57 protein-coding genes (2 of these 57 only partly in view) are annotated in these 56,605 nt (G+C 56.6%); 25 read left to right on the top strand and 32 right to left on the bottom strand.

Going from position 1 to position 56,605, the window contains the following annotated elements; translation table 11 throughout:
- Both STH12_RS20725 and STH12_RS20720 read left to right on the top strand, forming a co-directional pair.
- Positions 1–203: the end of a hypothetical protein gene (locus STH12_RS20725; RefSeq protein ID WP_126169298.1), read on the top strand. The gene continues 1,645 nt to the left of window position 1, outside the view; only the last 203 of its 1,848 coding nucleotides appear in the window; the start codon falls outside the window, past its left edge; its stop codon occupies positions 201–203.
- 559 nt (positions 204–762) lie between these two features.
- Positions 763–2,055 carry a LuxR C-terminal-related transcriptional regulator gene (locus tag STH12_RS20720; RefSeq protein ID WP_218567767.1) on the top strand — a complete coding sequence of 431 codons (1,293 nt, stop codon included), beginning with the start codon at positions 763–765 and terminating at the stop codon, positions 2,053–2,055.
- Between the two features lie 3 nt (positions 2,056–2,058).
- Here STH12_RS20720 and STH12_RS20715 read toward each other — a convergent pair whose 3' ends face one another.
- From STH12_RS20715 to STH12_RS20695, 5 genes are all read right to left on the bottom strand, one after another.
- On the bottom strand, positions 2,059–2,976 hold the full coding sequence (locus tag STH12_RS20715) for a hypothetical protein (protein ID WP_126169296.1): 918 nt from the start codon (positions 2,974–2,976) through the stop codon (positions 2,059–2,061).
- Between the two features lie 48 nt (positions 2,977–3,024).
- Complete coding sequence (locus tag STH12_RS20710) at positions 3,025–3,480, bottom strand: hypothetical protein (RefSeq protein ID WP_126169295.1); 456 nt, start codon at positions 3,478–3,480, stop codon at positions 3,025–3,027.
- The gene (locus STH12_RS20705; protein ID WP_126169294.1) at positions 3,473–3,691 is read right to left on the bottom strand and encodes a hypothetical protein; all 219 of its coding nucleotides are present in this window, start codon (positions 3,689–3,691) and stop codon (positions 3,473–3,475) included. Before STH12_RS20705 ends, STH12_RS20710 begins: the two co-directional genes overlap by 8 nt.
- Before the next feature lie 65 nt (positions 3,692–3,756).
- On the bottom strand, positions 3,757–4,425 hold the full coding sequence (locus STH12_RS20700) for a DUF2589 domain-containing protein (RefSeq protein ID WP_218567766.1): 669 nt from the start codon (positions 4,423–4,425) through the stop codon (positions 3,757–3,759).
- A gap of 49 nt (positions 4,426–4,474) precedes the next feature.
- Positions 4,475–4,990, bottom strand: coding sequence for a DUF2589 domain-containing protein (locus STH12_RS20695; protein WP_126169293.1), 516 nt, complete (start codon positions 4,988–4,990; stop codon positions 4,475–4,477).
- A 280-nt stretch (positions 4,991–5,270) separates the two neighbouring features.
- On the opposite strand from STH12_RS20695, the gene argS reads away from it, so the two are divergent.
- The 4 genes from argS to hslU all read left to right on the top strand — a co-directional run bounded on the left by argS (position 5,271) and on the right by hslU (position 9,595).
- Complete coding sequence (argS, locus tag STH12_RS20690) at positions 5,271–7,016, top strand: arginine--tRNA ligase (RefSeq protein ID WP_126169292.1); 1,746 nt, start codon at positions 5,271–5,273, stop codon at positions 7,014–7,016.
- A gap of 3 nt (positions 7,017–7,019) precedes the next feature.
- Positions 7,020–7,583, top strand: coding sequence for an SPOR domain-containing protein (locus STH12_RS20685; RefSeq protein ID WP_126169291.1), 564 nt, complete (start codon positions 7,020–7,022; stop codon positions 7,581–7,583).
- Positions 7,584–7,738: 155 nt separating this feature from the next.
- Positions 7,739–8,263: an ATP-dependent protease subunit HslV gene (gene hslV / locus STH12_RS20680; protein WP_011758561.1), complete on the top strand. Its 525-nt coding sequence runs from the start codon at positions 7,739–7,741 to the stop codon at positions 8,261–8,263.
- 9 nt (positions 8,264–8,272) lie between these two features.
- On the top strand, positions 8,273–9,595 hold the full coding sequence (gene hslU / locus STH12_RS20675; RefSeq protein ID WP_126169290.1) for an HslU--HslV peptidase ATPase subunit: 1,323 nt from the start codon (positions 8,273–8,275) through the stop codon (positions 9,593–9,595).
- Positions 9,596–9,637: 42 nt separating this feature from the next.
- On the opposite strand, the gene STH12_RS20670 is transcribed toward hslU, so the two are convergent.
- Positions 9,638–9,817 (bottom strand): hypothetical protein, encoded by a 180-nt coding sequence (locus STH12_RS20670; RefSeq protein ID WP_126169289.1) that lies wholly within the window; start codon positions 9,815–9,817, stop codon positions 9,638–9,640.
- A gap of 248 nt (positions 9,818–10,065) precedes the next feature.
- Between STH12_RS20670 and STH12_RS20665 the strand changes: the two genes are divergently transcribed.
- On the top strand, positions 10,066–10,668 hold the full coding sequence (locus STH12_RS20665; RefSeq protein ID WP_126169288.1) for a histidine phosphatase family protein: 603 nt from the start codon (positions 10,066–10,068) through the stop codon (positions 10,666–10,668).
- Positions 10,669–10,800: 132 nt separating this feature from the next.
- On the top strand, positions 10,801–12,096 hold the full coding sequence (locus STH12_RS20660) for a Xaa-Pro dipeptidase (protein ID WP_126169287.1): 1,296 nt from the start codon (positions 10,801–10,803) through the stop codon (positions 12,094–12,096).
- On the opposite strand, the gene STH12_RS20655 is transcribed toward STH12_RS20660, so the two are convergent.
- The 4 genes from STH12_RS20655 to STH12_RS20640 form a co-directional block, all read right to left on the bottom strand.
- Positions 12,086–12,379: a hypothetical protein gene (locus STH12_RS20655; protein ID WP_126169286.1), complete on the bottom strand. Its 294-nt coding sequence runs from the start codon at positions 12,377–12,379 to the stop codon at positions 12,086–12,088. The genes STH12_RS20660 and STH12_RS20655 overlap by 11 nt on opposite strands.
- A 23-nt stretch (positions 12,380–12,402) precedes the next feature.
- The gene (locus tag STH12_RS20650; RefSeq protein ID WP_126169285.1) at positions 12,403–13,314 is read right to left on the bottom strand and encodes a GGDEF domain-containing protein; all 912 of its coding nucleotides are present in this window, start codon (positions 13,312–13,314) and stop codon (positions 12,403–12,405) included.
- Between the two features lie 256 nt (positions 13,315–13,570).
- The gene (locus STH12_RS20645; RefSeq protein WP_126169284.1) at positions 13,571–13,918 is read right to left on the bottom strand and encodes a DP-EP family protein; all 348 of its coding nucleotides are present in this window, start codon (positions 13,916–13,918) and stop codon (positions 13,571–13,573) included.
- A 110-nt stretch (positions 13,919–14,028) separates the two neighbouring features.
- Positions 14,029–17,253, bottom strand: a complete 3,225-nt coding sequence (locus STH12_RS20640) for an nSTAND1 domain-containing NTPase (protein ID WP_126169283.1) — start codon at positions 17,251–17,253, stop codon at positions 14,029–14,031.
- Between the two features lie 119 nt (positions 17,254–17,372).
- Between STH12_RS20640 and STH12_RS20635 the strand changes: the two genes are divergently transcribed.
- Entirely contained in the window at positions 17,373–17,753 is a 381-nt protein-coding gene (locus tag STH12_RS20635) for a gamma-butyrobetaine hydroxylase family protein (RefSeq protein ID WP_126169282.1), read from the top strand.
- 279 nt (positions 17,754–18,032) lie between these two features.
- Positions 18,033–20,363 carry a M4 family metallopeptidase gene (locus STH12_RS20630; RefSeq protein WP_126169281.1) on the top strand — a complete coding sequence of 777 codons (2,331 nt, stop codon included), beginning with the start codon at positions 18,033–18,035 and terminating at the stop codon, positions 20,361–20,363.
- Between the two features lie 60 nt (positions 20,364–20,423).
- On the opposite strand, the gene STH12_RS20625 is transcribed toward STH12_RS20630, so the two are convergent.
- Positions 20,424–20,939, bottom strand: a complete 516-nt coding sequence (locus STH12_RS20625; protein WP_126169280.1) for a hypothetical protein — start codon at positions 20,937–20,939, stop codon at positions 20,424–20,426.
- A gap of 96 nt (positions 20,940–21,035) precedes the next feature.
- Between STH12_RS20625 and ubiD the strand changes: the two genes are divergently transcribed.
- The 3 genes from ubiD to STH12_RS20610 all read left to right on the top strand — a co-directional run bounded on the left by ubiD (position 21,036) and on the right by STH12_RS20610 (position 24,246).
- Positions 21,036–22,517, top strand: a complete 1,482-nt coding sequence (gene ubiD / locus STH12_RS20620; RefSeq protein ID WP_126169279.1) for a 4-hydroxy-3-polyprenylbenzoate decarboxylase — start codon at positions 21,036–21,038, stop codon at positions 22,515–22,517.
- Positions 22,518–22,659: 142 nt separating this feature from the next.
- The gene (gene fre / locus STH12_RS20615) at positions 22,660–23,358 is read left to right on the top strand and encodes an NAD(P)H-flavin reductase (RefSeq protein ID WP_126169278.1); all 699 of its coding nucleotides are present in this window, start codon (positions 22,660–22,662) and stop codon (positions 23,356–23,358) included.
- Positions 23,359–23,373: 15 nt separating this feature from the next.
- A complete protein-coding gene (locus STH12_RS20610; RefSeq protein WP_218567765.1) occupies positions 23,374–24,246 on the top strand; it encodes a substrate-binding periplasmic protein in 873 nt (290 codons plus the stop codon).
- A 32-nt stretch (positions 24,247–24,278) separates the two neighbouring features.
- Here STH12_RS20610 and STH12_RS20605 read toward each other — a convergent pair whose 3' ends face one another.
- From STH12_RS20605 to STH12_RS20555, 11 genes are all read right to left on the bottom strand, one after another.
- The gene (locus STH12_RS20605) at positions 24,279–25,559 is read right to left on the bottom strand and encodes a winged helix-turn-helix domain-containing protein (RefSeq protein ID WP_126169277.1); all 1,281 of its coding nucleotides are present in this window, start codon (positions 25,557–25,559) and stop codon (positions 24,279–24,281) included.
- A gap of 129 nt (positions 25,560–25,688) precedes the next feature.
- Complete coding sequence (locus tag STH12_RS20600; RefSeq protein WP_126169276.1) at positions 25,689–26,507, bottom strand: ABC transporter permease; 819 nt, start codon at positions 26,505–26,507, stop codon at positions 25,689–25,691.
- Positions 26,507–27,268: an ATP-binding cassette domain-containing protein gene (locus tag STH12_RS20595; protein ID WP_164551269.1), complete on the bottom strand. Its 762-nt coding sequence runs from the start codon at positions 27,266–27,268 to the stop codon at positions 26,507–26,509. Before STH12_RS20595 ends, STH12_RS20600 begins: the two co-directional genes overlap by 1 nt.
- A complete protein-coding gene (nosD, locus tag STH12_RS20590) occupies positions 27,258–28,661 on the bottom strand; it encodes a nitrous oxide reductase family maturation protein NosD (protein ID WP_164551268.1) in 1,404 nt (467 codons plus the stop codon). Before nosD ends, STH12_RS20595 begins: the two co-directional genes overlap by 11 nt.
- A gap of 1 nt (position 28,662) precedes the next feature.
- A complete protein-coding gene (locus tag STH12_RS20585) occupies positions 28,663–29,148 on the bottom strand; it encodes a nitrous oxide reductase accessory protein NosL (protein WP_126169273.1) in 486 nt (161 codons plus the stop codon).
- Between the two features lie 103 nt (positions 29,149–29,251).
- Positions 29,252–30,199: an NrfD/PsrC family molybdoenzyme membrane anchor subunit gene (gene nrfD / locus STH12_RS20580; RefSeq protein ID WP_126169272.1), complete on the bottom strand. Its 948-nt coding sequence runs from the start codon at positions 30,197–30,199 to the stop codon at positions 29,252–29,254.
- A gap of 1 nt (position 30,200) precedes the next feature.
- Positions 30,201–30,902, bottom strand: a complete 702-nt coding sequence (locus STH12_RS20575) for a 4Fe-4S dicluster domain-containing protein (protein WP_126169271.1) — start codon at positions 30,900–30,902, stop codon at positions 30,201–30,203.
- A gap of 15 nt (positions 30,903–30,917) precedes the next feature.
- Positions 30,918–31,604 carry a tetratricopeptide repeat protein gene (locus STH12_RS20570; RefSeq protein WP_126169270.1) on the bottom strand — a complete coding sequence of 229 codons (687 nt, stop codon included), beginning with the start codon at positions 31,602–31,604 and terminating at the stop codon, positions 30,918–30,920.
- A 44-nt stretch (positions 31,605–31,648) separates the two neighbouring features.
- Complete coding sequence (locus STH12_RS20565; RefSeq protein WP_126169269.1) at positions 31,649–32,392, bottom strand: FKBP-type peptidyl-prolyl cis-trans isomerase; 744 nt, start codon at positions 32,390–32,392, stop codon at positions 31,649–31,651.
- A 29-nt stretch (positions 32,393–32,421) separates the two neighbouring features.
- The gene (locus STH12_RS20560; RefSeq protein ID WP_126169268.1) at positions 32,422–32,862 is read right to left on the bottom strand and encodes a rhodanese-like domain-containing protein; all 441 of its coding nucleotides are present in this window, start codon (positions 32,860–32,862) and stop codon (positions 32,422–32,424) included.
- 47 nt (positions 32,863–32,909) lie between these two features.
- Positions 32,910–34,955 (bottom strand): cytochrome c3 family protein, encoded by a 2,046-nt coding sequence (locus STH12_RS20555; RefSeq protein ID WP_126169267.1) that lies wholly within the window; start codon positions 34,953–34,955, stop codon positions 32,910–32,912.
- Positions 34,956–35,324: 369 nt separating this feature from the next.
- On the opposite strand from STH12_RS20555, the gene STH12_RS20550 reads away from it, so the two are divergent.
- From STH12_RS20550 to STH12_RS20540, 3 genes are read left to right on the top strand one after another with little or no spacing between them, the layout of a single operon-like run.
- Complete coding sequence (locus STH12_RS20550) at positions 35,325–37,292, top strand: heme lyase CcmF/NrfE family subunit (protein WP_126169266.1); 1,968 nt, start codon at positions 35,325–35,327, stop codon at positions 37,290–37,292.
- A complete protein-coding gene (locus STH12_RS20545) occupies positions 37,289–37,708 on the top strand; it encodes a cytochrome c-type biogenesis protein (protein ID WP_126169265.1) in 420 nt (139 codons plus the stop codon). The genes STH12_RS20550 and STH12_RS20545 overlap by 4 nt, the downstream gene beginning before the upstream one ends.
- A 9-nt stretch (positions 37,709–37,717) precedes the next feature.
- Positions 37,718–38,323 carry a TlpA family protein disulfide reductase gene (locus tag STH12_RS20540; RefSeq protein ID WP_126169264.1) on the top strand — a complete coding sequence of 202 codons (606 nt, stop codon included), beginning with the start codon at positions 37,718–37,720 and terminating at the stop codon, positions 38,321–38,323.
- A 118-nt stretch (positions 38,324–38,441) separates the two neighbouring features.
- On the opposite strand, the gene STH12_RS20535 is transcribed toward STH12_RS20540, so the two are convergent.
- A complete protein-coding gene (locus STH12_RS20535) occupies positions 38,442–38,732 on the bottom strand; it encodes a helix-hairpin-helix domain-containing protein (protein ID WP_126169263.1) in 291 nt (96 codons plus the stop codon).
- 94 nt (positions 38,733–38,826) lie between these two features.
- Here STH12_RS20535 and STH12_RS20530 point away from each other — a divergent pair, with 94 nt between their 5' ends.
- Positions 38,827–39,399, top strand: coding sequence for a nucleoside triphosphate pyrophosphohydrolase family protein (locus tag STH12_RS20530; protein WP_126169262.1), 573 nt, complete (start codon positions 38,827–38,829; stop codon positions 39,397–39,399).
- Between the two features lie 63 nt (positions 39,400–39,462).
- Here the strand turns inward: STH12_RS20530 and STH12_RS20525 are convergent, their stop codons facing one another.
- Positions 39,463–39,891, bottom strand: coding sequence for an excinuclease ABC subunit A (locus STH12_RS20525; protein WP_126169261.1), 429 nt, complete (start codon positions 39,889–39,891; stop codon positions 39,463–39,465).
- Positions 39,892–40,129: 238 nt separating this feature from the next.
- On the opposite strand from STH12_RS20525, the gene torT reads away from it, so the two are divergent.
- Positions 40,130–41,203, top strand: coding sequence for a TMAO reductase system periplasmic protein TorT (gene torT / locus STH12_RS20520; protein WP_126169260.1), 1,074 nt, complete (start codon positions 40,130–40,132; stop codon positions 41,201–41,203).
- Here the strand turns inward: torT and ubiA are convergent.
- Together ubiA and uvrD are read right to left on the bottom strand one after the other, a co-directional pair.
- The gene (gene ubiA, locus STH12_RS20515; RefSeq protein WP_126169259.1) at positions 41,154–42,026 is read right to left on the bottom strand and encodes a 4-hydroxybenzoate octaprenyltransferase; all 873 of its coding nucleotides are present in this window, start codon (positions 42,024–42,026) and stop codon (positions 41,154–41,156) included. The two genes, torT and ubiA, sit on opposite strands and share 50 nt — an antisense overlap.
- Before the next feature lie 56 nt (positions 42,027–42,082).
- The gene (uvrD, locus tag STH12_RS20510) at positions 42,083–44,248 is read right to left on the bottom strand and encodes a DNA helicase II (protein WP_126169258.1); all 2,166 of its coding nucleotides are present in this window, start codon (positions 44,246–44,248) and stop codon (positions 42,083–42,085) included.
- A gap of 141 nt (positions 44,249–44,389) precedes the next feature.
- Here uvrD and STH12_RS20505 point away from each other — a divergent pair, with 141 nt between their 5' ends.
- The 3 genes from STH12_RS20505 to STH12_RS20500 all read left to right on the top strand — a co-directional run bounded on the left by STH12_RS20505 (position 44,390) and on the right by STH12_RS20500 (position 47,281).
- Positions 44,390–45,283, top strand: coding sequence for a winged helix-turn-helix domain-containing protein (locus STH12_RS20505; protein WP_126169257.1), 894 nt, complete (start codon positions 44,390–44,392; stop codon positions 45,281–45,283).
- 198 nt (positions 45,284–45,481) lie between these two features.
- Positions 45,482–45,640 (top strand): hypothetical protein, encoded by a 159-nt coding sequence (locus tag STH12_RS21480; protein ID WP_164551267.1) that lies wholly within the window; start codon positions 45,482–45,484, stop codon positions 45,638–45,640.
- A 147-nt stretch (positions 45,641–45,787) separates the two neighbouring features.
- Positions 45,788–47,281 carry an amidase gene (locus tag STH12_RS20500; protein ID WP_164551266.1) on the top strand — a complete coding sequence of 498 codons (1,494 nt, stop codon included), beginning with the start codon at positions 45,788–45,790 and terminating at the stop codon, positions 47,279–47,281.
- A gap of 49 nt (positions 47,282–47,330) precedes the next feature.
- Here the strand turns inward: STH12_RS20500 and STH12_RS20495 are convergent, their stop codons facing one another.
- The 5 genes from STH12_RS20495 to udp form a co-directional block, all read right to left on the bottom strand.
- Entirely contained in the window at positions 47,331–47,840 is a 510-nt protein-coding gene (locus tag STH12_RS20495) for a DUF2059 domain-containing protein (protein WP_126169255.1), read from the bottom strand.
- A 44-nt stretch (positions 47,841–47,884) separates the two neighbouring features.
- The gene (locus tag STH12_RS20490) at positions 47,885–48,817 is read right to left on the bottom strand and encodes an SPFH domain-containing protein (protein ID WP_126169254.1); all 933 of its coding nucleotides are present in this window, start codon (positions 48,815–48,817) and stop codon (positions 47,885–47,887) included.
- A 12-nt stretch (positions 48,818–48,829) separates the two neighbouring features.
- The gene (locus STH12_RS20485; RefSeq protein ID WP_126169253.1) at positions 48,830–49,741 is read right to left on the bottom strand and encodes an SPFH domain-containing protein; all 912 of its coding nucleotides are present in this window, start codon (positions 49,739–49,741) and stop codon (positions 48,830–48,832) included.
- Between the two features lie 22 nt (positions 49,742–49,763).
- A complete protein-coding gene (locus STH12_RS20480) occupies positions 49,764–50,231 on the bottom strand; it encodes an NfeD family protein (protein ID WP_126169252.1) in 468 nt (155 codons plus the stop codon).
- A gap of 139 nt (positions 50,232–50,370) precedes the next feature.
- Entirely contained in the window at positions 50,371–51,129 is a 759-nt protein-coding gene (udp, locus tag STH12_RS20475; protein ID WP_126169251.1) for a uridine phosphorylase, read from the bottom strand.
- Positions 51,130–51,509: 380 nt separating this feature from the next.
- Here udp and STH12_RS20470 point away from each other — a divergent pair, with 380 nt between their 5' ends.
- A complete protein-coding gene (locus STH12_RS20470) occupies positions 51,510–51,725 on the top strand; it encodes a YdcH family protein (RefSeq protein ID WP_126169250.1) in 216 nt (71 codons plus the stop codon).
- Positions 51,726–51,797: 72 nt separating this feature from the next.
- Here the strand turns inward: STH12_RS20470 and STH12_RS20465 are convergent, their stop codons facing one another.
- Positions 51,798–52,973: a type III PLP-dependent enzyme gene (locus tag STH12_RS20465; RefSeq protein WP_126169249.1), complete on the bottom strand. Its 1,176-nt coding sequence runs from the start codon at positions 52,971–52,973 to the stop codon at positions 51,798–51,800.
- A 304-nt stretch (positions 52,974–53,277) separates the two neighbouring features.
- Between STH12_RS20465 and STH12_RS20460 the strand changes: the two genes are divergently transcribed.
- From STH12_RS20460 to STH12_RS20450, 3 genes are all read left to right on the top strand, one after another.
- Complete coding sequence (locus STH12_RS20460) at positions 53,278–54,111, top strand: mechanosensitive ion channel family protein (RefSeq protein WP_126169248.1); 834 nt, start codon at positions 53,278–53,280, stop codon at positions 54,109–54,111.
- A gap of 285 nt (positions 54,112–54,396) precedes the next feature.
- The gene (locus STH12_RS20455) at positions 54,397–55,419 is read left to right on the top strand and encodes an outer membrane beta-barrel protein (RefSeq protein ID WP_126169247.1); all 1,023 of its coding nucleotides are present in this window, start codon (positions 54,397–54,399) and stop codon (positions 55,417–55,419) included.
- Positions 55,420–55,741: 322 nt separating this feature from the next.
- Positions 55,742–56,605, top strand: the 5' portion of a protein-coding gene (locus STH12_RS20450) for a LysR family transcriptional regulator (RefSeq protein ID WP_164551265.1). 54 nt of this gene lie beyond the right edge of the window; only the first 864 of its 918 coding nucleotides appear in the window; the start codon lies at positions 55,742–55,744; its stop codon lies beyond the right edge, outside the window.

The following is a 56,605-nucleotide window of genomic DNA, read 5'->3' as shown; positions in this document are numbered from 1 at the left end:
ACGAGCCCAGTCTGGCCATGAGCTGGCACATCAACATGGCCGGCTCCATCGAGATGAGCTACACAGACACCAGCGAAACCCAGTTCGAGATGGTGCTGGCTCCCATCGAAGGTAAAGCCAATGCGGTGCTCATCTCGCTGACCTCGTCAGAAGATGAAGACTCGCTGTGGCAAAGCCAAATGCTGGCCGAGTCCGTCAACTAAGCTCACAGCAACGCCACAAAAACCGCAACACCACGAAAAATGCAGCCATTGGGCTGCATTTTTCTTAATCGGCCAATAAAAAAATCGCGGCTAAAAAGCCGCGCAAGGTGGGATGTCAATGATAAATGTTCGCCAGGTAAGCAAACAGGAGTGAGAAACAGGTTAAAAAAGTGAGGCCTCCGAGTACAAAATAAAGCAGGCTCTTATCTCGCTTTACCGACTCGAGGAGGCCAGCTGGGTAGATCAGCGCTAGCAAGATCAATATGTGAATCAACACATCCAGCACAATAAACATCCATGTCTAACGAACCATGGACTTCACTATGCAACACCGACCATGAACTCCCCCTTGGCCGCGCATGAATTAATGTTCATCAAGCAATTAAGCGGCTCCTTAATCTGGAAAAACCGGTCAAACCACCAAGGCGCAGGCCATTTTTGGCCCTAATGAGTCATCGCCAGCTCTGGCTGAGCAAACATGGAACGCATTTGCACCTTCCTTTACCTGCCGGGTGCAAACTGGTATCACTGGATAAGGTCCGTCAGGGGAACATCAGCCATGAGCAGGGAATCCGATCCCCAGTTAACCGCCAGGCAATTGGAAATTCTGGAATTGATGAGCAAAGGCCTCTCCAATCCGGATATAGCCAGGCTACTGGGGTTATCCCAGAACACGGTTAAAACCCATATCTCAAACCTGTTGCAAACCCTGGGGGTGAGCAATCGCACCGAGGCGTCGGTATGGTTCGAAGATTTCCGCCATCAGCAGCAGGCGCACATCCAGCCCTTGCCGGTGTTTGTTGCCGATAACTGCCCGCCCGAACTGCTCTCCTGTCTGATGTGTTTCGAGTTTTTAAGCCTGTGCCCCTCGGCGCAGCCGCCAACGTCCGGCTTTTATCTGGATTGTCCGGGCGAGAGTGGGCGACTGATGCAAATTCAGCACGGCATGAGCAGCCTCATCCACAGCTTTGCCCGCGCCGAGGTCGACAGCAGTCAGTCCAGACAGCGCCTCGCCGCGCAACTGTTCGATAAACTGCTGGGGATCCAGGTGCGCCAGCCCACAGCGTCCCATGAGGATGCTATTCAAACTCTGCTGCAAATCGAATATCGGCTGCGAAGCCGCGAGGCAGGCACATTGCAGGACGCGCTGGATACTCTTTCGCCCATGCTGAGCGCCTTCCCCGATTGGTCACTGCCAAAAAGCTTTTATGTTCTGGTGGCTTATGCCGCCTGGCAGGAGGGCGCCGTCAGCCAGCTGCCGCCTGCGGCAAACCTGATAAACCATGCCCAGCAGGCACTGCATCTGGCACCGCAATCGGCATATGCGCAACTGGCTTTTGCTGCCGCAGCGCTGCTGATGGGGCAATTGCCGGTGGCGCTGGCACACACGGAGCAGGCCATTAACGCCAACCCCATGTTGGAATCAGGCTTGTTTTTCAGGGCGCAGGTGCTGGCGCTTTGTGGTCTGTATCCCCAGGCGCTGGCAGCGTATGAGCAGTACGAACTGCTTTATCCCCAGGGGCAAAGCACCGGGCGATTATTGGTTGGCCGGGCGGTAACCCACTTTCTGGCAGGGCAGCTGGACGAGGCAAAAAGCCATATTTTACAGGCCATTCCCTATCGTCACAGCGTGCAGGCAGGCCTGTGTATGATGCTGGTCAGCATTGCCGAGCAGCAAGAGGACGCCGCCGGGCTAACGCTTGCCAGGGAGCAATTGGCCCAGCAGCTCAGCGACCCGGCGATGCTGCCAAGGCTGATGGCACTGCTGCAACGGGTGCTGCCGCCGGCAAGCTTTCAGCAGTTTCGCCAAAGCCTGCTGCGGGCAGGAGTACCCCTGCCCGAACAGGCCTGAGTGCTAATCGCCGTAATGAAAACCAACCTTGCCGATGGCTGACAGGTTGGAGCACCCCTCCTTAAGGCACGCAGGCGTAACGAAATTGGCCTGATAGCTGGCATAGCTTTGTTGCAATCCTGCCAGCTCACCGCTGCCAAGCCCTTTCACCAGGCTAACCCCGGCCTCGCCTATGCTGGCCAGCAAGCTGCTTAAACTACCGCCCGAAGCGGAGTAGCCAAGGCTCAGTCCACGGGTCACCCGTACCTTTTCCATCAGCCCTTCCACATCGTTGCTGCCAAGGGCCAGCGCGTGAATGGGCGCCTGTGCCCGCAGGGCTTCAATACTTTGCTGCCCGGCGAGACGGCCGGGCTTGATTTGCAGCTGATAACCAGGCCCGGCGCCATCGAAAGACACGGCCACAAACTGCGAGCACACCAATCCGGTTTCCCCGGGGCGGCCAAACAGATGCTTATCCAGCTCGTAGGCAAAAAACTTAAGCACTTCAAGCAGTGCCGATTGGCCAACGCCGCTGGGGGTAATGTCTTTCACGATAAGCAGCAGCCCCAGCATCACCAGCCAGGCCTTGTCGTAGTAAGCCTTACCAAGATAGGTTTGCGCCTGGGCGATAACCGGCTCGAGATTGTCACTGGCCATACGCCGCACATACCAGGTATCGAAGCGCGGATCGCTGCTGTCCTGACTGTCGCGAATGGGGCGAATGCCTACACCGTTGAGGGCATCGTCAATCAGGGTGAACTGGCCGCTGCTGTCTTTGCCGATAAAGATAGCGCCGTGGCAAACGTCCGAGTCATTGAGCAGCATAATGAGCTCATCAAGGTAACGGGTGGGATTGGAAGGACGCAGGTCGCCTTCCATAATCAGCACATCGCCGGGCTTGAGGTCAGCCAGGGTCAGGGGGCTTTCAGTGTCCTGTGTCATGAGTTTTCTCCTTGTCGTTGTCTCAGGGCGACCCGGGGCGCTTGCGCCTCAGATCTCCCAAAGCATAGCGGCTATGCCGCCACGGATACGCAATATCACCCTTTCGGGCTGCTGCCGCTCCAAATCTTCCATGGCGCAGCGCACCGGCCAGGAATAACCCAGCACCAGCAGCCAGCGACTGAGTCCCGGCGATTGCGGGTACAGCGCCAGCTTGTGGCTGTCATCTTCCACCTTGGCCATTAGGGCATCCCCCGAGGTTTGGGCGCTTTCCACTTTCAGCTCCAGCGCCACTTTTTCGCGGCCGTCTGAGAACATCATGTCCAGCCTTTTGCGCTCCAGCGGTGCGGGATACGGCAGCTCTCGGGCCACAGACCAACCAAGACGCCGGCAGGCAATCATCAGCTCAACCTGCATCCAGATCTCCCAGGCGGCGCCGGTGGCAATGGCCTCGGAAATCCGCCCGTCGTCTTCCAGCACTGTGGCTAAAAAACTCCATTTATCCATGGCGGTCCCTCCCATCGCCACGGGTCCGGGCGGCTTGCTGCTTAAGCTCCATCAGCGCCGCCATGGTATCGGCCACCAGCGGCCGACTCTGCACCGACAGCGACAACACGGCGTTGCAATTGGCGCAGCAAAACCGCTGGCCCGCGAGCAGCTGCTGCATTTCGAGGAAAATCGGGGCATTGCAGTCCGGGCAGGGGATCTGGTGTTTCATCTCGTCTCTCCTTGGGTCATCCACTCGATAAGGGGCCGACTGGCGGCCCCGGGCTTACTCATCCGTCAGCCAGCGGTTTTGGGGTTGGCTGAAATGGCATTGGTGTAGGCCTGAATGATGGTGGTTACGCCCTGGGGCAGCGGCAGTTGCCCCGCGTGCACACTCACCGTGTACTTGGCGCTGTTGCTCTTTTGGTAGCTGGCCGAATTCGATGAGCTGGTCTTGCTGTCGTAGCTCACGCTGCCTTTGACCTCTACTGACCACCAGCCCTCACCCAGCTTGGCATCGAAACTGGCCGCAGCCTGTGTTTCGCTTGAGCTGTTGGTGGAGCTTTCGTTGGTGTAACTGGACTTCACTTCCATGTCGAAATCCACCTGCACCGAATCCACTCCTAGCGCATTGAGGGGAATTAAGGTCAGCAGCGGCAGATCAAAGGTGGTGTTGACTGGCGTCGGGGTCACCGTGGTCTGGCCGCCCTTGTCCGTTTCTTCTTCAAACACAGTACGGGTGATTTGCATAGTCACCATAATGGGTTCGAGCGTGGCATCCCCATCTGTGCCCGATTTGTTAAAGCAGGTGTCGAGCATAAATTTGGTCTGGGTCACCGCCATCATACTGTTGGCCTGGGCCGCCGCATTCAGCGGACCGCCAATCAATGACCGCATAGGTAAGCCACTGAATTGCTGTGCCATGGACACCAATGCGGGTCCGGTATCGACTGTGGGATTTGCCATGATAACTCTCCTTATTATCTTGCCTTGTCCATGTGGACGTTATGCCGCCTTACCCAGGGATTTGGGCCCGCAGCGCTCTCTCATATCCCTCCACCAGCAATTGCAGGCCCTCGGGATTGGTACTGTCGTTCAGCACTATCTCCAGTGTCGCGAGATGGCTGTTCGACGCAGACTTGGCGCCGCCAAACAGGGCGGAGCCGGAGCGGGACGGAAAGGCAACCTGCATGGCGCCGTTATCATCCATTCCCACTTCCAATTGGGTTGAAAACCGCACTTCCTGAATACGGGCCGCGCTGATGGGTACCAGCGAAATCAGCGGCACAGTCACAGGCACATCGGTCAGCCCGGTCGCAGTCTCCTGCGGATACATCAGGGTCACGCATTTGGGCTTGAGCGCTGTTGCTACCCCAACCGTGCTGAGTGACAGAGTTTGCGGCGCATCTTCTGTGGGCTCGAGCGGCTCAAAAAAACGTCCAAGCAGTTGATTGTTTTGCTCCTGCAGCGCCTGCCCTGCGGCAGATACACTGAGCTGCACCGCGCTGACCAGCGCATGTAAATCCATCATCTTGTCCTCCTTGGCTAACCCACCCCTGAGGGGTTAATCCTTAAGATGCAGCCTACGCCTGTGGCGCTGCGGGCAACATCGCCCAGCCGGGTGAGCAGCCTCACCCGGTAGAACCATCCAGCACAGAAAACTGATAGGAATGGCCGTTAGCGGCCCCGGAAGAGGAAAAGCCTTGCGTTTTTGCTCAAAAAGTTCTTTCAACCAATAGCCAGCCGGGGGCCCCAGAGGCTACAATGCGCGGTTATTCCCGTTAATCCTTGCAGTCAGTAGATACAGGCCGATGAAAGAACTCATTCAATCCTTGCTGGAACAAACCCTTGAATCCTTGAAAGCCCAGGGCATAGTGCCCGCCGACTTTGAAGCGCGTATTCAGGTCGACCGAACCAAGGACAAGAGCCATGGCGATCTGGCCACCAATCTGGCCATGATGCTGACCAAGGTTGCCGGTAAGCCGCCACGTGAATTGGCGCAGCTGATCATCGACAACCTGCCTGCCTCGGCGCAGGTAGCCAAGGTCGAGATTGCCGGCCCTGGCTTTATCAACTTCTTTATCGACGACAACGCCCTGGCCAATCAGCTCAAGGCCGCGCTCGGCGATGCCATGCTGGGCGTAAAAGCCGCCGCAGCTCAAACCGTGGTGGTGGACTACTCTTCCCCCAACCTCGCCAAGGAAATGCACGTAGGTCACCTGCGCTCCACCATCATCGGTGACAGCGTAGTGCGCGCGCTGGAATTCCTCGGCCACAATGTCATCCGTCAAAACCACGTAGGTGACTGGGGTACCCAGTTCGGCATGCTGCTGGCCTACATGGAAGAGCTGCGCGCCCAGGGCGACGACAAGGCCAATCTGGAGCTGTCAGATCTTGAAAGTTTCTACCGCGCCGCCAAGCTGCGCTTCGATGAATCCGACGAATTCGCCACCCGTGCCCGCCAATTGGTGGTTGAGCTGCAAAGCGGTGATGAGTACTGCAACAAGCTGTGGCGCGAGTTTAACGACATCTCCCTGAGCCACTGCCATGAAGTCTATGCCCGTCTGGGCGTGAGTCTGACCCGCAAAGACGTACACGGCGAGAGCGCCTACAACGCCGATCTGGCGCAGGTTGTAGCCGATCTCGATGCCAAGGGCCTGCTCGCCATCAGCGACGGCGCCAAGGTGGTGTTCCAGGAAGAGTTCCGCAACAAAGACGGCGAGCCACTGCCGGTGATCATCCAGAAGGCCGATGGCGGCTTCCTGTATGCCACGACCGATCTGGCCGCCATGCGCTACCGCTCCAGCACCCTGAATGCCGATCGCGTGCTCTACTTTGTGGATCTGCGTCAGGCACTGCACTTCCAGCAGGTGTTCAGCCTGGCCCGCACCGCCGGTTTCGTACGTGACAACATGACCCTTGAGCACATGGGCTTTGGCACCATGAACGGCGAAGACGGCCGCCCCTTCAAGACCCGTTCCGGCGGCGTGGTGAAGCTGGTTGACCTGCTCGATGAAGCCGTTGAACGTGCCGAGCAGCTGGTTCGCAGCAAGAACCCGGATATGGATGAGGCCGAAGTCAAAGAAATCGCCCGCGTGGTTGGCATTGCTTCTGTGAAATACGCCGACCTGTCCAAGAACCGCAGCAGCGATTACATCTTCAGCTTCGAGCAGATGCTGAGCTTCGAAGGCAACACAGCCCCCTACCTGCTGTATGCCTACACCCGTGTAGCCGGTATCTTCAAGAAAGCCGAAAACATCGACCTGACCAGCGCCGAGCTGGTGCTGGATCACGACAAAGAGAAAGAACTGGGCAACAAACTGGCCCAGTTCGGTGAAATCCTTGCTCGCATGGTGGACAAGGGCCAGCCGCACATCCTCTGTGGTTACCTGTACGAGTTGGCCGGCGCCTTCTCCAGCTTCTACGAAGCCTGCCCAGTGCTCAGCGCCGACAGTGAAACCGCCCGTGACAGCCGTCTGCTGCTGTCGCGCCTGACCGCCGACACCCTCAAGCAGGGTCTGTCACTGCTGGGCATAGAGACACTGGAGCGCATGTAACCCATGAGTCGTGATTACGCCAATCGAGCGCCACGGGGTAAAGGCCGTGGCGGCCGCAAGGGTGCCCCCGCGCCCCGGCGTAAACCCTGGGTTGCGCTGATTGCGGTACTGGTACTGGTGCTGGGCTTTGGCTATTTCCTGTGGACCATCAAGGGCAGCGCCGATAAGGAAGAGCCCAGAGTGGAAGCCAAAGCCGAAACCAAATCCAGCAAGCCAAAGAAGGATCCAAACGCCCTGCCGCCCAAGCCGCAGGAAGAATGGACCTATCTGCAAGAGCTTGAAAACAAGCAGGTTGAAGTGGATGTTCCCAAGCAGGACACCCTGCGCGCCACAGGCCCGTATCAGATGCAGTGCGGCTCTTTCCGCGAAGAGGCACAGGCCGAGAAGATGAAGGCAGTTATCGCCTTCCAGGGCATGGAAGCACAAATCCGCAAGGCCCAGGGCAGCAACGGCGCCTGGTACAAGGTGGTACTTGGCCCCTACGAGCGCAAACGTGATGCAGAGCGCGCCCGCCACAAACTGCAGGCCATTGGCATGAACACCTGCCAAATCTGGCTGTGGCAATAACGGCTTAAGCCGTTACATCAATAAGGTCGCCTGCGGGCGGCCTTTCTTTTTCGCCTCTCGAAATTCTTACTCACTTGAAAAGCGGGCGCACGACCCCATATAAGCTCTATCCGTCCCCGAAGGCCTATCCTTCGGACGCTAAAAGAGGATCCATTGTGACTACTATCGTATCCGTCCGCCGTAACAATCAGGTGGTCATCGCAGGTGATGGCCAGGTCTCCCTCGGCAATACCGTGATGAAGGGCAATGCCCGCAAGGTACGCCGCCTGTACCACGGCAAGGTATTGGCCGGATTTGCCGGTGGCACCGCCGATGCTTTCACCCTGTTCGAGCGCTTTGAAGCCAAGCTGGAAATGCACCAGGGCCATTTGATGCGCGCCGCGGTGGAGCTGGCCAAAGACTGGCGCACCGACCGCATGCTGAGAAAACTCGAGGCCCTGCTGGCCGTGGCCGATGCCGAAAGCTCACTCATCATTACCGGTAACGGCGACGTAGTGCAGCCCGAAAACGACCTGATTGCCATCGGCTCAGGCGGTAACTTCGCCCAGGCCGCCGCCACTGCGCTGCTCGAGAACACCGACCTTGGCGCCCTCGAGATTGCCGAAAAGTCACTGACCATCGCCGGCGATATTTGCGTATTCACCAACCAGTTCAAGACCATCGAAGAACTGAGTTACTGAGGAATCATCATGTCTGAAATGACTCCCCGCGAGATTGTTCACGAGCTGGACGCCCATATCATTGGTCAGCAGAAAGCCAAACGCAGCGTGGCCGTGGCCCTGCGTAACCGCTGGCGCCGCATGCAGCTGGACGCCGCCCTGCGTCACGAAGTGACCCCCAAGAATATCCTGATGATTGGCCCTACCGGCGTGGGTAAAACTGAAATTGCCCGCCGCCTGGCCAAGCTCGCCAACGCGCCCTTTATCAAGGTCGAAGCCACCAAGTTCACCGAAGTGGGCTATGTGGGCAAAGAAGTGGAACAGATCATTCGCGATCTGACCGACAGCGCCATCAAGCTCACCCGCGAAGTGGAAATGAAAAAGTGCCGCGCCCGCGCCGAAGAGGCTGCTGAGGAGCGGGTACTGGACGCGCTGCTGCCACGCCCGAAAAACGACTGGGACAACAGCGACGACAACTCTGCCAGCCGTCAGATCTTCCGCAAAAAACTGCGTGAAGGTCAGCTGGACGATAAAGAAATCGAAATCGACATCTCAGGCCCGCAGATTGGCGTAGAAATCATGTCGCCCCCCGGCATGGAAGAAATGACCAACCAGCTGCAGAGCCTGTTCCAGAACATGGGTCAGGCCCCTGCCAAGCGCAAAAAGATGAAGATCAAAGATGCCCTCAAGCAACTGGTGGATGAAGAAGCCGCCAAGCTGGTGAATCAGGAAGATCTGAAAGAAAAGGCCATCGAACTGGTGGAGCAGCACGGTATCGTCTTTATCGATGAAATCGACAAAATCTGTAAGCGCGGCGAAACCTCAGGCCCCGATGTATCCCGCGAAGGGGTACAGCGCGACCTGCTGCCATTGGTGGAAGGCTGCACAGTCAACACCAAGCACGGCATGGTGAAAACCGACCATATCCTGTTTATCGCCTCGGGCGCATTCCAGATGGCCAAGCCATCGGATCTTATCCCCGAGCTGCAGGGCCGCCTGCCAATTCGGGTTGAGCTGGATGCCCTCACCGCCTCTGACTTCAAGCGCATTCTCACCGAGCCCCATGCCTCTCTCACCGAGCAATATGTGGCACTGATGGCCACCGAAGGCGTGACCATCGAGTTTACCGAGACCGGCATCGACCGCATCGCCCAGGCCGCCTGGCAGGTGAACGAGCGCACCGAAAACATCGGCGCCCGCCGTCTGCACACGGTCATGGAAAGGTTGATGGAAGACATTTCCTTCGAAGCCAGCGACAAGTCCGGCAGCAAATTCACCATAGATGCCGAATATGTGAATGCGCATCTGGATAACCTGGTGCAGGACGAAGACTTAAGCCGCTTTATTCTGTAAGCAGTTTGAGTGAAAGCACAGTAAAGCCGGGGAAACCCGGCTTTATTTTTGTGGCGGGCTCAGCAGTACGATACCGTTTCTAAGCAGTAAGCGCTCCACTCCAAGCATAAACAGCATGGCTGGCAGTCCCAGCAGGGCTCGCAGCGGGAACGACGCCAGTACATTAAGGTCGCCTTCAAAAGCCGCAGGATACAAATCCGGCAGGGCCAAGAATGGCAACATGATCAAGCACCCAAGGCCAAACACCCAAAAGCCCGCGCGGGTTACGTGCCAGTTCCCACGCAGTTTAACTTGCGTTGCTTCCTCTTGTTTTGTCTTCAATTTTCCTCCCTGTTCTGTTTGGCTGAATAAAGGTTGCCACCAAGCTCAATGTAGCAAGGGCTCAGTTGCGCCACAAGCTGGCTGCGGCTGGGGGTGATTGTGATACACTGCCGCCACCCGTTTTCGCGTATGAAAGCCCAGTCGTCCCTATGGTTTCAGAACTTTTTATCCTTCGTCACGGCCAAACCGAATTTAACGCCCAGCGGCGCTTGCAGGGGCACTGTAACTCGCCCTTAACTGCGCAGGGTGAAGCCCAGGCGCTGGCCTATGGCAATACCTTAAAGAGCCTTGCCGGGGAGTTAAACATCGCCGAACTGAACGACTTTGCCATAGTGTCGAGCCCCCTTGGGCGCGCCATGCAAACTGCCACCATTGTTGCGGGCGCGCTTGGCCGCGAACCAGGCGCTGTGAGCGCCGATGACAGGGTCAAGGAAGCCGGGCTTGGGGAGTGGGAACATGGCCATATTCCCGATATCCACGCCGCCAACCCCGGCCTTGCCAACAAACCGGGCTGGTATCTGGATGCTCCGGGAGCCGAGCCGCTCGAAAGTATTCAGACCAGGCTGCATGACTGGCTCAAGGATCCGGCCACCCCATCCAAAGTGATTGTGGTTTCCCATGGCGTGACCGGCGTGGTGCTGCGCGCTTTGCTGCTGGGGCTGGATAATCAGGCCATGTGGGCTCAGGACAAACCCCAGGACGCCTTTTATTACTTTTCGCAAGGCACCCTCAAGCGCATCGCCTGCCGCTGATCTGTTAACGGCCACATTGGCCTGAACCCAACCATTTTGGCGCGGCGGCAGCGTTGTTCGCCCGCCGCCACTGGGATATGCTCAGGAATCGTTTTAACGCGTTTTTTACAATAACAATCAAAAGAGCGTCCCATGCACAACACTCGTCCCCATGCGTCCAGGCAGCGTTTATCCCTGCTCGGTCTGTCGTTAATCACGGCACTGTCCCCCCTGCCAGCCCTTGCAGCCACTTATCTGAGCGCCGATGCGCTGCTGGATGTCAAAACCGGCAAACTGATGCCAAATCCCGTGCTGAAAATTGAAGATGGCCGTATCCTCGAGCTTGGCACTCAGGGCAAGCTTGCCGTGCCGGAAGGCAGCGAGCTGATTGAACTTAAAGGTAAAACCCTGTTACCGGGGCTGATGGACATGCACGTGCACCTTGGCAGCGATGCCGAAGACAACTTCCTCGAGTCAATGAACTACTCGGTGCCACGGCAAACGGTCAAGGCGGTAAAAAACGCCAAAAAGACCCTCGAAGCGGGCTTTACCACGGTGCGGGATTTGGGGGATTCAGGCTACAGCGTGATTGCGGTGCGCGATGGCATTAACGCCGGTGAAATCTCCGGCCCGCGCATCTGGAGTGCAGGCCACGCGCTGTCGATTACCGGCGGCCACTGCGACGATAACTTCAGCGCCCCCGAAATGCACTCAGTGGCGGGCGGCGTGGCCGATGGCCCCTGGGCGGTGCGCGCCAAGGCGCGGGAAAATATCAAATACGGCGCCAACACCTTAAAGATTTGCGCCACCGGCGGCGTGTTCTCCAAGGGCACCAAGGTGGGCGTGCAGCAGTACACCGAGGATGAACTCAGGGCCGCCGCCGAAGAAGCCCATCAGCGCGGGATGATCATTGCCGCCCATGCCCACGGCACCAGCGGCATCAAGGCGGCCATTCGCGCCGGTATCGACAGCATTGAGCATTGCAGCTTCCTCGATGATGAGGCCATCAAGCTGGCACTGAAAAACGGCACCTACCTGAGCTGCGATATCTACAACACCGAATACACCCTCGCCTTCGGTGCCGCCAATGGGGTACCCGAAGAGAACATCAACAAAGAGAAACAGGTATCCAAGGCTCAACGAGAGAGTTTCCGCAAGGCCACCAAGGCCGGGGCCCGCATGGTGTTTGGCTCGGATGCCGCCATTTATCCCCATGGCGACAACGGCAAACAGTTTGCCACCATGGTGGAATTCGGCATGACGCCGCTGCAGGCGATTCAGGCGGCAACCCTCACCAGCGCAGCGCTGCTCAAGCAGCCGGACCTTGGTGAACTCAAGCCCGGCTATCTGGCCGATATCATTGCGGTGGATGGCAATCCGCTGGACAACATCCGTCTGCTGGAAAACGTCAGCTTTGTGATGAAAGGCGGCGCTGTGTTCAAGAACTGAGATAAGGCGCCAACGCCACCACCTGTTGCCCCGACGACAGAGTTTCGAAGTGATTGAGCATCGATGTCAGATAGCTGCGGTCACGGGGCGGCAGGATCTCATGCTGCAGCACCTGTTGCAGGTCATCCACAATGCGCCGTGCCAATGGCTCGGTGCACACCCCTTTCCACAATGCCAGCGCCGCCTGCTCAGGGGCACGACCGTAGCGTTTGCGTTGTAAATACACGAAGGTATCAGCCCGTTCCCTGGGGGTTGCCAACACCGAAATGATTGACCAATTCATGGTGTTATCTCCTGAAATCCGTTTCAGTCCGACAAAATGATTTTGTTTCTTCCTTCCCGCTTAGCCCGGTACAGCGCCGTATCGGCGCCCAGTAACATGGCATCGGCAGTTCGGAACTGGCCGCAGGTTTCGCTGGCAATGCCCTGACTCACGGTCAGCAGCGCCCCGGCGGGCAAGCCCATGGCAGTAATATCAATGGCTGCAATAGCCTCCGACACCTGCTGTGCAATCAACTCGGCCATGGCAGCGTTAAAGCCAGGCAGCAACAGCACAAACTCCTCACCGCCAAACCGTGCCGCCAGACACTGAGGAGATGGTAAAGCCGATGCCAGCGCAGCCGCAATCAGCTTTAAGCATTCATCACCCTTCAGATGACCGTAAAGATCGTTGAATTGCTTAAAAAAGTCCACATCCACAATCACCACACTCACCGGATGCCGGCGGGCAACGCACAGCTGCCACTGCTTTTCCAGGGTTTCCATCAGGGTGCGACGATTGGCAAGACCGGTTAAACAATCGGTTGCCGCCAGCGATTTAAGGCGGCGAATTTCAGCCTTGTGCTGCGACAGATCTTCAATCCCCACCATAAACAGTGGCAGCAAGCCCTGCACAAACGAGAGTGTCAGCTTCACCGATAACAGCGCGCCATCCACCCGCCTGAGCTGCATTTCCCTGGCAGCGTGCTGCACGGCGCGGTGCTCGCCCAGGGTAAATTCAAACAATTCCTGATACTGCGCCTGATAGCCGCTTTCCAACCAACTGGGCCAATGCTCGCCCACAAAGGTTTCCGGCTCATCACCAAGCAGGCTCGCCGCCGCCTGATTGACACACAGCACCTTGCCATTGCCATCGGCCAGCACCATCGGCTGATGCAAACACTGGATAACTTCGGCAACGGCTTCAAAATCGCAGTAACTTTCACGGATGGCGTACATGGCTGGCTCCTGACATATTCCTTGATGCCAACCACTTTACGAATTTTCCCTTAATACTACCTTCCGCCAACCTTACCAGCTAACAAATTGATAAATAACAACTAAAACGCAACCTTCCGCCAACCTTACGGCGCCGGACACCATTAAATCCAGCTATTCGAGCCAAGATGCCAACACGCAAGGGCCAAAGACAGACGCTTATAGCCATAAAAAAGCCCGGCACATGGCCGGGCTTTTTCACAATTTGACTGCGCGATTACTTTACATCTTTATTGATAATCTGTGGGTCAGGGCTGCAGAGCTGTAGCGTACTACCAGCAATATTGAGTACTAACCTGAATCCTGTCTTACCGACAATGGCATCAGTGTCATATAACGCTAAAGTTGTTTCATTGAGAATCTCTACTGCATCAATGACTCGGTCAAACGGGGTTAAAAAGGCTGCACCGGCAAAGCTCAGGCCTTTTTCGGTTTTATCTTCCAGCGAGTAAATAATCTGAGTACCTGCTTCTGTTACAACAACATCACCTTCGGGAACATAATTGAAAACCGGATTATTATTGGCATCCAAAGATACTGTGACCTGAATAGTTTGAACTGACATAGTTTTTCCTTTTTACAGTAAGCCAGCCCGCGGGCTGGCGGGTTTCGGGTGCAAGATTAACAACTTACTCAATAAAGACCTTCCTGCAACCTTACGGCCTATCCAACTGATTATAAAGAGTTAAATATCACCCCTTGTGCAACAAGGGGTGCTTTGAACACACGTGCATTTTCAACGTCCCCAAGGCACTCCAGCGCCATCACATAGGGACGGACAAATACCGGATCCTTCGACTTAGTGACGACTTCTGCTAGACGCTGCGTAATGGTGGTACATACAGTTACAGGAGACTCTGACACTCCATTTGCAGCACGGCTTCGCAGCCAGATCAACTCTGCTTCGGACAGGCGTGCCCTTTCCTCAAAGTCCGTGGAAGCTTGCACCACCGATTCCGAAAGCAATGCTATTGCCCTAGTTGCCATAAGTTCGGCACCTGAAAACTCACCCATAGCGAACAACCGCTTGGCGGCAGTCAGTGTGTATAGCTCTTCCAATTTTTGCCGCATGTCATTTGAAAGTGCCGCAGCATCCTCCAGCATTTCTTGCCAAGTTGTCTCCAGTTCAGTAACAGAGCCCGCCTTCAAACCAAGTTCAATACCATGTACCTCAAGGGTCAGGAAATCAAAGTGCCATGATTGGTTTTCAGGATCTGTATCTAATGCATCAAGACGGATATGCTGCGCGCGCAATACCGCCTCTCGTGCCTCTGAATAATTACCCAACCATTCATAGAGTCGAGCCAGCTTAACCTGGCTATGTGATAATCGATCCAAGGCATAAGCTTCTTTGGTTTGACCCAGTACAGCTTCGATGTCTCGATGAAGCATCAGCGCTTTTTGAACATCACCAATCGCCAATGCCGCACTGGCAAGCCAGGACTCAGTATCAGCAAGATCGGCAATCAATTGACCGTCATCAGGTGTATCAGCAAGTAACTTTTGCTTCAAAATCAGTGATGACTCAAATCGTTGCTGGGCAGTGGCGTAGTCCTGGAGCTTCATCGCGAGACTGCCGAGGGAGTTTTCCGCGTAAGAGAGTTCCAGCAAGGCATCTGAATTATCTGGCGCAAGTGCCAACATGGCCAGGCTGTGATCTAAGTAGGCCTGTAGCCATGGATTCGCAGCAGCCCAGTCGCTCTTGTCATATTCGAGTTGTCCAAGCCAGAAGGCGTTGGCGCCGAGGGTTTTCAGCAGCTCAAGCTGCGGCACATCTTTGCCCTGCAGGGGCAACAGCTTGTTGCGGGCCGCGAGCAATGCGGCTTTGGCCTCGTCGGGCTTACCACGGCTGTAGGCCACTTCGCCCATGGCTTCCAGGGTTTGTCCGTGGCGAAACAGGGCGGCCTCCGAGAGCCCTGCGTCCGGGGCGCTGAAGTAATCCAGCGCCTTGTTGCTGACCCCGTCGAGCAAATCCATACGGCCAATGCTGCGCAGCCGGTCGGCAAACTGACCCACCATAAAACCCAGCAAGTCTTCGGCCGCAAGACGCCGCTCGGTGGCCTGCCGCTCGGCCTGCATGCTTTTAATTCCCATCACCACAGAGACAAAGGTAAGTAAAGTCAGCAGCGCCACAGTGCCGCGCTTTATCCAGCCCCGGCGCACATCCCGCGCCAGCGAGGCCTGAATATAATCAAGGCTTTGTTCGTCCAATATCAGCTGGTTATCGGCCAGCAACTGGCGCGCCTCCAGCACGGGCTTGCCCGGCCCGAGCAGATAATCCCGCTCACGGCCCGAGCGCTGCCAGCGCAGCGCCTGATGGAATACCCGGGCTTTGAGCGCCAGCAAGCGGCGGTGTTCTTCAATCCAACTGGCGGCGCGGCGCCAGCGCCGCAGCAGGGCTTCGTGTGCGACGCTGAAGCTGGGCTCGGCGCCATCAAGGTGGGAAACAAACAGGCGGCTGTCCACCAGTGCCTGCACCAGTTTGCGCTCGGCATCGGTTGCAAGCTCGCTGTAACGGGCACTGCGGCTGGTAACCGAGAGTTCATCTTCCTTGAGGGTGACCAGCCGTGCCAGCACCCCGGGCAGCGCCTCGCGGGTCGAAGCGCTGAGGTCGGCGATGGCCTCATCGGCTGCGCGGCCAATGGCACCTTCAATGCCACCAAGACGTTGATACACTTCGAGTTTGAGCTGATTGTCATCGCCACGGGCAAGGTAAAGCGCCTGCAGCAGGTATTGCAACATGGGCAGCGCATCTGGGCTGGCGGCCGCTTCACGGCAGAGAATTTCATCGAGGCCGAGGGCACTGTCGTTGTCGAACTCCCAACCAAGACCGGCTGCGGCAGCCGGCAGACGGATCATTTGCAGCAACGCCTGGCGGCTTGGGGGCTCAAGGTCGAAGTGGGCACCATTGCCCTTGCCGGCCATCAGCACGCTGCGGCTGACCACCTGGGGATAGAAGTCGTTACGACAGGCGCACAGCACCAGTACCGCACCGCTGCGGGACAGGCTATCGAGCAGTGCCAAAAACTGGCTGCGGCTGGCTTCATCGAAGGCCGGGGACGACAACAGCACTTCGAGCCTATCGACCACCAGCGCAAAACGGGGCTTTTCCCAACGGCCGCTTGGCAGCGCCGATTGCAAGGTCAGAGCGATTGTGGCGCCGCCCTCGGCAAGCTTGGCCGCCAGGGTGTCGGCGCTGTCGCCATCGAATACGGGTTTATCGCCGCTCTCCCAATCGAGCATGGCCGACGCCAGCTCCAGCCGCAAAGCACCGGGGGCGACATCGGCCATATCCATGGCGGCGCTGGACACCAGCCCGATACCATTTACGCCTTGCGGGGTACTGAGGTTAGGCAGAATACCGGCGTGGATTAACGAGGTTTTGCCGCTGCCACTGGGGCCAAGCAGTAAACACAGGCCACGGCCGCTGCGTACCTGCCGATGGATATTTTCAAGGACGCCATTGATTTGTTCACGGCGACCAAAGAAGACCCCGGCATCTTTGGCGCTGAAGGGGCGCAGCCCCGGAAAAGGCGAGCCGGACTGCCACACCACCTCATCCACGCTCTGCTCATCCCCCGAGGGAAAGCTGACCTGGGCCAGGGTACGGTAGCCGCGGCGGCGAATGGTTTCGATAAATTGTGGTGCAGTGGCACTGTCGTCCAATGCGCGGCGCAGCTGGGCGATGGTTTTGTGCAGCGGGTTGTCGCCGGTTTCCAGCCCCGGCCAGCAGGCATCGAGCAGGTCGTCACTGCTGACCACCTCCCCCGGACGATGGCACAGATACAGCAGCACCTCCATGGCCTTGGGTTCGAGTTGGCGGCTGATACTGCCGCGACTCAGTCGATTACTTTGGGGCGAGACTTGCCATTCGCCGAAGAAAAAAATCGTATCTGTCATTCCCTGCTGTACCTTGTTTGGCCTTGGCTGTATCAGCCTCACCTTTTTCTATTTTGCGGGGTTCACAAGCGCTGCAAAGCGAGCGACCATATCCGGGTTATTCACTGTCAGGAGTTTCCATGAGCCATCCCCAGGTTGTATCCCTCAAGCTGAAACGCAAGTCTCGCCTGCTGGAAGTGGGTTTTGATGACGGCAGCCAGTATCAACTGAGCTGTGAGTTCCTGCGGGTGTATTCCCCTTCGGCAGAGGTACACGGCCATGGCAACCCGGTATTGGTTACCAATAAGAAAGCCGTGAACATCACCGCCATTGAACCTGTAGGTAACTACGCGGTTAAATTGGTGTTTGATGACGGCCATGATACCGGACTTTATTCGTGGCAGGTATTGCACCAACTGGCAACTAACCAATTAATTTTGTGGGAACAGTATCTGGCGCGGCTGCGGGCTAAAAAGGGATCCAGAGAAGCGGTTATCCCCATGGAAATCCGCTACAGATAAGCTCCGCCAATTATCAAAAAGCCAGTCAAAACTGGTGATCCACCTAGCCAAAAGTAGCATCGGAGTCTGTTTCAGCTTCGCAAGTATAGTGCGTTCGTACAATTGTTCATCCATTCACAGCTCAATAACATGAGGTTTCTCTCGGGTTAAAAATCCGTGAAAAAGGGGTTAACCCCGACTTCAATGTAGTTGTGAACCATCGTCCGGCAACTGCCTGCGGTGGACTAAAGGAAGTGCTTTGCGGCAGCCAAGCCGCCAGACCACAAGGACAAGTCACTTATGCGCAAGCAACAACTCTCACTCTTGTTTATCGCCGTTTCGGCAACCCTGGGTACATCAGCTTACGCCGCCAACGTAGTGGACGTGGCCAAGATGCGCCACGCCGCCTCCGGCGACATCGGCAGTGTACTGCAACTGGCTCCGGGCCATGAGTTCCGTACCGCCAAACAACTCGATCTGGGCAAGGGCCTGAAAAAAGAGCGTCTGCAGCAATACTTCCACGGTGTGCCTGTTTATGGCTTCACTGTGGCCGCTGATCGCTCTGAAATGGGCTTCTACAGCAACCTCAAAGGTCAGATGCTGGCCGATATCGACAAGGATGCTGCCTTTGCCAAGCCTACCTTGAGCAAAGATCAGGCTCTGAACATTGCCAAAGCCGCCAAGGGTGGCCACGGTCTCAAGGCCGGTAAGACCCGCAATGACAGCGCTCAGCCATGGATCATCCTCTACGGCAAAGCTCAGGAGCCACGTCTGGTGTACATCACCTCTTACGTGGTTGATGGCGATGCCCCAAGCCGTCCATTCACCATGGTAGACGCTCACTCAGGTGAAGTGCTGCAGCGTTGGGAAGGCCTGAACCATGCCGACATAGGTACCGGCCCTGGCGGTAACATCAAGACCGGCCAGTACGAGTACGGCACCACCTACGGCAATCTGGACGTGGAAGTGAATGGTGATACCTGCACCATGAACAACGCCAACGTGAAAACCGTGAACCTGAACCACGGTACCACCGGCAACACCGCATTCAGCTACACCTGCCCACGCAACACAGTAAAAGAAATCAACGGCGCCTACTCGCCGCTGAACGATGCCCACTACTTCGGTGGTGTGGTGTATGACATGTACGATCAGTGGTACGGCACTGCACCGCTGACCTTCCAGCTGACCATGCGCGTACACTACAGCAACAACTACGAAAACGCCTTCTGGGACGGTAGCGCCATGACCTTCGGTGACGGTCAGAACTACTTCTACCCACTGGTGTCTCTGGACGTTTCTGCCCACGAAGTGAGCCACGGTTTCACCGAGCAGAACTCAGGTCTGGTGTATGCCAACCAGTCTGGCGGTATGAACGAAGCCTTCTCTGATATGGCCGGTGAAGCTGCCGAATTCTTTATGAAAGGTACCAACGACTGGCTGGTCGGCGCCGACATCTTCAAAGGCACCGGCGCACTGCGCTACATGGCCGACCCAACCCAGGACGGCAAGTCTATCGGTCACATCGACGACTACTATGATGGTCTGGATGTGCACTACAGCTCAGGTGTGTTCAACAAGGCCTTCTACACTCTGGCCACCACAGCTGGCTGGGACACCCGCAAGGCGTTCGAAGTGTTCGTTATTGCCAACCAGGTGTACTGGACTCCCAACAGCCTGATGTATGAAGGTGCCTGTGGCGTTCGCAGCGCGGCTTCCGATAAGGGCTACAGCACTGCCGACGTAGAAGCTGCCTTCGCGGCCGTGGGTATCACCCCATGTGAAGTACCACCACCACCACCACCACCAGAAGCTGACGTGCTGCAAAACGGCGTAGCCGTAACTGACATCAGCGGCGGCGCCGGTTCCAAGCAGTACTGGACCCTGGACGTTCCTGCCGGTGCCAGCAACCTGGTGTTCAACCTGTCTGGTGGCTCGGGCGATGCCGACCTCTATGTGAAGTTTGGCGCTCACCCAACCAGCACTGACTACGATTGCCGTCCATATGCTTCCGGCAACAACGAAAACTGCGCTATCGATCCTGCTCAGACCGGCACTTACTGGGTCATGCTGAACGGTTACAGCGCTTACAGCGGCACCACTCTGGTGGGCAGCTTCGACGGTGGCAGCACCGATCCTAACGAAGCCCCAATGGCCAGCTTCACCGCTGACAACACCGGCGCCCTGTACAACTTCACCAGCACCTCCAGCGATACCGACGGCAGCGTAGTAGCCTGGAGCTGGGACTTCGGTGATGGCGACAGCGCCAGCGGCGAAACCGCCAGCCACCAGTACCTGATGAGCGGCAGCTACACTGTCACCCTGACCGTAACCGACGATGACGGCGCCACCAGCTCCGTATCTCAGGTATACGACGTGGAAGTGCCTGCAGCCGAGATGGATCTGACTGTGACCAAGGTTAACCGTTCACGCCGCGGCAGTGCCCGTGTTGGCCTGGAATGGACCGGTAACAGCAGCTCTTACTCAGTACTGCGTGACGGCAACCTGGTTGGCACCACTTCTGCCAACAGCTTCGTTGACCGCTTCAGCACTCCAACCGGCGTAAGCTATACCTATCAGGTATGTAACGCTGACGGTGGCTGCTCTGACATCGAAACCGTAAGCTTCTGATAAGTAAAACGGTTTAAACTGAAAACGCCGTCCATTGGACGGCGTTTTTTATTGCTCGGGTTACTCTTGTTTCAAGGGCATATAGCGCTGGGTCTGCCAGTCGAAACTGTATCTTTGTCCCTGCCATTCATACTGCGGCTTGCCATCCACCATCAGCACCCGCGCGTTTTGCGGTAACGCTGCCAGGCCTTCAACCTTTTCTTCGCTGCGGGTGATCATGGCTGGCGGCACCACCCTTGGCTGGGTCATCAGCCGCTGGCGCTCACGCTCGGCGCGCTCTTCCCGCCGTGCCTGGCGTTCCCGCTCCCAGGCGCGCTCCTGCCAGTACCAGCTGTCGTTGTAGCGCCAGAAGGGGTCCCGGTAAAAGGGATCGCGCCAGCCCCAGCCAATACCTGTGCTCCAATAAGGCCCCGGATAACGCCAGTGACCATAGCCGCCGCTGGAATAACTCACCCCCAAACCATTGTGGTTCCCCACCCATACCGAGGTGCTGAGGTTGCCGTCAGCCTGCGCCGCCGACATACCGCCAAGCAGAGCCGCGCTCAGCAGCGCCGCCAAATGCCAATGTGTTGCCATACCCCCTCCTGCTGCAGGCGCTTTTAATTCCGCCCAAGGGCCAATAGTGGTATAGTGCGCGCCACGACGGATGTTTGCAAACCGAGGCATTTCCATATGAGTTTTAAGGATTTACGCAGCTTTATCAGCCACCTCGAAGAGTGCGGCGAGCTTAAGCGCGTCGACTATCCGGTTGATCCTTATCTTGAAATGACAGAAATCGCTGACCGCGTACTGCGCGCGGGCGGCCCGGCGCTGCTGTTTGAAAACCCCAAGGGGCACAGCATGCCGGTACTGGCAAACCTGTTTGGCACGCCAAAACGCGTGGCCATGGCGCTGGGTAAAGAAGACCCGCTGGCGCTGCGCGATGTGGGCGAGCTGCTGGCGTTCCTCAAAGAACCCGAGCCACCACGCGGCTTTAAAGATGCCATCGCCAAAATCCCCATGTTCAAGCAGGCGCTGAATATGCCGCCCAAGACAGTGAGCCGGGCGCCCTGTCAGGAAGTGGTGATGACAGGCGACGATGTTGACCTGACCAAGCTGCCCATTCAGCACTGCTGGCCCGGCGACGTTGCGCCGCTGGTGACCTGGGGCCTGACCATCACCAAGGGTCCACGGCAGAAGCGTCAGAACCTCGGCATCTACCGTCAGCAGCTTTTGGGCAAAAACAAGCTGATTATGCGCTGGTTGTCCCACCGTGGCGGCGCGCTGGATTTCCGCGATTTCCAGGAAAAACACCCGGGCGAAAACTACCCGGTAGTAGTAGCACTGGGCTCAGATCCCGTGACTATTTTGGGTGCGGTAACCCCTGTGCCTGACTCCATGAGCGAATATGCTTTTGCGGGCCTGTTGCGCGGCGAACGTACCGAGGTGGTGAAGGCGCTGTCCTGCGACCTTGAAGTGCCGGCCACCAGCGAAATCATCCTCGAGGGCTATATCGCCCCCGGCGAGATGGCCGAAGAAGGTCCCTACGGCGACCACACCGGCTACTACAACGAAACCGACAGCTTCCCTGTGTTTACCGTGACCCACATTACCCACAGGAAAGACGCCATCTACCACAGCACCTACACCGGCCGTCCACCGGATGAACCTGCGATGCTGGGGGTGGCACTGAACGAAGTATTCGTGCCGATTTTGCGCAAGCAATATCCTGAAATAGTTGATTTTTACTTGCCCCCCGAAGGTTGTTCCTACCGGATGGCAGTGATCTCCATCCGCAAGCAATACCCGGGTCATGCCAAGCGGGTGATGATGGGCGCTTGGTCGTTCCTGCGCCAGTTTATGTACACCAAGTTTATTGTGGTGGTGGATGAAGACGTGAACTGCCGCGACTGGCAGGACGTGATTTGGGCCATCACCACCCGCATGGATCCGACCCGCGATACCGTGATGATAGACAACACCCCCATAGACTATCTCGACTTTGCCTCGCCGGTGGCGGGTCTGGGCTCCAAAATGGGTCTGGATGCCACCAACAAGTGGGAAGGCGAGACCACTCGCGAATGGGGCACCCCAATCGTGATGGATGAGTCGGTGAAACAAAAGGTCGACAGTATCTGGGACGAGCTTGGCATAGATCAGGCGCCAACACTGTAACCATTGCAAACGCGGGGCGGCAAACGCCGTCACCCGCCGGGCCGCACTTGCCCTCACGGCGATGGCGGCAATACTTACAACATTGAAAGCAACCCTTCAGCAGAAAGGGACCCTAAAAGCACAGAGGTTTTAAAGAACACAGATGAACAGCATCCGATGTAAGGTTCTCAGTATCCAGCCGTTTAACGACGCCGTGTATCAGGTCAAACTGGCCCCGGAAACCCCATTTGAGTTTCAGGCCGGCCAATACCTGTGCGTGGTGATGGGCGAAAAAGACAAGCGCCCCTTCTCCATCGCCTCGGCTCCCGACAGTGAGATTATCGAGCTGCACATAGGTGCTGCGGTCAGCGAAAGCTACCCAATGCAGGTGGTTGAGCGCCTCAAGACCGAAACCCATATCGACATCGAAGCCCCCGGCGGCGACGCCTTCCTGCGCGCAGACAGCCATCGTCCACGACTGCTGATTGCCGGTGGTACTGGCTTTTCTTACATCAAGAGCATAGTCGAGCAGCAAATCGCCCTGGGTCAGCAAGTGGAAACCAGCCTCTACTGGGGCTGCCGCACCCAGGACGCCATGTATTACGAGTCCATCGCCCGCCAGTGGCACGATGCTCACCCCTGGATGCACTTTGTGCCTGTGGTGGAAGAAGCGCCCGAGGGCTGGAATGGCAAGACCAATAACCTACTGGAGCAGATCAAGGCCGACTTTATCAGCCTGGTGGGCTACGACATCTACATCGCCGGTCGCTTCAACATGGTCGGCGCCGCTCGCGAAGTTTTCCGCGAAATGGGCGTGGATGAGCCGCACCTCTACGGCGACGCCTTTGCCTTTATCAAATAAGTCGCAGCGCTTGCTTTGATTTTGAAAATCCCGGCCGGTGCCGGGATTTTTTACGCCTGGCCCGCAGCAAACTACACTGTACAGACCACCGCTGTGGAGGTTTATGTCATGGATGCTGCGCGGCTCTTCAAGCAACTGTTGCCGTTTGTGCTGCTCACGCTGCTTAGCACAGGTGCTCCCCGCGCCGCCGAAACACTCGGCGAGCTTAACCTGATGACCGAGGAATACCCGCCTTTTAATTTCACCCATAACGGCAAGTTGCAGGGCATGGCGGTGGATTTGCTGCTGGCGGCGGCCCGGCAGAATGACAGCCCGGTCCAGGCCGCCAATATCCGGGTGTTTCCCTGGACCCGCGCTTACACCCTCACCCTGCACGGCAAAAACAGCGTGCTGTTCTCCACCACCCGCACCCCGGAGCGGGAGTCGTTGTTCCACTGGGTTGGCCCCATCTCCCCTATCAGGCTGGTGCTGCTGGCCCGCAAAGAAAGCGCGATTCGGATAAAGGATGTCAGTGAGTTGGAGCGCTATCGCATTGGTGTGGTGCGGGACGACATTGGCGAAGTCACCCTCTCCAGCATGGGGCTGGATCATCGGCTGCAAAGCAATGCCAGCACAGATCTGCTGCTGAAAATGATGGCCCGGGGCCGCATTGATTTATGGGCCTACGAAGAAACCGTTGCCCGCTGGCTGATAAAAGAAGCCGGTATGAGTTTTGATGACTTTGAAGTGGTGTATGTGCTTAAAGAAGCTGAGCTTTACTATGCCTTCAGCCGCGACGTGCCCGCGCCGCTGCGGGATAGCCTGCAGCGCGCGATAGATGCCATCAAAACCCCGGATGAAAATGGCAACAGCCACTGGCAGCAGATCCGCAGCCAGTATTTGGATTAGGCAGCAGCCACTATTTGGCTTAATCCGCAGGGTTACAGCACCGCCTTGGTGTAGCGGGTCCAGGCGAGAATATGGCCCATCTGCGGCACTATCCACACCGCAGTATCCTTACCCTGCCACACGCGGTAGAAATACAGGGTATCGTCGCGGATATCGTGTTTGCGGATCTCACGGTAAAAATGCAGTGCCGAGTCACTGACATTGTCCGGTTTTTCCAGCGTTTTTTGCCGCACCTTCACCTGAAACACATCGGCATCAAAGCCGCCTATCCGGCTCTGGTACTGGATAAAGTCGCCCCGCAGCCGGTACTTGATGGGGGTGGTAATGCAGTTCTCATCGGTAATACAGGCCGACACATGGAACTGCCCGACGTCCGTCCCCTCATATACCAACGACAGGCTCAAATCCGCCCGCACCAGCAGTTCTCCGGCCACAGGGAAATACACATCGGCCTGGAAGTTATGCTCTTCAATCTCACCACTGCCCTGGGCGGCAGGAAGGATCACCTTATTGTAGCGGATCCGCTCTTCCATGCGCCGACTCAGCGGCAAAAACTCCGCCATACTGAGGCCCGCAGGCTCTTCACCTATGCTGGTGATATTGATGATGCGCTTGCCGGCGCAGTCCAGCGGCGACTCACCCGGACACACGGCAAAGGAGTAGTTGTGGCCATCGGTGGCGGCAAAGCCTGACAGGGCGCCATAACCACTGAGCTGATTACCTTCCGGCGCCAGATGGCGCTGCCACATCGACGGATGCAGCCTGTCGCTGTCGTCCAGATAAAACAGCGCCGCATTGGTGAGGCTGCCACCCACATTGAGAGGAATATTGCGATCCGAGTGCCAACGGCTGACCTCTTTCATCATCGCGTGGCGGTCACTCAGATACCAAAACAGCGCCAGTATGATGCCAAGCATCACTATGCCCGCCAGCTTGACCCGCAGCGACACCCCAATCAAGGCATCCTTGATGGCTTCGCCGTCGTGAAGCGCCAGCATATGCACATGGGACTGACGGGAAATATGCAGCTGATAACCACGGCGGGCCACGGTTTTCAGTTGCAGTTCGGGAAAGGGTTCGAGCTTCTTGCGCAGGGTGCTGACACATTGGGTCAGCGAGGTCATCGACACCACACGATCGGGCCAGCCAATGGCAAGCAAATCTTCTTTGCTGAGAATGGTTTCCGGGGACTCAAGCAAGGCCGCCAGCACCTGAGTTTCCGAGAACGTCAGGGGGATCTGGCTGTCGTCACGCTGATCCACCAGCACCTTGGCCGATGGCTCAAATATCAGGTATGGGGTCAGTTGATGCATAGCTTGTCCGAAACGCGGCCCCAAGGCAGGGCATTGCCGCCATTTTAACGGCCAGCCTCAAGCCAATGTGTGACCCCGAACCCAATCAAGTCTATGTATGGCAAACACTTTTGTTTATTTACGGCCGGATCACAGTTCCCGGCGCCCCAAGCCAATAAGTCCCAGCCGAAAAACCGTGGCCGCAGCGGCAAGCTGCAGGAACAGCGCCCACAGTGGCAATGCCCCAAACTCGCAAAAATCGCGAAACAGACTCAGCGGGTTGAAATACATCAGCCCTTCAAGCAAGGCTGCAGGAATGGCGCCGAGCAGCAGCGCCAGCAGCAGCGCCAAATCCCACAAAAACAGCAGCGCCCCCAACCAGGCCAGCCCCAAAAACAGCGCACTCTGGCTACTGGTACACCAGGCACTGATGGCAAGCGCAGTGAGGTGGCAGGCCAGGGTCAGCGCCGCGCCGCCAAGCCAGAGTCGCAGCAGTCCTGGGTAAAATTGAGCGGGCACGCCGTCACTGGCAAAACCATAAATCATCGCCGTCATCAGCGCCGCCAGGCTGATGGCAAGCAGCAATGGCAACACGCCGCCAAGCCACTTGCCAAGCAGCAGTTGAGTGTCTGTCAGCGGCTGGGTAAGCAGTAATCCCAGGGTGGCTGCTTCACGCTCGGCGGCAATGCCTTTAAACCCGGCCATCAGCGCCATCAGTGGCAGTGCCAGGCCCCACAGAGCACTCAGGGATTTAAGCGCCGCCATTGGCTCGGCAAGCAAACGGCTATCCGCTGAAAAGGATAAACAAACACTGAGCCCCAGCAGCAGCAACATCAGCGAACTGATGGCAAAAAGCCGCTGCCGGCTGGCCTGAAGCCATTCCAGCCGGGCAATAAACATCACCGGTGCCGCCCGGGAACCCTGAGGTGTTACCCAGCTTTGGCGCCGCTCCTGAATAAGCTCTGTCATCAGCCCATCTCCCCCATCGCCAAAGGTGCCATCAAGCGGCTGTAAGCCTGCCGCAAACCGCCCGATTGGCTCACAAATTCTTCAATGCAGCCAAACGCCTGCTGCTTGCCTGCGCCGATAAACAGCGCTTTGTTGCACCTGGGTTCAAGCAGCGCCAAATCATGGCTGCAAATCACCAGGCCGGTGCCGCCTCGCTTAAGCGCATCCAGCCGCTGATACATAAAATCGCAGGCGCCGGGGTCAAGCCCGGTGGTGGGTTCATCAAGCAGCAATAACCCGGGTTTGCCAAGGAGCGCCAAGGCCAGCGCCAGGCGCTGCAACTGCCCCTTCGACAGGCTCATACTCGGCTGATGCAAAATGGCTTGCAGCCTGAAGGCGTCGATAAGCTCATCAACCTCGGTTTTGGATGCACCTTTGGCACGGGCAAACAGCGACAACAACTCAGCGGCGCACAGCCTGGGGTAGAGCCTGCAATGCTCCGGCAGATAACCAACCCCGGCCATGCCACGCCGGGGCGTTTGCCCCAGCACCTGAAGACGGCCACTGGTTGGCGCAATCAGCCCCAGCAGCAGCTTTATCAGGGTGGATTTACCGGCGCCGTTATGACCAACGAGAGCCAGCAGTTCACCGGCCTCAAGGGTAAAGCTCACCCCGTCGAGGGCACTGGTCGCGCTGGCGCGGCGGGCCTTAAACAGCCGTGCCGTCAGGGACTGGCCGCGTGCTGGCCTGCAATAACCCAGTTGCTGCGCATCAATCAGCATGGCGATACTCCGTGACGGGAAGGGAAGATGGAGGCTGCTCATCATCATGTTGAACTTGAGCTTGAACTTGAGTATGCAAGGTCAGCGGCGGCGCGCTCATCAGCGGATAGGGGTCGGTCACTCCTTCTCCCCGCTCCAGCGCCAGCGCTTCGGACATGGACTTAAGCAGCATAACCAGTGGGCTTTGCATCAACCGTCTGGCTTCGGGGTAGATGAGAAACAGCCGATCGAAGCGATCGTTTGGCCGATAAGGCGCATCACCTATGCCATTGCCGTCGAGATCCAGACCCGAATGCCCACCCCAGAAATTGCCCCGCCCCTGCTCACTCCAGTCCATGGCGACTGTGCCCGTGTAGCGCAGCTCCTCGCCATTGCCCGCGATAACATTGCCATGAAAGCGGTTTGCCTCCGCCCCCATGGCAATGGCAACGCCGACATCGCCATCAATAAAGTGATTATTTTCAATCAGATTGTTTTTGGCATCGTAGATAAAAAGCCCCTTGCCGACACTGAAAATTTCCATGCTGGCGCCCAGGCTGGTTTCAGCTTTAGCCGTGCTGCCCTTCACCAGATTGCCGCGTACATGGGCGTCCTCGGTGACATTCAAAAGCACCCCAAAATCGACGGCGTTATGCACTGCGTTTTCGGCAAGTTGCAGCGCCTGTGAACTCATCAGCGCATAGCCACCGAGCACATCCTCAGCCCAATTGCGACTTATCCGCTCACCTCGGCTGTACATGGTGTGCACGGCGTATTGCAACGAATTCATACGGTTGGCAATCACTTCACTGCCCTGGGTGCTTTCAAGGTAAATGCCGTCACGCACCTCGCTGATGCGGTTATGGGCTATGCGCGCCCCCTTACCGCCTTTCAGATGAATGCCATCGCCCCTATCGAGCAGGTGCAAACTGGCATCACCGCGAATGCGGCTGTGGTGAACCTCAATAAAATCAGCATCTTCTGCATGAATACCGTAGCCTGCGGCCTCGATATTGAGATTGGCGAGCGTCACTCTATGGGCACCGGGCAGCAGTTGCACCGCAGCGTCACGACTCAGAAGCGAGCCGCCGACGCCGCGAAACTGGATGCCATCCAGGGTTATATCGCTCGCGGCGATAATGAGCCCCGAGCCGACACCGCCGCAGTCAAACAGCACCTTGCCCGGGGTTTGGGCGATAAGATCAATTGGGAAGTCGATGGTATCGCCGCAGGCGTAGCGGCCCTCATCAAGCAGCAGAGTTGCAGGCTTTTGCGCCAACATCACCCTGAAACTTGCCGGGGTGGCTGTGGGGATGCCTGAAGCCCTCTCGTCAGCGCTTAGGTAAAAAGGCAACAGCAGACCAAAGGACAAGCTCAGGCCAAGCGCCAACAAGCCCCCCTGCCGGGTTGCCATCTCAATCCTCGCCTTTGAGCAGCTCGAGGGTGATGTCATCGAAGCCAAGCACCCGGCCACCAAAGTCGGCGGCAAACTTCTCGGCCGCTTCACGGCTGGCAAAGGGCGCCACTGCCGGGCCCATAACCGCCTTCTTGCTGGTGCCATACACATAAAAGGCGCTCTTGGCGTCGATAAAAGTGCTGTCGTCCGGCGTTTCCCAGTTGGTTGCGCCCATGTCGTGGACAAACAACGCCAGGGTACGGCGGCCATTCTCAGGCTGCAGCACATAGTTGAACATGTCGCGGCTGGAGCAGAAACGCGGACGGGTCTCGCCGTCATTCAGTATCACCTGCCCCTTGGGGCCGGGGTACTTGGTGATCATCATGCCGCACAGGTGGCAGCGGTCATGGTCGTGCAATGGCTCGGGGCGCAGATCGGTGGCGGTGACATCAGAAAAACAGGCACTGAGCAAAGGGATAAGGGCAGCAATCAGCAGTTTTTTCATGGCTGGCTCCGGATGAAAGGGTTCCTTAAAAGCCGCCGCCCGACACGGAGATGAGATGGGGCGGCGGCCAGTTTTACAACGCAGACGTTAAGCGCTCTGTTTATCAGATCGCATAGCTTTGGCCCGCATACAGGATGAAGAGCCTGAGACACATCATGCCGCTGACCGCACACAGCCCACCCAGGTAAAACGCCTGGGCAGAGTGGCTGAAGCGTTTGCCGGTGGCGAAGTTAAGCAGCAGCGGCAGCACAAAGCCGACCCCAACCACACCAAGCCAGAACAGCATCGACCAGTCACCGCCGTTAAAGGCGGCAAAGGCCATCTGGGCACCGGCATTACCTGTGGCGAGCGACACTATGATCATGAACAGGAACAGGGCTTCGGCGGCCATAATCGGCCACTCGGCACCATGTAAGAGCTTCATGTCACTGCTGTGCAAATCTTCATTGAAGAAGCGCACCGCCACCATCTTGGCCGCCGCCGCACCCGCCGACAGACCGGATGCCACAAACAGCGCCGGCAGTACCGAGGTGTTGATGATGGGGAAGCGAATAAGCGCCGAGATCAGAAAGCCGGTGTAGGCACACACGGATACCGCGAGTACCAAGAGCGCGATTTCCATCGGCCGGCGCTGACCTTCAAGCCTGGCAGCAATGCCGGTGAGCATGGCGCCCATGGGCAGGTACTTAAGCTCTTCTTTCAGGGCAATCAAACACACCAACGCCAGCAGCGGCATATAGGCGCACAGGGCAATCACCCCGATGGACATGACCGAGTTCAGGTTGTAGAACACCAGAATTCGCCAGAAAAACAGCGGGTTGGTCAAATCCAGCACCAGACACAACATCCCCAGACCTATGGTGACCAGCGCGGTAATGCTGGCCGCCTTCAGCAGTGGCGTGTTGCCGCTCTGGCCCTTGTAGAGCCTAAGCCCCAGAGCAATGGTCAGGGCGCCACCGGAGATCCCGGCGAAAAACAGGTACACCGCGATGGGCCAGGGCCAGGCGACCCCTTCAGACAGCCCGAGGGTAAAAGCAATGCTTCCGTCCATGTCAGACTCCTGTTTTCACAATGGGGATGTAACGCAGGCTCGGCTCGGTGCCAAGGTGTGGCTTGATCCTGACCGAGTCTTTCACCGCCAGCAGCTTGCTGACGTAAGAGTCCGGGTCATTGATGTCGCCAAACACCAGCGCGTCGTGACGGCAGCTCTCCACGCAGGCGGGCAGCAGTCCTTTCGACAGGCGGCTTTCGAGGCAGAAGTCGCAGTTATCGGCCACCTTGGTTGCCGTGTTGATAAAGCGCGCGTTGTAGGGGCAGGCACCGATGCAATACTTGCAGCCGGCACACTTGCCTTCATCCATGGTGACCACGCCGGTAGCCGGGTCACGCATGGCGGCGCCGGTGGGGCATACGGTCACGCAGGGCGCGTCCTTACACTGCTGGCAGGACACCCGCACGAACTTGCGCTCGCAGTCACACTTGAGCTTGCCGCAGTGGGGGCAAGGCTTACCTTCCACCCGGCCGGACTGCTGCTCAAGCAACAGCCGCGACTGGCCTTCGGGCAAGCCATTAGCCTGATTGCAGGCAGTTTTACATTCGCCGCAGCCGACACACTTGTTCTGGTCGAACACCATTACGTAGTGCGGCTTGTGGCCGCCGGTTTCGGCGTCCTCGCGGCTGGTACATCCCATGGGCAGCAGGGCTGCCGAGCAGGCACCGATCAAAAACCGGCGCCGCGATAGATGTTCACTCACACATTCCTCCTCGGGTCATGGATTGACCCTGTTATCTTTCAGCCTGGCTTCGACACGAGCCTCGATACGGGCATCGACACGGGCAATTGCGCGTTCTATGGCCTCGCGCCTGGTTTCCCCTACGTTGCTGTCCAGCAGCCATTGCCACTGCCCTCGGGCGGCACTGAAGGCACCGGCCTGATAAAAGGCGGTGGCCAGCAGCAGGCGGCTTTGCAAATCAAAGGGGTCGATAGCCAGGGCGCGGGCGATAAGCCCAGAGCTGGTTTGGCTTAAGATGCGGCCATCACGGTAGTAGAGTGCCTCGGCTTCGCGGGTGAAAAGTTCGCTCTTTTCCCCTTCAAGCAAACGCACTTGCTGCCACAGACTCGCGGCCTCACTGTAGCGGCTGCCCTCGCTGTAAAGTCCGGCGAGCTTTCGCATCACTACGACATCGCCGGGCCGGGCTTCCAGCTCGCGGCGCGCCTCTGTGATACGGCCAGCCAGCTGATAGTCGATACGCTCATCTACTCTTGCCGTTTGCCACTGCCCAAAGGCCCCCTGCCCGGCGTACATGGCTGCCGCCAGCGGCAGCAACAGGCACACCAGGGAGATGGGCAGCCAGGCGTCGGTGGCCTCGCCCCCGGCGCTGGCACGCAGATGACCGAATGCCAGCGCGGCAGGGACCAGCAAACTTATGGCGATGAGCACTATCAGCAGCGTCATGACAACATCCTTCGGGTTACCAAACTCAATGACTCATCCGCGCCTCAGTGACCCATGCCCATCATGGCGCCGTGGTCACCCTTGCCAGGCTGTTCGACTTTGACCAGTTCAAGTTCGAACATCACCGCTGCCTCGGGCGGAATGACTCCGGCACCGTCCTTGCCGTAGGCGAGGTCGGCGGGGATCAGGATTTTCGCCTTGCCGCCTTCGCGCAGCTGACGGATACCCTGCTCGAGCCCCGGGATCACCGTCATCAGCGCAAAGCGTGCCGGGGTGTCGCCGGTGTTCTCAAACTCCCTGCCGTCGCTTAAGGTGCCGCGGTATTTCACTGTGACCACATCCTCAGGCTTGGGCTGCTCACCCTTACCTTCGCTGAGCATCTCCAGCTGCACCCCAGACTCCAGGGTGGTGACCTTAGCGTTGCTTGCGTTGGAGGCCAAAAACGCCTCGCTGCGGGCCTTTTGCTCGGCGGCAAGCTCGGCCAGTTTGGCGTCACGGGCAGTGTTCAGCCGCTCGGCTCTGTCGTTCAAAAGGCCAACAATGACGTCATCGCTGAGTTTGCTTTGGTTTTTGAGGGCATCGACGAAGCCTTCAATCACCTTGGCCACCTCGGCGTTTTCACCAAGTTCGGCATGTTGATAGAGCTGATTGGACACATAGCTGCCCACAGAGGCGCCCAGCGCATAGGACTCATCCGCAGGGGCATCGGCGGCAGCAACAGACAGTGAAAGACACACTCCAGACAGGGCCAGGGTGAGGGTTTTAAATTTGAACTGGATTGATTTCATTACTACTTTCTCCAAAAGCAAAAAGGGGATCAGGGCTTTTCCACCGGCCTGCCGGAAATGCGCCAGCCATAGACCCCGTCAGGCATCTGGCGCACATCTGTGTAGCCAAGCTTCATCACTTCCCGCGCAGCCAGCACGCTGGCGGTGCACAGGCGGTTGGCGCAATAGAACACCAGAGTGGCGCTCTTGTTTGCGGGCAGCAGCTTCTGCCAGTCGCGCACGTTGAAAAACACGGCGCCGGGCAGGTAGCCATCGGCCCAGATTTCCAGGGTGTTCACATCGAAGAAGTGCACATTGGGCTGACCGAGCAGTGACTCGGCCTCCATCATGGAGATCTGGTTAAGCTCGGCCTCGTAGCGCACTGCGGGTTTAAGCTCGCCGCCACCGCCTGCCTGACACTCACTGGTCAGGACAAAGGGGGCGCCAAGCGCCAGCAGCGCCGGCCACAGATACAGGCTTGGGTTTCGCATCAGCATCCTCTCTTGCTGCCCCCGACCTTAGCCGGGGGCCTTGGGTATTACAGGGTTTTGGCGGTAGTGCCGCTGGCATCCAGAATGTTCTGGGCCTGGGTGACGTAGGTCAGGGCCGCATCCAGACGTTTCTGGATATAGCGTGGGCCGTGAACACCCCATGAACCGTCTTTACGGACCATGTCGACGGTATCGCGGGCCTTGTCGGTCAGCAGCAATACCTGGGTCTTGTCATCCACGTTCAGCACAGTCACTTCCATCAGTTTGTCGATGCGTACCAGTGCCTGTTCCACCTTCTCGAACACCTCTTTCACCGGGGTCTGCCACTTCATCACTTCGCCGTAGATTTCCATCTGGTCTTCGAAGTGCAGGCCAACTTCCAGCTCAGACTGGAACTGGCTGTGACAGCCCTTGCCTTCCACCACTGAGTGGTCGGAAATCGCAGTACGGGCACAGCTCCACATCAGGTCGAGGTAGCCATGGCCGTTCTCGTCCTGGGCCACAGTCCAGCCCTTGGTGGTGGATTCCCGTGGCTTGCCTTCCGGTGGGTTGAGGGTCTTGCGGTCAGGGCTCACGTCAATCTTCCACAGGTGAGACTTACGCACCGCATCGAAACCGGCCTGATCCGGATACTGAATGGCGGTGAAGTTCTCACAGCTGCCCATGTTGGGCATGTGACAGCTGGTACAGGTGCTGTTGCTGTGGGTGTCGGTGTTTTTGGCCACTTCCGCCTGCACTGTGTGACAGTCGGTACATTCTTTCTTGAGGGTTGGCTTGGTGAAGCCTGACTGCCAATCGTTGCCGGTCACTTCGTGAGGGTCGTGACAGGTAGCGCAGCGCATGCCCTTGTCGTAGTGAGCCGACATGAACATTTGCGAGCCTTCGGTACCACAGGATGGACAGGCCGACTTCATCTTCACGTTGAAGGCGTACTCCATCTTTTCCTTGCCCTGTGGGGTGTCTGCCAGTTCATCGATAAAGTTGAACCGCTGGTGACAACGTTCACAGTTGGATGGCATACCGCCGCCCACACCGCCGTCGAGGTGACCACCGGCGCCGTGACACTCTTCACAGGCGATACCTTTACTGATGGTGTGTTCCTGCAGCTTCTTGGGGTCGCCCAGGGCGCTTAAGAATTCATCCTTGCTCTGGAAGTCAAACTTAAAGGTATGGCACACCTCGCAGTAGGAACTGGCAGGCTGGAACAGGAAGTCTTTTTCGTACTTGGCACCATAGGAGGTCATGCCCCACTGGTGGGAGCCACTGGCGCCAAAGTCCTTCATTTCGGTTGGGAAGCCAGGAATCGCCTTGTTGATTTTCTTGGCCATTTCCGGGGTCAGCCATTCGGCCCAGCCACGGGAAAACTGGTTACCGCCCGCCACCAGGGTGCCGGTGCCGTCTTTGAGCAGACCATCTTTGATGTGGTAGCTGCCGCGCACCAGATAGCTGTCGATAAAGCCGTACTTGGTACGTGGTGTACCCACGGTGGCGTAAATGGCTTCGGCGGTCACGCCATCAGGCAGGATAGATGCCTCTGAGCCATACATTTTTTGCTTGAGGTCGTTATCCACCTCAGGGTGATCGCCCGGGAAGCGGATAGTCTTGGCGTGACGGGAGCGTTTCCACTTCTCGTACTGCACCGCGTGACACTCACCGCACTTCTCGGGGCCAACAAACTTGTTGGGATAATCAAGAATCGACTTGGCACCCAAACGGTATTGCACCGCCATTGGGCGGCCAACGCGCTCACTGTATTTCTGGCTATTGCCCTGATCGAGGTATTCTTCACCCCGGTCAGAAATACGGTAGGTCCCCTTGATACGGCCTTCTTCGGCGTACTTGAATACAGGGTGGTTCTGGAACAGGAAGTCAAACAGCTCTTTTTCCTGAACAATGTAGTCCTGCAGGGTTTTCACGCCCTTGCTTTCTTCGGTCAGATCCGGATTGGCAATGACCTTCTGGGCAGACTTGCCCATGTTCTTATTGCCATAGCCCGGGTCCCCTTCAGAGGCCGCAACGGCAGCGCCGGATAAGGCGACGCTACCCAGGCTTAACAGCACTGACAGTGCCGTCCTGGATTTCCATGGTTTCATCACACTCTCCTCTCATCATCTTTGTTTGTTTTCTTGCCGCCCCGGCGCACTTGCCAGAGCGGTCAACGACTTGAGCGAGGCCATAATGAGTGGGAGTGAAGGGAAAAAATCTGCGCTGGCGCACACTGGAAAACGGCTTATATCTCAGGAATTGTCAAAAAGGTAAATTTCATTATTTTTCTTAATGTTAGCTGCAGCAGGATCACATCAATTCAGATGTAAAAATGCCTTTTTTGAGTTCTCAAAACTTATGAATACCCCCTTGAAAACTGAAAAAAAACACAGCCGATTTCGCCCTTGAGAGGGATCACATTTCCCCCGACGATTTGCCGTTAAGGTGCCCTCACCTGCAAACACCAGAGCACCTTTATGCTTGCCGAAATCGGACACTATCTGCTTATTCTCGCCACTACAGTGGGGCTGGGAGGCGGCTGCCTGATGGTCAGTGGCCAATGGCAACCCAGATACACCCGCTACTTATGTCAGCTGTCCCAGACGCTGGCCTGGATGGGTGCGACGCTGTGGCTGGGTGCCATGCTGATATTGGCGCTGTGCTTCCTCACAGATGACTTTTCGGTGGCCTATGTGGCCAACCATTCCAACTCTGGGCTGCCACCGGTTTTCAAGGTGGCAGCACTTTGGGGCAGCCATGAGGGCTCACTGCTGCTATGGGCTGGCTTGCTTGGGCTGTTTGCGGTGATGTTTTTCAAATCCCAGCCAGGGTTGGGGCTAAGCCAATGGCTGCTGGCCGGTTTCGGCCTGGTGATAGTGTTTTCGGCCAACCCCTTTGCCCGATTACTGCCGGGGGTGCCAGCCGAAGGCCGTGACCTTAACCCGGTATTGCAGGATATAGGGCTGATTTTGCACCCGCCGATGCTGTTTATCGGTTATGTGTTTTTATGCCTGATTTTTGTGGCCGTGCTGGCCGCGCTTTGGCAACCACCCACGGCGGCGCAGCAGCCAGCGGCACGCAAACAACTGCGTACCCTGACCCTGCTTGGCTGGCTGTTTTTGACCGGTGGCAATGTGCTGGGGTCCTGGTGGGCCTATAACGAGCTTGGCTGGGGCGGTTGGTGGTTTTGGGATCCGGTTGAAAACGCAGCCTTTATCCCCTGGCTGCTGACCACTGCGCTGCTGCACAGCCTTTGTGGCAAGGGCGTATCTGTAACCGGACGCGCTATTCAGCTGCTGGCCATTGCCGCCTTTGGTACCTGTTTGCTGGGCAGCTTTTTGGTGCGCTCCGGCATAGTGCAATCTGTGCATGCCTTTGCCAGCTCCCCGGAGCGCGGTACGAGTCTGCTGGCGCTGATTGGCGCCTGTCTCATACCTGCACTGTGGTTATTTGCCCTGCGCCATTCTGGCTATCAATCCGGTCATCAATCCGGGCAAGCCGCGAACCGGCAATCGCTGACCTTGACCCTCGGCATCGTCAGCCTCAGCACAGCGGCGCTGACCGTACTGCTTGGCACCCTGTATCCGCTGCTTTATGAACTGAGCGGCCTTGGCAAAATTTCCGTGGGCGCCCCCTACTTCAACAGTGTGTTTGTGCCGCTGGTGTGGCTGGCGGCCCTGCTGATGGGCTGGCGCTGGTTTGGCTCGGCATCCCAGCGATGGCTGGCCGCCGCACTGGCGATGCTCTTGCCGCTTGGCTTGATAGCCACTGAGCGGCCGGACTCTGATATCTGGGCGCTGCTTGGCATGAGCGCCGCCTGCTGGCTAATCCTTGCCGAGCTGTCGTTGTGGCGCCAGGCCCGCAAACGCCCGGGCTCCCGGGCGCGACTGGCCCACATTGGCGTAGCTATCAGCATCCTTGGCGCCACCTTTGTCAGTCAGTACGAAACCGAAGCCGTGCTGCGAATGGGGCCGGACACAGGCAAAACCATCACCAGTCTGGGCGGCGACTACAGCTTTGTTTACCGCGAAACCGCCCGGGTGGAAACCCGCGCCTTCCAAGCCATTGAAGGCCAAATTGAGCTGCTCAATGCCGAAGGCGAGCGCATCCTGTGGCTGCTGCCACAGCGTCAAAGCTTCAAAAGCAATGGCATGGAAATGTCCCAGGCAGGCATCAGCCATGGTCTGTGGCAGGACTTTTATGTGTCCATGGGGCAGAAACTCGATGAAAACACCTATCTCATCCGCCTGTCCATCAAGCCGCTGGTGAGCTGGATATGGCTGGGCGGCGCCTTGATGATGCTGGCGGTACTGCTGCCAGTTCTGATCAGGTGTCTGGCGCTTGCCGGCCGGCGAGTCACCGCAGGCGCAAAGGGCTGCTCAGCGCGCCCTTCAACACAGGCCGTGCACTCTTCACCACCAGCCATATCCGGGGAGGTTTTATGAAGTTGCTGTTTTTGCCGCTGATGTTATTCATGTTGCTGGCAATGGCGCCGCAGCAAAGCGCCTGTGCCGCCCAGGGCCATGCTGTGGCCAGCTCAAAGGGTACAGATAGGCTCAGCCTCGCCATGGATATCGCCAAAGAACTGCGCTGCCCCATGGCCACCAATCAGAATCTGTTTGAGTCGGAAACCGCTATTGCCAGCGAACTCAAGGCACAGATTTACCTGATGCTGGAACAGGGTCAGAGCCGCGAGCAAATTCTCGATTTTATGACCCAAAGATACGGTGAGCAGATCCGTTATCAGCCCAAACTCACCCTCGGCACAGCGCTGCTGTGGGGCGCGCCTGTGCTGCTGTTTTTGGGGCTGATATTACTGGCCCTGAGGCCCAACTTCACCCGGCTCACCCGAACCCAATAAGGAACAACTATGCGTATCTTGCTGATTATTCTGAGCCTGTTTGGCAGCGCGGCCATGGCTGCCGGAAACCTGCAACACAAGGCCTATGACACAGGCGAGCCGCTGGCCAAGCCCATGGTGATGACAGGGTTTGTGGAACTCAGCCGTGCCCGCAGCATCCCGGATATTCGCTTTGCCGATATCGATGGCAACGCCAAACGCCTGGATGAGCATCAGGGTAAACTGGTGGTGCTGAACCTGTGGGCCAGTTGGTGTGCCCCCTGCCTTCGGGAAATGCCGGCGCTGCAGGCGCTGCAAACCCAGCTCATCGATGCGCCCATCGAAATAGTGCCGCTGTCGCTGGATGAAGATCCGTCCGGCATTCCGGCCTTTTTGAGCCGCCATGGGCTGGAGCAATATCAAAGCTGGTTCGACCCACAGTTGAAGGTGGAGGCCATCATGCCCGCCAACGTGGTACCGGCAACCTATGTATTTGATGGTGAAGGAAACCTTGTGGGCTTTGTCCGAGGTTTCCTTGACTGGAGCGATAAGGAGTCCGAGGCGTTTTTGCGCGCGCTCGGCCACAAGTATACCGGCGAGCAACTACAAACCCTGATGGAAACCCCTTCCGTCTAAAAACTGGTTCCCTGCAAACCACCCTGCTAGGCAAGAGTCTTTTCGGGTTCCTCCACCCAAAGAGTGTTGTGCCCCTTTCCCGCCATGCACGCCGACTTTCCGGCGGGAAAGGCTTTTTCTAAATCTCTGGATATCGCGCTTTGCGCGCCTCGGTGTAATCCCACCATGGCCTGGGGTCATCCCCCTCACTGAAAGCCACCAACGACATAAACACATCAAGTACACAAGGATCGTGCCGCTGCCCTGTGAGGTCGCACAGCCGCAAATACAACATCAGCGGATCTTGCCCCTTCAGCTCATCATGGTGATGAATTCCCAGTAATACCAAATCTTTGGCAGTGGCTGGCCCCACATTGGGCAAGTCGGTGAGCTTATTCAGCTTGTTACGGTCGACCTTGGCGGGATGCATTCGGGCTCCTTGGTTGGGTTGAATGGGTTTTGCCTCGGGCGAGGCAATTCTTTATCATCCCGAGTCTCACGTAATTTCCGCAAAAAGGCGAGCCATGAAACTGACCATGCTGACACCGGCACTCTATGAAAAACTGTACCGGGACATTCACGAATTCCGCACCACCTTCGATTTACCGGTGGAAGACGGCGCCAGCCTGGATGACAAGGCCGACACCCTGCACTCTTCGCTGATTATCGAAGAGCTGACCGAGCTTGCCGAAGCCGACAGCAAAGTCGAGCAGGCCGATGCCATTGTGGACAGCGTCTATGTACTTATGGGCCGCGCGGTGCATTTGGGTGCCAAAAGCGCCGATGCCCATCTGGAAATCAGCTACTTTATTGATGTGCTGCTGCACGTGGCGGCAAACCGTGGCATCAACTTTGAAGTCTGCTGGGATGAAGTGCACTCGAGCAATATGAGCAAGGTGTGCCGCACCGAGGCTGAGCTTAACGACACCATCGCCCACTATGCCAAGCAGGGTGTGGAGATTGTTGGCAGCCGCCAGGGCGATTTCTTAATTGCCAAATGCGCCAAAGATGTTGAGCTGGAAGGCAAAACCGTACGTCAGGGTAAGGTGCTCAAATCCGTTTATTACCGCCCGGCCAACCTGGCCGCGCTGGTGTAATCAGCCTTAGACATAAACACAAAAAGCAGGCCAAGGCCTGCTTTTTGTCTCTTGAGTTCAGTGTCAGAACTTTACCAGAGTGCCTTTCAGCGCCACGCCGGCCATAATGTTACCGGCACCGCACTCATACTCGGTGTCGCTGACAAAATCGCGTTTCTTATACCAGGACTGGATATTCACCACCGCATCCATGCCTTCACGTTGGGCACGTTCCTGCAGGGCTTTAAGCGCACTCAGCATTACCCATTCACAGGCTTCCTGATCCGATTTGCCAAAGGCATTGGTCTTTTTGTTGCTGACCACTTCGCCATAGCTGGTCTTCACTTCCGGGTGAGTTTGGCTGCCAAAATACAAAGGCACATCCAATAGCGCCTCTTTGGCTTTGCTGCTCGCCAGCAGGGGTTCAATGGGGTATTGACCAATAGAGTCCCGAGCCTGGGCAGAGCCCACAACGCCAGCGGCAAGCAGTGCCAGCACAATCACTTTCTTCATCTAAATTTCCCTATAACAGACAGCGGATACGCAATTATTTTGCTAAACCGCATCATGATAACGCCATCGCGGTGGATTTTGACAACAGAAACCACTGAGGAGCCAATATTTTTAAACGTTCATCATGCGGTTAAATCGCTGATTTATCGCTTTATTTGCCTTGCTGCTTGCGGGCGCCTTTCAATTGGCCACAGAAGAACTAGGCTTATTTCAATAACCCTTAATCAACCCATGCACTATGCGAACCCTTGCCCTGCTGCTGACCCTGCTATCCCTGCCCTGTGCGGCGCAGTGGTTCCCACTGGAAATGATGGTCGATGGCAGCCCTGCCCAGTTCCAGCCTCCCAGGACGGCCAGTAAGCCCTGGCGTCTGTGTGCCCTCCTGCCCCATGGCAAAGATCATTACTGGTGGGGCGTTGCCTGGGGCTTGTCGGAGGAAGCGAAACGCCTCGGCGTGGAAATCGGCATTTACGATGCCGGTGGCTACGACAAGCTGGCGGTACAAAAACAGCAGCTGCGCGACTGCCATAAACTCAAGGCCGATGCTTATATCATCGCCGCCATTTCCGCCGATGGCCTCAACGCCGAAGCGGCGCTGCTGAATGCCGATGGCATTCCGGTAATCGATCTGGTCAATGGCATGAGCACAGATAAGGTCAGCAGTCGCTCGCTGGTGCATTTTTCGGATATGACCAGGGCCGCTGTGGAATTTATGCTGGCACAGGACACTCAGGGTGAGCGGGATCTGGGCTGGTTCCCCGGGCCGGAAGGCGCCGCCTGGGTCACAGACGCTGAAAACGGCCTGGAAGCCGCGCTGGAAGGTCAGCAATTTACCCTGTACCACGGCGGCTACGGGGTTACCGAAACCTTTGTACAGGCCGATTTGGTTCGCAAAATGGTGGGCAGCCGTCACCCCAACTACATCATCGCCAACGCGGTGGCCGCCACAGTGGCCAGCAAGTACTTTACCGATGGCAAGCGCGGTAAAACCAAGGTGATTTCCTTTTATTCAAACCCGCAAACCATTGAGCTTATTCGCGATGGCGCCCTGCAGGCGACAGTCACCGACTCGCCGGTGCTGCAGGCCAGGGTGTCGGTGGATTTGGCCGTGAAATGGCTGGAAGACGGCTACGCACCGGCATTGGTCAGCCCCATTATCGAGGTGCTGACGCCGGAGAATGTGAAAGATGCAGATCTGGAGCGAACGCTACCGCCGGACAATCAGTGGATGATCCACCAGCCACTGAGCCCGGTAGGCGCGGCTACAGCGCAGATATTCCGTAATCTGCACCCAGCGCCAAAAAGAGAGTAAGTCCGGCGTAGTTGTTGTTCAAAAACGCCTTGAAGCAATCGGCGCGGTCGCGGCCGTGGATAAGCCGCTGTTGGTACACCGAAAAGCCGATAAAGGTGGCAATGCCCAGGGCATAGAGCAGGCCACGATCGGCGCTCCAGCCCGCCGCGATAAAACAGCCAAGGGCAGCAAGCTGAAATAAACCAATGATTTCTCTGTCAAAACGGCCGAACAAAATCGCCGTCGACTTGATACCAACCTTAAGGTCATCATCCCGATCAACCATGGCATACATGGTATCGTAGGCCACTGTCCAAAACCAGTTCGCGGCAAAAAGCCACCAGGCAGACGCAGGCACTTCACCGGTCTGGGCGGCATAGGCCATGGGAATCGACCAGCTCCACACCACCCCCAGGAACATCTGCGGCATATTGGTCCAGCGCTTGGTGAAGGGGTAAATCACGGTGAGGATAATGCCCACCACCGACAGCTTCACCACCAGCGGATTGAGCATCAACACCAGCCCAAAGGCAAACAGCCCCAGCGCCACAAACAGAATAATCGCCTCACGCACCGAGACTTCACCGCTGGCCAGCGGACGGCTCTTGGTGCGGGCCACATGGCCATCGAGATCCCTGTCGGCATAGTCATTGATAATGCAGCCGCAGGCGCGCATCACCACCACTCCAATCACAAACACCAGCAGCACCTTGATGTCGGGCATGCCACCGGCCGCCAGCAGCAGTGCCATCAGGCAGGGCCAAAGCAGCAGCAGAGTGCCGATCGGGCGGTCGAGCCGCATCAGGCGGGAGTAAGCATCCCATTTTTGCGCAAGTTTGCTCATGTGACTTCCTTTTGGGTTTCGCGCCCGATTATGCCAAAGGCCGTGACGACCTTAAATCAGATATTTTCCAGCTTGGCGTAACTGACCACCAGCCACTTGCTGCCGAAGTCATCGAAATGCACCTGTACCCGCGCTTGGGGGCCGCTGCCTTCGTAGTTGGTGACAGTGCCGTCGCCAAACTTGAAGTGTCTGACCCGGCCGCTCACTCTGAGGCCCGAATCGTTGAACGACTGCTGAGCATGGGCAAAACGGTTGGCCGCCATCGGCGCCGACACCTGAGCCTTGAGGCGAATTTCCTCCACATACTGCGGTGGAATTTCGCGGATAAAGCGCGAGGGACGGGCGTAATCTTCGCGGCCATAAATACGACGCGACTCGGCGTAGGTGATGTAGAGCTTATCCATGGCGCGGGTCATACCCACGTAACACAGGCGCCGCTCTTCTTCGAGCCTGTCGCCTTCTTCCAGCGCCAGTTTGCTTGGGAAAATCCCTTCTTCCACCCCGGCCATAAACACCAGCGGGAACTCCAGGCCCTTGGCGGAGTGCAGCGTCATCAGTTGCACCGCATCCGTATGGGCATCGGCCTGACCTTCACCGGCTTCCAGCGCCGCATGGGACAGGAAGGCGTCCAGCTCTGGCATGTCATCCAGCTCTTCGGGCATCTCAAAACTGCGGGCGGCAGTGACCAATTCTTCAAGGTTTTCTACCCGCGCCTGGGCATTTTCACCCTTTTCAGCCTCGTACATAGCCTTAAGGCCCGAGTGCTGAATAACATGGTCAGCCACCCGGTAGAGCGGCAGCTCGTCGGTGTCGTTTCGCAGCTGCACTATCAAATCCAAAAAGCCCTTCACCGCATTGGCGGCGCGGCCAGACAACACCTTTTCTTCCATCAGTCGCAGACTGGTCTGCCACAGGGTCAGCTGCTCTTTACGGGCGGTTGAGCGCAAGATATCCATGGTGCGCTCGCCTATGCCACGGGCGGGGGTGTTGACCACACGCTCAAACGCAGCATCGTCATCGCGGTTGGAGATAAGCCGCAGATAGCCCATGGCGTCTTTGATTTCCTGACGCTCGAAGAAGCGCAGGCCGCCATAGATACGATAAGGTAAGCCTTTGTGCAACAAGGCTTCTTCCAATACCCGTGACTGGGCATTGGAGCGGTAGAGAATGGCGCACTCGCCCAGCATGCCGCCCTTGTCCTGCCAGTCACTGATGCGGCCAACAATAAAGCGCGCCTCATCCATTTCGTTGAAGGCGCAGTAAAGGGAAATCGGCTCGCCGTCTTTGTCTTCGGTCCACAGCTCCTTGCCCATACGATCGGGGTTATTGGCAATCAACTCGTTGGAGGCTTTGAGGATATTGCCGGTGGAGCGGTAGTTTTGCTCAAGACGTATAGTCTGGGCGCTGGGGAAATCTTTTAAGAAGCGATGCAGGTTTTCCACCTGGGCGCCACGCCAGCCGTAAATCGACTGATCGTCGTCCCCTACAATCATCACATGGCCGCTGTTGCCCGCCAGCACCCGGATCCAGGCGTATTGAATGGCGTTGGTATCCTGAAACTCGTCCACCAGAATATGGCGGAAGCGGTCCTGATAATGGGCCAGCAGATGGGGCTTATTGAGCCAGAGTTCGTGGGCGCGCAGCAGGATTTCGGCAAAATCCACCAAACCGGCTCTGTCACAGCTGTCCTGATAGATGCGATACAGCTCCAGCAGCTTTTGCTCCATCGGGAAGGGACCGGCGTCGATATGAGCGGGTCTTAAGCCCTGATCTTTTTTGCCGTTGATGTAGCCCGCCACCAGCCTGGGCGGATACTGTTTTTCATCCAGATTCAGGCTCTTGAGGATGCGCTTAAGCAGCCGCTGCTGATCGTCGGAATCCATGATCTGGAAACTTTGTGGCAATCCGGCGTCCTGCCAGTGGGTACGCAGCAGGCGGTGAGCCAGGCCGTGGAAAGTACCAATCCACATACGGCCAGTGTTGTGACCGACAATTTTTTCCACCCGCTCACGCATTTCGGCGGCGGCCTTGTTGGTAAAGGTCACAGCGAGAATGGAATAAGGACTCTGGTTTTCAACCTGCAACAGCCAGGCAATCCTGTGGGTCAATACCCGGGTCTTGCCACTGCCTGCACCGGCCAACACCAGCATGCTGGATTGGGGCGCGGCCACCGCTTCACGCTGTTTATCGTTCAGGCCATCCAGTAAAAAAGAAACGTCCATTTCTGCCTCCCAAAAGTCGAGGCGGCATTATAACAGAAGCATTCCGGCATGGGGCGTCGCCGCACAATCCATTACTGGGCAAATCGCCGACGAGTGATTAAGATACAATTGTGCAATTCTGATACAGCCAAATTCGACTCCATGATTTATACACTGCAGCCACTGACACTGGACGTCCAAGGACGCAGCCTGACCTGCCATGGTCAGAAGCTTCATTGTGACGAACGTACCCTGCTGTTGATGCAACTGCTGATCGAGCGCTTTCCGGAGCCGGTGGATCAGCAAATGTTGCTCGACACCCTTTGGCCCAACACAGTGGTCAGCAGCTGGTCGGTTGCCCGGCTGATCTCCGACACCCGCAAATTGTTCAAAGATGCCGGGGTGACCGAAAGCGTTATTCAAACTCTGCACGGCCGTGGCTATCGGCTCGAGCCCGACCTGGCCGCCCGGCTGCAAACAGCCCCGCAGCAAGAGACCGCCGCAACAACACAGACGCATCCAGCCACTAAACGCCGCGCCCATCCGCTGCTATGGGCAGCCCTTGCAGCCACAGTGCTGCTGGCAGGGGTGTGGCAGTATCTTAGCCAAAATCCGCAAACCCTGCTTATCGGCGAGCCCGCGGACGTGAAAGGCAGGCTGCTGTGGGTGGATGACCACCCCAGCAATAATCAGGCTGAAATCACCAGCCTGAAAAAACGCAATATCGCGGTATACACCACCACCAGCACCGACGAGGCGCTGATGCTGCTGTCGATGTATCGCTACGATGTGATTATCTCAGACATGGGCCGCGGCGAAGATTCGCTGGCCGGACTCAAGCTGGTACAGAGCCTGCGCCAAAGCGGCGACGCAACGCCATTTTTCCTCTATACCATTTTGCCCTCTGATGCCCAGCGGCAGCTGGTACTGGAACACGGTGCCCAGGGGGTGGCCGTGGACGAAGAGGCGCTGTTTGCGCTGCTGGATGGCGTAAGCTGGGGAGTTAAATCCACCGATAAAACCCCGCCAGCCGCTTCGTTGGCGCAGCAACAGTAAAATCTAATCGATTGATTTATTTAGTTTTCAAATAAATTCAAAACATTTCACACCCACTTTTGGCCATTTGGCGCTACAACTTTGCTATCCAAAAGTATGCGACTCAGGGTCGGATAACTGCGGAAAGGGAAAAGGGGAAATTCCCCTTACAATGGCGCCCAATTGGTCGGGGCTTTGGAGTCGAGCCTGGCACCGGCCATGGTCAAGGATGACCGGGGCGCCGCCACCCAGTTACAGGTGCAATCAAGGCGCGAAAGGAGGAGTCGCCTGAAGGGAGGGAAATCCATGTTACTTGCCATCCTGCTTGCCATCTTCATTGTCACCAGTCTGTATCTGCTGTTTCATCTACGGGAGTAACCCCAGCCTGCGAGCTTCCCGTGAGCAGCCGCGACAAGCTGCCTGAGCGCCGCCAGCCAGACGCCTGACCAGAACCCAGCCGCTTGACGGCGGACTGAAATTTGCGCACCTTGACCGATACCTGTTACGCCCAAGGAAAGGTCATACGTGAAACCCCAAGCCCGAATTCTGCTTCTCAGCGCTCTGCTCTGTGCCGAGTCACTTGGCAGTGCCTTTGCTGGCCAAACTGCCGCGCCCTTCGATTTTGAACATGCCAATGTTGCCTCGCTGCTGAATGCCCAGCAGCAGGGCACCTTGTCTGCCGCCGACATCAGTCGGCACTATTTGGATGTGATTGCCGCTAAAAACCCCCAATACCGAGCGGTAATCGCCCTGGCGCCCGATGTTACCGCCCAGGCACAACGACTGGATGCCGCCCGGGTACAAGGTAAACCCATGGGGGCGCTGCATGGCATTCCTGTACTGATAAAAGACAACATAGACACTGCCGATGGCATGGCCAATACCGCCGGCAGCGTGCTGCTGGCCAACAACTACCCCACTCAGGATGCGCCGCTTATCCAAAAACTCAGGGCCGAAGGTGCCATTATTCTTGGCAAAACCAACCTCAGTGAATGGGCCAACTTTCGCTCCACCCGCAGCCTCAGCGGCTGGAGCAGCCTCGGTGGCCAAACCGGTAACGCCCACGACCCCAGCCGCAGTCCCTGTGGCTCAAGTTCCGGCTCTGCCGCCGCGGTGGCACTGGGAATGGCGCCGCTGGCCATAGGCACAGAAACCGATGGCTCCATCACCTGCCCTGCGGCCATGAACGGCGTAGTAGGTATCAAGCCAACTCTGGGATGGGTCAGCCAGCAGGGGATTATTCCCATCTCGGCGCTGCAGGATACCGCTGGCCCCATGGCCAACTCGGTAGCCGATGCCGCCATCCTGCTTGAGGTGATTTCGGGTCGTACAGTGAAGGTGCCCGCCGCCGAGCTTAAGGGCCTGCGCCTTGGTGTGGTGGCCAATCTGATGGGCTACAGCCCCCGTACCGATGCCGCCTTTGCTGCCAGCCTTGAAAAGTTGCAGGCATCAGGCGTCACCCTGGTCGATGGCCTTGAGCTTGAGGGGCTGGGTGAAATGGGCGAGCTTGAGTTTCAGTTACTGCTGTGGGACTTCAAAGATGCCATTGCCGAGTACCTGGCAGGCACAGCGCTGCCGCAAAAAAGCCTTGCGGATCTGATTGTTGCCAATAACAACAATGCCCAGAAGGCGATGCCGCTGTTCGGTCAGGAACTGTTTGAAATGAGTGATGCTTCCAAAGGTCGCGCCGAGTCTGAGTTTGCGGCGGCGCGCACACGGGCGCAGGAACTGGCGGGCAAGTTGGGGATCGATAAGCTGCTTGCGGCGCATAAGCTCGATGCCCTTATCGCCCCCACCACAGGGCCCGGCTGGAAAATCGATGAACTCAACGGTGACCATTATGGCGGCAGTGCAAGCAGCCCGGCAGCCGTGGCGGGTTATCCCCATATCACCATTCCCATGGCCAAAACCGGTGGTATGCCGCTGGGATTGTCACTCTTTGCCGGTAAAGACAGTGACGCCCGTTTAATTGGCATAGCAGCGGCGCTGGAGCCCTTGCTGCAAAGCAAATCGCATTAAAACAAAAAGAGGGCCAAGGCCCTCTTTTTTATTCAGACACAAGCAGTGATTACTGGTTGTTCTTGGCGCGTTCCGCCTGCAGGTTACGCTTGAACTCTTCGGCCAGGGCATCCAGTTTTGGCATGACCTGCAGCATCAGCCCCATGGTCATCTGCATCGACTCCTGGGTCATGGCCGGCATCTTTTTCACCATGGATTGACCGGTTTCACTCTGATAAAAAGCCAGCATGTCGCTGATTTCTTTCTCGGTTAAGTTTTTCACGTAGATATCAATCATCGGGCCTTTGAGCTTATCCCAGCCCATTTCCTCACCCATCATCTTGACTACCTTGGCGTTGAAATCCGCCAGCAACGGCCGCTCGCTTTCTTTCACCTGCAGCTGCGCCTGCATCTGGTTCATCATGCCTTCCATCTGGCCATAGATGGCATCCATCAAGGCATCGGCATTCATGGCAACCAGCAGCTCTTCAACCTGGGCACGGCGTTCGGCTTCACCGGCAAATACCGGAGCACTCAGGAGGCTTGCGCCGATCAGGATGGACATCAGTGTCTTTTTCATATGGCTTTCCTTGTTATGATTCAGGCCTTAACAACGCTGTTATTTCAGCGCTTTTCTTTTAATCCCATGGCATCCATCCACTGGTCGAAGTTGACCATATTGGCGGGCACCACCACGCGGCTTCCTTGCTGGCCAAGGCCCTTAAGCTGACTCAGATACTGCTCACCCAGTTGTAGCCTGAGCGCATTCTGGCCACCTGGGGCGGCAATCACCCCGGCGAGCTTTTCAATCGACTCGGCGGTGGCGCGGGCAATGGCCAGGATCTCTTCCGCCTTACCTTCGGCCTCGTTGATGCGCTTTTGCATCTCACCTTCTGAGCGGTTGATGGTTTCGGCCTTGATACCCTCGGAGCGGTTAATTTTGGCCTGTTTATCACCTTCACTCTTGGCCAGCAGCGCCCGGCGCTCACGCTCGGCGTTCACCTGCATTTCCATGGCGTTTTTCACGGTTTCAGGCGGCTGGATGTTTTTAATCTCATAGCGATGCACCCGAATACCCCAGGTGGCACCGGCCTGATCCAGCACTTCCACTACCTTGGCGCTGATCACATCGCGCTCTTCGAAGGTGCGGTCCAGCTCCAGAGTACCAATCACAGAACGGGTGGTGGTCTGCGCCAGCTGAATGGCGGCGTAGCGGTAGTCGGTCACGCCGTAACTGGCTTTAACCGGATCAACCACTGAGATATAAATCACCCCGTCCACTTCCACCTTTACTTCGTCGCTGGAGAAACACTCCTGCGGCGGAACATCGATGGTTTCTTCTTTCAAATCATGAATGTAAGAAACCTTATCGACAAAAGGCACCAGGGCGTGGAAGCCTGCATCCAGGGTGGAGTGGTACTTGCCCAGACGCTCAACAATGTACGCCGACTTGGTGGGTACCAGACGGATAGATTGGAACAGCTTCACAATAAAGATGAAGAAAATCAGGCCCCAAATGGCCACTACAATCAGGTCAGTTTCTACCGGCAATTCCATGTGTGCCTCTCCTTATGCCTTGTTCAACGCGTGGCTGACTTTGTCCATACCTTCGAAAAAGCCTTCCATTTTGGCAAGTTCTGCCGGCACCACCGAGACTTCGGCATTTTTCAACACCTCGCCTATCTGCTTGATAAACTGCTCTTTAAGCTGCATGTTCATCGCTTCAGTACCGCCATTCACCGCCAGTGCGCCGGATACCAGCGCCATGCCTTCGGCCTTGGCACCGGCCACAATGGCAATTTCGGCCGCAGTGCCCTTGGCTTCATTGATACGCTTTTGCTTCTCGCCTTCAGAGAGGTTGATAGCCTCCTGACGCTCACCTTCAGACAGGTTAATCATCGCCGCCTTTTCTGCGTTGGCGAGGGTGATTTCTGCCCGCTTGCGACGCTCAGCTTCCATTTGCTTTTCAAGGGTATGAATCACATGGCGCGATGGGGTGATGTTCTTAATCTCGTAGCGCAGCACCTTGATACCCCAGGGCTCGGAGGCCTTATCAATTTCCCGTACGATGGACTCGTTGAGGCGATCCCGCTCAGAGAAGGTTTCACTCAAAGTGAGCTTACCGATTTCCGAGCGCATGGTAGTCTGGGCCAGGTTTACCGCCGCCAGACGATAATCTTCAATGCCGTAGCTCGCCAGTTTGCCGTCCATCACCTTGAGGTACACCAGGCCATCCACCTCAAGCTGGGTGTTGTCCTTGGAGATACAGCTTTGGGCGGGTACGTCCAGCACCTGCTCGCGGGTATCGTGTTTGTACGCCACCCGGTCAAAAAACGGGATCAGAAAATGGAAGCCAGGTGCCAGCACGGTGCGAAACTTGCCAAGGCGCTCAATCACAGCCACCTCGCGCATGGGCACGACCAGCATCAGCTTATAAAGAAGAAAAACAATGAATAAGAAAACGATTGTGAACAGTAACATGGTTCCCTCCCTGTTCGAAAAATCAGGCGTGTTGGTCCGCAGGCACAGCCTCGACCACTAATGAAATGTTGTCACGGCAAATTACCCTGACACGGCTTCCTGATGGGATCAGGCTGCCATCCCCCAATGCGGGCCAGTCGGCCCCCTGAAACTCGACCCGGCCCGGTTTTTCCCCCGGCCCGATATCGGCTTTAACCAGCGCCTGCTGATTGTACAGATCCAGCTCTTCATCGGTGTTGTCGACGTGAGAGTCGCCCCCCACCAATCGCTGAGTCACATGACGAAATCCCAGCAACAACACCATAGAACTGATGAACCAGAGGGTGAAAGCCTGAGCCACGCCCTCAATCAAACCTATGCCCAGCGAGGCCGCCACAATAAGGCAGCTTGCGCCCAGCAGGATGACGATGCCACCGGGTACTATAACCTCGGCCAACATCAACACCACGCCGACACAGGCCCAAATGATTACCGGATTTGAAAACTCCATCTCCCCCTCCAATCCAGTGCGATCCTGACACGACTATAACAGCAGTTTTTCAGCTTGGCGACATATTATGTCAATCGTGATGGAATTTTTTCGGCCATAAAAAAAGCGCCCCGAGGGCGCCTTTTTAATCGAGCCGGGATCAGGCCAGCAGCTTGCGGGCCGCAGCCACAACCACAGACACAGCACTGACTTCAGTGTTCTTCATGGTGGACTCGTCCGGGATCTCCTGCTGGGTGCGGTTTACAATCACACCGGCCACACAGGCAGCACGCCAGCCTTGAGAGGCACACATGGTGAACAGGGTGGCGGACTCCATCTCGTAGTTCAGCACGCCCATGTCCTGCCACTCTTTCATGGAACCTTCAAAACGACGGGTCACGCGGCCAGATACAGTATCGTAGCGCTCCTGACCTGGGTAGAAGGTGTCGCTGGAGGCTGTTACACCAACGTGTGGCTCAACACCGGCATCGCGGCAGGCCGCTACCATGGCGCTGGTACATTCAAAGTTGGCCACCGCAGGGAACTCCATAGGAGCAAAGTGCAGGCTGGCGCCATCGAGACGCACAGATGCCTGGGTCACAATCAGGTCGCCCACGTTCACATGGGGCTGAATGGCACCCGTGGTGCCCACGCGCAGGAAGGTGTTGATGCCCAGCTGAGCCAGCTCTTCCACGGCGATAGAGGTAGATGGACCACCAATACCAGTAGAGCAAACCACCACAGGCTTGCCGTCCAGATAGGCCAGGTAAGTGGTGAATTCGCGGTGGCTTGCCAGGAAGGTTGGCTTATCCATCAGTTCGGCGATTCGCTTCACGCGCTCCGGGTCGCCCGGCACAATCGCCAGGGTGGCGCCGTCGAGCATGTCTTTTGTCAAACCCAGGTGAAATACATCAGCCATGGTGAAAACCCCTTTCATTTTTGATAATAAAATTCTAATAGCTTCGACTTTAACCTAGTATCGAAGCCGATAAGGTTAACTTGATCACGAAATTTCTGCCAATGCGTAAAGGTTATGTCGTAATAGAGTTACCAAACAAACTAATCTGCTGATTAATAAGATAGCAGCCATGGGTCGCGATTCCATTGGCCGAAAGGCCGATTCCCGCAATTGTGATCACAGTGGCAAATCCTGTGGTCAATTCACAATAAAAACCTTAAAAATAAATAGCTTAATTTAATGATATTCGTTTGGTGATCCAGATCACTTTTTGCCCTGAAACTCAGGCGTAGGGTTAAGGTGAACCCAAGAAAAAACACCTGTAAAAAAGGACGCTGCCGATGTTTCCAGAGTACCGAGAGCTGATCACCAAATTAAAAACCGAAGATGCGCACTTTATTAAAAAGTTTAATGAACACAATGAGCTAGACAAAGAAATCACAGAATTGGAGAGACATCCAGCCAGCGACAGCACCCCGGAATTGAAAGTTTTGAAGCAGAAGAAGCTGCACTTGAAAGAGGAAATACACCAAATCCTCAAGTCATACGACAACTGATGTCACCCTGTTAGCTGCTGCTTCAAAAAGCGAAGGGCGCCGATAAGGCGCCCTTCTTTTATGGGAAAACCGTTACAGGTAGTAGTCTTTCAGCGGTGGGAAACCATTGAAGCACACAGCTGAATAGGTCGTGGTGTACGCGCCCGCAGTCAGCCAGTAGAGGCGATCGCCAATGGCCAGATCAGCGGGCAGGCCGTATGCGTAGTGCTCATACATAATGTCGGCGCTGTCGCAGGTAGGACCGGCAATCACACATTTCTCCAGCTCACCCTTGGCCTCGGTGTAAATTGGGTACTTGATGGCTTCATCCATGGTCTCAATCAGACCGGAGAACTTACCCACGTCGGTATACACCCAACGCTCCAGCGCCGTGTGAGATTTACGGCTGATCAGCACCACTTCCGATACCAGCACACCGGCGTTGGAAATCAGCGAACGGCCCGGCTCCAGAATGATCTCCGGCAGTTCGTCACCAAAGTCTTCTTTGAGGAAGTGTTTGATCTGCTGGGCATAAACACCAAGCTGATTGGTCTTGTCGATATAGTTGGCCGGGAAACCACCACCCATGTTGATCATCTTGAGGGTAATGCCGTGATCGTCGCGCAGACGGTCGAACAACACCTTCACCTTGCCAATCGCCGCATCCCAGGCGCCGATATCGCGCTGCTGTGAGCCCACGTGGAAGGAAATGCCATAGGGGTCAAGGCCCAGCTCTTTGGCCAGGGCAAGTAGCTCGTAGGCCATTTCATTCTGGCAGCCGAACTTACGCGACAGCGGCCAGTCAGCGGTTTGTGAGCCTTCGGTCAGAATGCGCACATACACTTTTGAGCCGGGAGCTTCTTCGGCAATCATGCGCAGATCCGCTTCAGAGTCGGATGCAAAAAGGCGAACACCGCGCTCAAAGAAGGCACGCACGTCTTTGCGCTTCTTGATGGTATTGCCAAAGCTGACCCGATCGGCGCTTACGCCCACGGCCATCACCATATCCAGCTCATAGATGGAGGCGATATCGAAATTGGAGCCCTTGTCTTTCAGCAGCGTCAGGATTTCCTTCGCCGGATTGGCCTTAACTGCATAATAAACGTTGGCAAAGGGAAAGTTAGTCACCATGTCATCGTATTGCTTCGCGATGATATTGGTATCAATCACCACGAAAGGGGTTGCCTTGTCCTTGGCGAATTCCTGAATTCGCGCAAAGGTTTCACTGTCATAAAAATCAGCAACGTCAATAGATTGAAATTGGCTCATTGGCCCTTGGTCTCCTATGCTTCGCCTAAATAAAAGATGGCAGTCTGCCGCTAAAAATCGAGCGAAGTAGACGCTATTTTTTATGAAGATGCAACGAATTTTTATGCGATTTGCGTAATTTATTATTCATGAAAAGTCAAATATATTGAACGGTGCGTTTTAATTAATAAAAACAAAAAGATATAGAAGGTTTTGCAGCCACAAAATCGGTACCCATCTGCATTTTTTTGCTCTCATTTCTGCTGTTGATTGGCTAAGATGTCCCTTGCCCTCAGCTTGAGGCAAAGATAAAGGAAATATGGACATGAATTCGAGTCTGGAACAGGAACTGGCGCAGCTTCAGGGCGCCTACGACATCATTTACCAATATCTGGTGAATTACAGCTTTCAATTGATGGGCGCCATCCTCATCTTTCTCGCGGGCCTGTGGCTGGCGAAAAAGGTGGCTTCTATGGTGGCCAAGCAGCTCGAAAAGCATGAAATCGATATCACCCTGAGCAACTTTGCCACCAACCTTATCCGTATTTTGATTGTGATTATGGTGGCCATTGTCGCCCTGAGTAAGCTTGGGATCAGTGTCACCCCTATGGTCGCCGCCATAGGTGCTGCCTCCCTTGGTGCGGGTCTTGCCATTCAGGGAATGCTGTCCAACTACGCCGCCGGGATCACCATCATAGTCACCCGCCCCTTCGTGGTGGGTAACACCATCAGCGTGCGCGGCGTCACCGGCGTAGTAAAAGACATACTGCTGGGCATGACCATTCTGACCAATGAAGAAGGCGAGCAAATCAGCATCCCCAACAAGCATATTGTCGGCGAAATCCTGCATAACTCCTTCGAGTTCAAATTGGTGGAAAGCCATTTCAATATTGCTTATCAGGAAGATGCCGAGGCAGTGGTGGCCCTTATCAACGACGCCCTGTGCCAAAGCGGCCGCCTCAGCGCCGAACATCCACCTCAGGTGGGTATTAACGGCTTTAATGCCATAGGCATCGAGATAGGTATCCGCTATTGGCTGCCAACCCAAAGCTACTTCCAGGACAAATACATCACTCATCAGGCAATCCACAAAGCGCTGAAGGCAGCCGCCATCAAGATCCCCTGCCCCAGCCGTGAAGTGCATCTTATTTCGGAATGAGTCCACGCCAGTCAACGCCGGGGACACACCATTCATAAGCGCTGACGGGGTCATCGAAGACCAGCCAATCAGCACCCGCAATAAAGCTCACCAATAAAGGCTCCGCATCTGGCGGGGCCTTTATTTTTTCTGCTTATCCGTTCTTGTGCCATTCATTCGTCCGGCAAATACATATAACCACAGCTAATAATCAATATTAGATTCGCCTTATCGTTCATCACCATTGCCTTGCCTACAATGGCCTCACTTTCGAAAACAAAGTATTTCAACACCAAGGAGTGAACGATGAAAAAGTCAATGATTGCACTGGCCCTGATTGCTGCTACCTCTTATGCCAACGCCGCAGCACCTGAGAGCGGTTTCTACTTCGGCGCCGGCGCCGGCCAGACTGACTTCAACAATGTCAGCACCGACAGCCACCTGAAAGACGGTGACGACACCGCCTGGAATGCTGTTGCAGGTTATCAACTGAACAAATATTTTGCCGTCGAAGCTGGCTGGCAAGACCTGGGCACCCTGGATGCCACCGATATGCGCGGTGCAGCAGCTCAGGGGCAGAACATCGACGTGAGCGGTGCCACCCTCGGCATTGTGGGTACCCTGCCACTGTCTGAAAAATGGTTTTTGACCGGTGAGGCGGGTGCCTATCAGTACCACCTCGAGCACCAGATGGGCGTGGGCAAGTACGTGAGTGCCACTGACACCTCTCCCTATGTGGGCGCCGGTATCGGCTATCGCATCACCGACAATATGGACGTGACCGCCAAGTACCGCCGTTTCACCGATATCGATGAAACCGCATGGGAAACCGCCCATATGGACGCCGAAACCGTTGGCGTGCAGTTGACCTACCGCTTTGGCGCCAAGCCAGCTCCGGTAACAGCCGTGACACTGCCTGCGGTCATCGACAAGCAAACCAAGCCGATGCCTCGCCCTGTGGTGGAAACCCGCACCGAGAGCACCAGCGTTGCAGTACTGTTCGGCTTTGATTCAGCCGCTCTGACCGACGAAGGCCAGGCCAAGCTGGACCAAATCGTGGACCTGTCAAAGCAAAACGACAAAGACGCCATTGTGCTTATCGGTCAGGCCGACAACCAGGGCGACGCCAGCTACAACCAGATGCTGTCTGAGAAGCGTGTTGCCACAGTGACCGATTATCTGGCCAGCCACGGTGTTGACGTGCAGTCCATGGACCAGCGCGCCGAGGGTGAAACTCAGGCCCATGGCGACAGCATCAACGAACGTCAGCTGGAGCGTCGGGTGATTGTGACCCTGACCGCCGAGAAGCAAATTCAGGTAGCCCCGTAAGGGGTACCTTCAAGGTTTGGATAGTGGGGCTGATGGATTGCCCAACCTCCCGGTTGATTCAATGACTGCCACTTTGAGTCAACCACGCTTCGGGCAAGCTCGTTCTGCTCAGAATTGCCAATCATGCATAGCCGCTATGCAGCTCCCCCCGGCAATTCCCCGACAGAAAGCAGAGCGAGTGGAGGGGACGGCGCTTTCAGCCTTTGTGATCCGGGGCCATGGAATGGCCTTTTTTTATATCCATAGGGTTTGTGCAGCTAATTTTGCGATAAGGGTGCTTTCATTTTATAGTCAGCGGGTTACCCCCTGCTGTGAGACACGGATGCCCCTTTCGGACCAAAACCTTGAAAAGCTCAGAGCGAGCGATCTCAATGCCCTGTTTACCCTGTCGGTACTGCTGGAGCACGCCCATGTGTCACGCGCCGCCCAGGCACTGGGAATGTCCCAATCGGCCATGAGCCAGGCATTGAACCGCTTAAGAGTGCTGTTTGAAGATCCCCTGCTGATTAAAAGTCACAACGGCATGACCCTGTCGAGCAAGGCAGAAGCCATGCTTCCTGAGCTACAAAACTGCCTCACCATGGCATCGGCGCTGCTGGGGGATCAGAGTTTCGACCCGGCCAAGGCGCAGGAGCAGGTACGCTTCGCCATGAATGATGTGGCGGCTCAGCTGCTTATTCCCGACCTTATCAGCCACTTTGTTGAACGTGCGCCGGGGCTGACGCTGGACTATCAGGCCCAGCACAAAGACTGTTTTCAGTCGCTGCTGCGGGACAGACTGGATTTGGTGCTGGGGTTTTACGACAGCTTTCCCAAAGGTATCAGGCACACCAGCATCGGCAAGGCTTGCTGGCAATATGCCACCCTGGATAGTGATTCAGGCCCCAAGCGACTGCTCAGTTACCAGTTTCAGGAGCACGGCCAGTTAAAGCAGCAGCAAAGTCTGCAGGCCATGGATGATGCGGCGCAGGGTTATTTGCTGTCGTCCGAATCCTTAAGCGTGCTGGTCAATGGTCTGCGCCAGGCCGGAACCGCCACCCTGCTGCCCCATCATGCGGTGCTGGTATTGCCCGCAGAAATACAACAGCGGCTGGTCTGGTTTGGCGAGCCCCAATACCTCGATTTGCAGCTGTGCTGGGCGGACCGTCCAAGGCACAGACAACTGCATCTGTATTTTCGAAACGAG

It is taken from the genome of Shewanella khirikhana, assembly GCF_003957745.1.
GTDB classification, from domain to species: Bacteria; Pseudomonadota; Gammaproteobacteria; order Enterobacterales; family Shewanellaceae; genus Shewanella; species Shewanella khirikhana.
The sequence above is the reverse complement of the archived record's forward strand: the minus strand, read 5'-3'. Positions and strand labels throughout refer to the sequence as shown.

Coding starts and splice junctions, on each gene's coding strand:
- STH12_RS20550 (WP_126169266.1), top strand. CDS start 35,325: ATGCTTGCCGAAATCGGACACTATCTGCTTATTCTCGCCACTACAGTG.
- STH12_RS20605 (WP_126169277.1), bottom strand. CDS start 25,559: ATGCATCAACTGACCCCATACCTGATATTTGAGCCATCGGCCAAGGTG.
- STH12_RS20695 (WP_126169293.1), bottom strand. CDS start 4,990: ATGATGGATTTACATGCGCTGGTCAGCGCGGTGCAGCTCAGTGTATCT.
- STH12_RS20660 (WP_126169287.1), top strand. CDS start 10,801: ATGCACAACACTCGTCCCCATGCGTCCAGGCAGCGTTTATCCCTGCTC.
- STH12_RS20505 (WP_126169257.1), top strand. CDS start 44,390: ATGATTTATACACTGCAGCCACTGACACTGGACGTCCAAGGACGCAGC.
- STH12_RS20705 (WP_126169294.1), bottom strand. CDS start 3,691: ATGAAACACCAGATCCCCTGCCCGGACTGCAATGCCCCGATTTTCCTC.
- uvrD (WP_126169258.1), bottom strand. CDS start 44,248: ATGGACGTTTCTTTTTTACTGGATGGCCTGAACGATAAACAGCGTGAA.
- STH12_RS20545 (WP_126169265.1), top strand. CDS start 37,289: ATGAAGTTGCTGTTTTTGCCGCTGATGTTATTCATGTTGCTGGCAATG.
- STH12_RS20540 (WP_126169264.1), top strand. CDS start 37,718: ATGCGTATCTTGCTGATTATTCTGAGCCTGTTTGGCAGCGCGGCCATG.
- STH12_RS20655 (WP_126169286.1), bottom strand. CDS start 12,379: ATGAATTGGTCAATCATTTCGGTGTTGGCAACCCCCAGGGAACGGGCT.
- STH12_RS20630 (WP_126169281.1), top strand. CDS start 18,033: ATGCGCAAGCAACAACTCTCACTCTTGTTTATCGCCGTTTCGGCAACC.
- STH12_RS20460 (WP_126169248.1), top strand. CDS start 53,278: ATGAATTCGAGTCTGGAACAGGAACTGGCGCAGCTTCAGGGCGCCTAC.
- nosD (WP_164551268.1), bottom strand. CDS start 28,661: ATGGCAACCCGGCAGGGGGGCTTGTTGGCGCTTGGCCTGAGCTTGTCC.
- STH12_RS20645 (WP_126169284.1), bottom strand. CDS start 13,918: ATGTCAGTTCAAACTATTCAGGTCACAGTATCTTTGGATGCCAATAAT.
- STH12_RS20710 (WP_126169295.1), bottom strand. CDS start 3,480: ATGGATAAATGGAGTTTTTTAGCCACAGTGCTGGAAGACGACGGGCGG.
- STH12_RS20470 (WP_126169250.1), top strand. CDS start 51,510: ATGTTTCCAGAGTACCGAGAGCTGATCACCAAATTAAAAACCGAAGAT.
- hslU (WP_126169290.1), top strand. CDS start 8,273: ATGTCTGAAATGACTCCCCGCGAGATTGTTCACGAGCTGGACGCCCAT.
- STH12_RS20570 (WP_126169270.1), bottom strand. CDS start 31,604: ATGACGCTGCTGATAGTGCTCATCGCCATAAGTTTGCTGGTCCCTGCC.
- STH12_RS20635 (WP_126169282.1), top strand. CDS start 17,373: ATGAGCCATCCCCAGGTTGTATCCCTCAAGCTGAAACGCAAGTCTCGC.
- STH12_RS20555 (WP_126169267.1), bottom strand. CDS start 34,955: ATGAAACCATGGAAATCCAGGACGGCACTGTCAGTGCTGTTAAGCCTG.
- STH12_RS21480 (WP_164551267.1), top strand. CDS start 45,482: ATGGTCAAGGATGACCGGGGCGCCGCCACCCAGTTACAGGTGCAATCA.
- STH12_RS20490 (WP_126169254.1), bottom strand. CDS start 48,817: ATGGAATTGCCGGTAGAAACTGACCTGATTGTAGTGGCCATTTGGGGC.
- STH12_RS20535 (WP_126169263.1), bottom strand. CDS start 38,732: ATGCATCCCGCCAAGGTCGACCGTAACAAGCTGAATAAGCTCACCGAC.
- STH12_RS20585 (WP_126169273.1), bottom strand. CDS start 29,148: ATGAAAAAACTGCTGATTGCTGCCCTTATCCCTTTGCTCAGTGCCTGT.
- fre (WP_126169278.1), top strand. CDS start 22,660: ATGAACAGCATCCGATGTAAGGTTCTCAGTATCCAGCCGTTTAACGAC.
- STH12_RS20625 (WP_126169280.1), bottom strand. CDS start 20,939: ATGGCAACACATTGGCATTTGGCGGCGCTGCTGAGCGCGGCTCTGCTT.
- STH12_RS20495 (WP_126169255.1), bottom strand. CDS start 47,840: ATGAAAAAGACACTGATGTCCATCCTGATCGGCGCAAGCCTCCTGAGT.
- STH12_RS20720 (WP_218567767.1), top strand. CDS start 763: ATGAGCAGGGAATCCGATCCCCAGTTAACCGCCAGGCAATTGGAAATT.
- STH12_RS20530 (WP_126169262.1), top strand. CDS start 38,827: ATGAAACTGACCATGCTGACACCGGCACTCTATGAAAAACTGTACCGG.
- STH12_RS20595 (WP_164551269.1), bottom strand. CDS start 27,268: ATGCTGATTGATGCGCAGCAACTGGGTTATTGCAGGCCAGCACGCGGC.
- STH12_RS20485 (WP_126169253.1), bottom strand. CDS start 49,741: ATGTTACTGTTCACAATCGTTTTCTTATTCATTGTTTTTCTTCTTTAT.
- STH12_RS20640 (WP_126169283.1), bottom strand. CDS start 17,253: ATGACAGATACGATTTTTTTCTTCGGCGAATGGCAAGTCTCGCCCCAA.
- ubiA (WP_126169259.1), bottom strand. CDS start 42,026: ATGAGCAAACTTGCGCAAAAATGGGATGCTTACTCCCGCCTGATGCGG.
- STH12_RS20715 (WP_126169296.1), bottom strand. CDS start 2,976: ATGACACAGGACACTGAAAGCCCCCTGACCCTGGCTGACCTCAAGCCC.
- nrfD (WP_126169272.1), bottom strand. CDS start 30,199: ATGGACGGAAGCATTGCTTTTACCCTCGGGCTGTCTGAAGGGGTCGCC.
- STH12_RS20665 (WP_126169288.1), top strand. CDS start 10,066: ATGGTTTCAGAACTTTTTATCCTTCGTCACGGCCAAACCGAATTTAAC.
- STH12_RS20465 (WP_126169249.1), bottom strand. CDS start 52,973: ATGAGCCAATTTCAATCTATTGACGTTGCTGATTTTTATGACAGTGAA.
- argS (WP_126169292.1), top strand. CDS start 5,271: ATGAAAGAACTCATTCAATCCTTGCTGGAACAAACCCTTGAATCCTTG.
- udp (WP_126169251.1), bottom strand. CDS start 51,129: ATGGCTGATGTATTTCACCTGGGTTTGACAAAAGACATGCTCGACGGC.
- STH12_RS20600 (WP_126169276.1), bottom strand. CDS start 26,507: ATGACAGAGCTTATTCAGGAGCGGCGCCAAAGCTGGGTAACACCTCAG.
- STH12_RS20685 (WP_126169291.1), top strand. CDS start 7,020: ATGAGTCGTGATTACGCCAATCGAGCGCCACGGGGTAAAGGCCGTGGC.
- ubiD (WP_126169279.1), top strand. CDS start 21,036: ATGAGTTTTAAGGATTTACGCAGCTTTATCAGCCACCTCGAAGAGTGC.
- torT (WP_126169260.1), top strand. CDS start 40,130: ATGCGAACCCTTGCCCTGCTGCTGACCCTGCTATCCCTGCCCTGTGCG.
- STH12_RS20670 (WP_126169289.1), bottom strand. CDS start 9,817: ATGTTGCCATTCTTGGCCCTGCCGGATTTGTATCCTGCGGCTTTTGAA.
- STH12_RS20565 (WP_126169269.1), bottom strand. CDS start 32,392: ATGAAATCAATCCAGTTCAAATTTAAAACCCTCACCCTGGCCCTGTCT.
- STH12_RS20455 (WP_126169247.1), top strand. CDS start 54,397: ATGAAAAAGTCAATGATTGCACTGGCCCTGATTGCTGCTACCTCTTAT.
- STH12_RS20480 (WP_126169252.1), bottom strand. CDS start 50,231: ATGGAGTTTTCAAATCCGGTAATCATTTGGGCCTGTGTCGGCGTGGTG.
- STH12_RS20650 (WP_126169285.1), bottom strand. CDS start 13,314: ATGTACGCCATCCGTGAAAGTTACTGCGATTTTGAAGCCGTTGCCGAA.
- STH12_RS20700 (WP_218567766.1), bottom strand. CDS start 4,425: ATGGCAAATCCCACAGTCGATACCGGACCCGCATTGGTGTCCATGGCA.
- STH12_RS20525 (WP_126169261.1), bottom strand. CDS start 39,891: ATGAAGAAAGTGATTGTGCTGGCACTGCTTGCCGCTGGCGTTGTGGGC.
- STH12_RS20560 (WP_126169268.1), bottom strand. CDS start 32,862: ATGCGAAACCCAAGCCTGTATCTGTGGCCGGCGCTGCTGGCGCTTGGC.